53 protein-coding genes (2 of these 53 cut by a window edge) are annotated in these 54,911 nt (G+C 66.2%); 25 read left to right on the forward strand and 28 right to left on the reverse strand.

Translation table 11 applies throughout. The features are described from left to right. Positions 1 to 2,281, forward strand: partial view of a fimbria/pilus outer membrane usher protein gene (locus ACNFBT_RS14220; protein ID WP_416750271.1) — the 3' portion only. 419 nt of this gene lie to the left of the window's left edge; 2,281 of the gene's 2,700 nt are visible here — the last part of the coding sequence; the start codon falls outside the window, past its left edge; it ends in the stop codon at positions 2,279 to 2,281. 357 nt (positions 2,282 to 2,638) lie between these two features. On the opposite strand, the gene ACNFBT_RS14225 is transcribed toward ACNFBT_RS14220, so the two are convergent. After that, on the reverse strand, positions 2,639 to 3,904 hold the full coding sequence (locus ACNFBT_RS14225; RefSeq protein ID WP_416750273.1) for a lytic murein transglycosylase: 1,266 nt from the start codon (positions 3,902 to 3,904) through the stop codon (positions 2,639 to 2,641). 523 nt (positions 3,905 to 4,427) lie between these two features. After that, positions 4,428 to 4,580, reverse strand: a complete 153-nt coding sequence (arfA, locus tag ACNFBT_RS14230) for an alternative ribosome rescue factor ArfA (protein WP_416750275.1) — start codon at positions 4,578 to 4,580, stop codon at positions 4,428 to 4,430. A 174-nt stretch (positions 4,581 to 4,754) separates the two neighbouring features. On the opposite strand from arfA, the gene ACNFBT_RS14235 reads away from it, so the two are divergent. Then, positions 4,755 to 5,105 carry a YciI family protein gene (locus ACNFBT_RS14235; RefSeq protein WP_416750277.1) on the forward strand — a complete coding sequence of 117 codons (351 nt, stop codon included), beginning with the start codon at positions 4,755 to 4,757 and terminating at the stop codon, positions 5,103 to 5,105. Here the strand turns inward: ACNFBT_RS14235 and holA are convergent, their stop codons facing one another. From holA to leuS, 3 genes are all read right to left on the reverse strand, one after another. Further along, positions 5,106 to 6,143, reverse strand: coding sequence for a DNA polymerase III subunit delta (gene holA / locus ACNFBT_RS14240; RefSeq protein WP_416750279.1), 1,038 nt, complete (start codon positions 6,141 to 6,143; stop codon positions 5,106 to 5,108). 35 nt (positions 6,144 to 6,178) lie between these two features. Further along, entirely contained in the window at positions 6,179 to 6,793 is a 615-nt protein-coding gene (gene lptE, locus ACNFBT_RS14245; protein ID WP_416750282.1) for an LPS assembly lipoprotein LptE, read from the reverse strand. Positions 6,794 to 6,872: 79 nt separating this feature from the next. Next, entirely contained in the window at positions 6,873 to 9,494 is a 2,622-nt protein-coding gene (gene leuS / locus ACNFBT_RS14250) for a leucine--tRNA ligase (RefSeq protein ID WP_416750284.1), read from the reverse strand. A gap of 236 nt (positions 9,495 to 9,730) precedes the next feature. Between leuS and ACNFBT_RS14255 the strand changes: the two genes are divergently transcribed. Continuing rightward, the gene (locus ACNFBT_RS14255) at positions 9,731 to 10,171 is read left to right on the forward strand and encodes a hypothetical protein (RefSeq protein ID WP_416750286.1); all 441 of its coding nucleotides are present in this window, start codon (positions 9,731 to 9,733) and stop codon (positions 10,169 to 10,171) included. A gap of 45 nt (positions 10,172 to 10,216) precedes the next feature. Next, positions 10,217 to 10,978 (forward strand): YdcF family protein, encoded by a 762-nt coding sequence (locus ACNFBT_RS14260; RefSeq protein ID WP_416750288.1) that lies wholly within the window; start codon positions 10,217 to 10,219, stop codon positions 10,976 to 10,978. A gap of 185 nt (positions 10,979 to 11,163) precedes the next feature. On the opposite strand, the gene lnt is transcribed toward ACNFBT_RS14260, so the two are convergent. The 5 genes from lnt to miaB form a co-directional block, all read right to left on the reverse strand. Then, positions 11,164 to 12,696 (reverse strand): apolipoprotein N-acyltransferase, encoded by a 1,533-nt coding sequence (lnt, locus tag ACNFBT_RS14265; protein ID WP_416750290.1) that lies wholly within the window; start codon positions 12,694 to 12,696, stop codon positions 11,164 to 11,166. 155 nt (positions 12,697 to 12,851) lie between these two features. Next, complete coding sequence (locus ACNFBT_RS14270; protein ID WP_416750291.1) at positions 12,852 to 13,691, reverse strand: HlyC/CorC family transporter; 840 nt, start codon at positions 13,689 to 13,691, stop codon at positions 12,852 to 12,854. A gap of 20 nt (positions 13,692 to 13,711) precedes the next feature. After that, complete coding sequence (ybeY, locus tag ACNFBT_RS14275) at positions 13,712 to 14,173, reverse strand: rRNA maturation RNase YbeY (protein WP_416750293.1); 462 nt, start codon at positions 14,171 to 14,173, stop codon at positions 13,712 to 13,714. Beyond that, on the reverse strand, positions 14,166 to 15,167 hold the full coding sequence (locus tag ACNFBT_RS14280; RefSeq protein ID WP_416750295.1) for a PhoH family protein: 1,002 nt from the start codon (positions 15,165 to 15,167) through the stop codon (positions 14,166 to 14,168). The genes ybeY and ACNFBT_RS14280 overlap by 8 nt, the downstream gene beginning before the upstream one ends. Before the next feature lie 105 nt (positions 15,168 to 15,272). Then, positions 15,273 to 16,610, reverse strand: coding sequence for a tRNA (N6-isopentenyl adenosine(37)-C2)-methylthiotransferase MiaB (gene miaB / locus ACNFBT_RS14285; RefSeq protein ID WP_416750297.1), 1,338 nt, complete (start codon positions 16,608 to 16,610; stop codon positions 15,273 to 15,275). A gap of 137 nt (positions 16,611 to 16,747) precedes the next feature. Between miaB and ACNFBT_RS14290 the strand changes: the two genes are divergently transcribed. Beyond that, positions 16,748 to 17,080, forward strand: a complete 333-nt coding sequence (locus tag ACNFBT_RS14290) for a DUF1820 family protein (protein WP_416750299.1) — start codon at positions 16,748 to 16,750, stop codon at positions 17,078 to 17,080. A gap of 123 nt (positions 17,081 to 17,203) precedes the next feature. On the opposite strand, the gene ACNFBT_RS14295 is transcribed toward ACNFBT_RS14290, so the two are convergent. The 4 genes from ACNFBT_RS14295 to ACNFBT_RS14310 all read right to left on the reverse strand — a co-directional run bounded on the left by ACNFBT_RS14295 (position 17,204) and on the right by ACNFBT_RS14310 (position 20,738). Next, the gene (locus tag ACNFBT_RS14295; protein WP_207884645.1) at positions 17,204 to 17,749 is read right to left on the reverse strand and encodes a tetratricopeptide repeat protein; all 546 of its coding nucleotides are present in this window, start codon (positions 17,747 to 17,749) and stop codon (positions 17,204 to 17,206) included. Positions 17,750 to 17,953: 204 nt separating this feature from the next. After that, the gene (hemL, locus tag ACNFBT_RS14300) at positions 17,954 to 19,240 is read right to left on the reverse strand and encodes a glutamate-1-semialdehyde 2,1-aminomutase (RefSeq protein ID WP_416750301.1); all 1,287 of its coding nucleotides are present in this window, start codon (positions 19,238 to 19,240) and stop codon (positions 17,954 to 17,956) included. 42 nt (positions 19,241 to 19,282) lie between these two features. Next, positions 19,283 to 19,912, reverse strand: a complete 630-nt coding sequence (gene thiE / locus ACNFBT_RS14305) for a thiamine phosphate synthase (RefSeq protein WP_416750303.1) — start codon at positions 19,910 to 19,912, stop codon at positions 19,283 to 19,285. A gap of 28 nt (positions 19,913 to 19,940) precedes the next feature. Next, the gene (locus tag ACNFBT_RS14310; RefSeq protein ID WP_416750305.1) at positions 19,941 to 20,738 is read right to left on the reverse strand and encodes a hydroxymethylpyrimidine/phosphomethylpyrimidine kinase; all 798 of its coding nucleotides are present in this window, start codon (positions 20,736 to 20,738) and stop codon (positions 19,941 to 19,943) included. Positions 20,739 to 20,945: 207 nt separating this feature from the next. On the opposite strand from ACNFBT_RS14310, the gene ACNFBT_RS14315 reads away from it, so the two are divergent. Then, positions 20,946 to 23,336 carry a 7TM diverse intracellular signaling domain-containing protein gene (locus ACNFBT_RS14315; protein ID WP_416750307.1) on the forward strand — a complete coding sequence of 797 codons (2,391 nt, stop codon included), beginning with the start codon at positions 20,946 to 20,948 and terminating at the stop codon, positions 23,334 to 23,336. A 66-nt stretch (positions 23,337 to 23,402) separates the two neighbouring features. Here ACNFBT_RS14315 and ACNFBT_RS14320 read toward each other — a convergent pair whose 3' ends face one another. Continuing rightward, on the reverse strand, positions 23,403 to 24,422 hold the full coding sequence (locus tag ACNFBT_RS14320; RefSeq protein ID WP_416750309.1) for a branched-chain amino acid aminotransferase: 1,020 nt from the start codon (positions 24,420 to 24,422) through the stop codon (positions 23,403 to 23,405). 382 nt (positions 24,423 to 24,804) lie between these two features. Between ACNFBT_RS14320 and ACNFBT_RS14325 the strand changes: the two genes are divergently transcribed. After that, positions 24,805 to 25,473 carry a TetR/AcrR family transcriptional regulator gene (locus tag ACNFBT_RS14325; RefSeq protein WP_416750311.1) on the forward strand — a complete coding sequence of 223 codons (669 nt, stop codon included), beginning with the start codon at positions 24,805 to 24,807 and terminating at the stop codon, positions 25,471 to 25,473. After that, positions 25,470 to 27,119, forward strand: coding sequence for an acyl-CoA dehydrogenase family protein (locus ACNFBT_RS14330; protein WP_416750313.1), 1,650 nt, complete (start codon positions 25,470 to 25,472; stop codon positions 27,117 to 27,119). The genes ACNFBT_RS14325 and ACNFBT_RS14330 overlap by 4 nt, the downstream gene beginning before the upstream one ends. A gap of 40 nt (positions 27,120 to 27,159) precedes the next feature. Here ACNFBT_RS14330 and ACNFBT_RS14335 read toward each other — a convergent pair whose 3' ends face one another. The 3 genes from ACNFBT_RS14335 to ACNFBT_RS14345 form a co-directional block, all read right to left on the reverse strand. Next, positions 27,160 to 27,567, reverse strand: a complete 408-nt coding sequence (locus ACNFBT_RS14335; RefSeq protein WP_416750315.1) for a type II toxin-antitoxin system HicB family antitoxin — start codon at positions 27,565 to 27,567, stop codon at positions 27,160 to 27,162. Positions 27,568 to 27,596: 29 nt separating this feature from the next. After that, a complete protein-coding gene (locus ACNFBT_RS14340; RefSeq protein ID WP_416750316.1) occupies positions 27,597 to 27,779 on the reverse strand; it encodes a type II toxin-antitoxin system HicA family toxin in 183 nt (60 codons plus the stop codon). A 91-nt stretch (positions 27,780 to 27,870) separates the two neighbouring features. Continuing rightward, positions 27,871 to 28,377, reverse strand: coding sequence for a Bro-N domain-containing protein (locus ACNFBT_RS14345; RefSeq protein ID WP_416750318.1), 507 nt, complete (start codon positions 28,375 to 28,377; stop codon positions 27,871 to 27,873). A gap of 513 nt (positions 28,378 to 28,890) precedes the next feature. Here ACNFBT_RS14345 and amn point away from each other — a divergent pair. From amn to ACNFBT_RS14360, 3 genes are all read left to right on the forward strand, one after another. Further along, entirely contained in the window at positions 28,891 to 30,375 is a 1,485-nt protein-coding gene (gene amn, locus ACNFBT_RS14350; RefSeq protein ID WP_416750320.1) for an AMP nucleosidase, read from the forward strand. A 58-nt stretch (positions 30,376 to 30,433) separates the two neighbouring features. After that, a complete protein-coding gene (gene deoC, locus ACNFBT_RS14355; RefSeq protein WP_416750322.1) occupies positions 30,434 to 31,210 on the forward strand; it encodes a deoxyribose-phosphate aldolase in 777 nt (258 codons plus the stop codon). Positions 31,211 to 31,326: 116 nt separating this feature from the next. Further along, positions 31,327 to 31,890, forward strand: coding sequence for a hypothetical protein (locus tag ACNFBT_RS14360; RefSeq protein ID WP_416750324.1), 564 nt, complete (start codon positions 31,327 to 31,329; stop codon positions 31,888 to 31,890). A gap of 178 nt (positions 31,891 to 32,068) precedes the next feature. Here ACNFBT_RS14360 and ACNFBT_RS14365 read toward each other — a convergent pair whose 3' ends face one another. After that, complete coding sequence (locus ACNFBT_RS14365) at positions 32,069 to 33,115, reverse strand: MBL fold metallo-hydrolase (protein ID WP_416750326.1); 1,047 nt, start codon at positions 33,113 to 33,115, stop codon at positions 32,069 to 32,071. A gap of 147 nt (positions 33,116 to 33,262) precedes the next feature. On the opposite strand from ACNFBT_RS14365, the gene ACNFBT_RS14370 reads away from it, so the two are divergent. Further along, complete coding sequence (locus tag ACNFBT_RS14370; protein ID WP_416750328.1) at positions 33,263 to 33,829, forward strand: pseudouridine synthase; 567 nt, start codon at positions 33,263 to 33,265, stop codon at positions 33,827 to 33,829. Positions 33,830 to 33,856: 27 nt separating this feature from the next. On the opposite strand, the gene ACNFBT_RS14375 is transcribed toward ACNFBT_RS14370, so the two are convergent. Beyond that, positions 33,857 to 34,060 (reverse strand): DUF2788 domain-containing protein, encoded by a 204-nt coding sequence (locus ACNFBT_RS14375; protein WP_416750330.1) that lies wholly within the window; start codon positions 34,058 to 34,060, stop codon positions 33,857 to 33,859. Positions 34,061 to 34,888: 828 nt separating this feature from the next. Next, the gene (locus tag ACNFBT_RS14380; RefSeq protein WP_416750332.1) at positions 34,889 to 35,368 is read right to left on the reverse strand and encodes an Lrp/AsnC family transcriptional regulator; all 480 of its coding nucleotides are present in this window, start codon (positions 35,366 to 35,368) and stop codon (positions 34,889 to 34,891) included. 439 nt (positions 35,369 to 35,807) lie between these two features. Between ACNFBT_RS14380 and ACNFBT_RS14385 the strand changes: the two genes are divergently transcribed. Continuing rightward, a complete protein-coding gene (locus ACNFBT_RS14385; RefSeq protein WP_416750334.1) occupies positions 35,808 to 36,971 on the forward strand; it encodes a DUF6515 family protein in 1,164 nt (387 codons plus the stop codon). On the opposite strand, the gene ACNFBT_RS14390 is transcribed toward ACNFBT_RS14385, so the two are convergent. From ACNFBT_RS14390 to ACNFBT_RS14400, 3 genes are read right to left on the reverse strand one after another with little or no spacing between them, the layout of a single operon-like run. Continuing rightward, positions 36,964 to 37,860 carry a cation diffusion facilitator family transporter gene (locus ACNFBT_RS14390; protein WP_416750335.1) on the reverse strand — a complete coding sequence of 299 codons (897 nt, stop codon included), beginning with the start codon at positions 37,858 to 37,860 and terminating at the stop codon, positions 36,964 to 36,966. The genes ACNFBT_RS14385 and ACNFBT_RS14390 overlap by 8 nt on opposite strands. Further along, a complete protein-coding gene (locus ACNFBT_RS14395; RefSeq protein WP_416750337.1) occupies positions 37,860 to 38,372 on the reverse strand; it encodes a DinB family protein in 513 nt (170 codons plus the stop codon). Before ACNFBT_RS14395 ends, ACNFBT_RS14390 begins: the two co-directional genes overlap by 1 nt. 1 nt (position 38,373) lies before the next feature. Further along, positions 38,374 to 38,790: a polyribonucleotide nucleotidyltransferase gene (locus ACNFBT_RS14400; RefSeq protein WP_416750339.1), complete on the reverse strand. Its 417-nt coding sequence runs from the start codon at positions 38,788 to 38,790 to the stop codon at positions 38,374 to 38,376. 191 nt (positions 38,791 to 38,981) lie between these two features. Between ACNFBT_RS14400 and hrpB the strand changes: the two genes are divergently transcribed. Further along, on the forward strand, positions 38,982 to 41,513 hold the full coding sequence (gene hrpB, locus ACNFBT_RS14405; protein ID WP_416750341.1) for an ATP-dependent helicase HrpB: 2,532 nt from the start codon (positions 38,982 to 38,984) through the stop codon (positions 41,511 to 41,513). Between the two features lie 319 nt (positions 41,514 to 41,832). On the opposite strand, the gene ACNFBT_RS14410 is transcribed toward hrpB, so the two are convergent. Next, positions 41,833 to 42,597, reverse strand: coding sequence for a substrate-binding periplasmic protein (locus ACNFBT_RS14410; RefSeq protein WP_416750343.1), 765 nt, complete (start codon positions 42,595 to 42,597; stop codon positions 41,833 to 41,835). A gap of 104 nt (positions 42,598 to 42,701) precedes the next feature. Beyond that, the gene (locus tag ACNFBT_RS14415) at positions 42,702 to 43,784 is read right to left on the reverse strand and encodes an endonuclease/exonuclease/phosphatase family protein (protein WP_416750345.1); all 1,083 of its coding nucleotides are present in this window, start codon (positions 43,782 to 43,784) and stop codon (positions 42,702 to 42,704) included. A 124-nt stretch (positions 43,785 to 43,908) separates the two neighbouring features. On the opposite strand from ACNFBT_RS14415, the gene ACNFBT_RS14420 reads away from it, so the two are divergent. Continuing rightward, entirely contained in the window at positions 43,909 to 44,148 is a 240-nt protein-coding gene (locus tag ACNFBT_RS14420) for a CDGSH iron-sulfur domain-containing protein (protein WP_416750347.1), read from the forward strand. A 10-nt stretch (positions 44,149 to 44,158) separates the two neighbouring features. Further along, a complete protein-coding gene (locus ACNFBT_RS14425) occupies positions 44,159 to 44,995 on the forward strand; it encodes an SDR family oxidoreductase (RefSeq protein ID WP_416750349.1) in 837 nt (278 codons plus the stop codon). Between the two features lie 86 nt (positions 44,996 to 45,081). On the opposite strand, the gene ACNFBT_RS14430 is transcribed toward ACNFBT_RS14425, so the two are convergent. Next, the gene (locus ACNFBT_RS14430; RefSeq protein ID WP_416750351.1) at positions 45,082 to 45,519 is read right to left on the reverse strand and encodes a VOC family protein; all 438 of its coding nucleotides are present in this window, start codon (positions 45,517 to 45,519) and stop codon (positions 45,082 to 45,084) included. Positions 45,520 to 45,807: 288 nt separating this feature from the next. Then, positions 45,808 to 46,476, reverse strand: coding sequence for a YciC family protein (locus tag ACNFBT_RS14435; RefSeq protein WP_416750662.1), 669 nt, complete (start codon positions 46,474 to 46,476; stop codon positions 45,808 to 45,810). Between the two features lie 143 nt (positions 46,477 to 46,619). On the opposite strand from ACNFBT_RS14435, the gene ACNFBT_RS14440 reads away from it, so the two are divergent. The 9 genes from ACNFBT_RS14440 to ACNFBT_RS14480 all read left to right on the forward strand — a co-directional run. Further along, positions 46,620 to 47,315, forward strand: coding sequence for a DUF2076 domain-containing protein (locus ACNFBT_RS14440; RefSeq protein ID WP_416750353.1), 696 nt, complete (start codon positions 46,620 to 46,622; stop codon positions 47,313 to 47,315). 77 nt (positions 47,316 to 47,392) lie between these two features. After that, positions 47,393 to 47,869, forward strand: a complete 477-nt coding sequence (locus ACNFBT_RS14445; RefSeq protein ID WP_416750355.1) for an NYN domain-containing protein — start codon at positions 47,393 to 47,395, stop codon at positions 47,867 to 47,869. Positions 47,870 to 47,919: 50 nt separating this feature from the next. Beyond that, positions 47,920 to 49,305, forward strand: a complete 1,386-nt coding sequence (locus tag ACNFBT_RS14450) for a DEAD/DEAH box helicase (RefSeq protein ID WP_416750357.1) — start codon at positions 47,920 to 47,922, stop codon at positions 49,303 to 49,305. 169 nt (positions 49,306 to 49,474) lie between these two features. Beyond that, a complete protein-coding gene (locus ACNFBT_RS14455; RefSeq protein WP_416750359.1) occupies positions 49,475 to 50,293 on the forward strand; it encodes a LuxR C-terminal-related transcriptional regulator in 819 nt (272 codons plus the stop codon). 383 nt (positions 50,294 to 50,676) lie between these two features. Further along, positions 50,677 to 51,792 carry an ABC transporter ATP-binding protein gene (locus tag ACNFBT_RS14460; RefSeq protein ID WP_416750361.1) on the forward strand — a complete coding sequence of 372 codons (1,116 nt, stop codon included), beginning with the start codon at positions 50,677 to 50,679 and terminating at the stop codon, positions 51,790 to 51,792. A 46-nt stretch (positions 51,793 to 51,838) separates the two neighbouring features. Further along, the gene (locus tag ACNFBT_RS14465; protein ID WP_416750364.1) at positions 51,839 to 52,981 is read left to right on the forward strand and encodes an ABC transporter substrate-binding protein; all 1,143 of its coding nucleotides are present in this window, start codon (positions 51,839 to 51,841) and stop codon (positions 52,979 to 52,981) included. A gap of 132 nt (positions 52,982 to 53,113) precedes the next feature. Continuing rightward, entirely contained in the window at positions 53,114 to 54,025 is a 912-nt protein-coding gene (locus ACNFBT_RS14470) for an ABC transporter permease (protein WP_416750366.1), read from the forward strand. A 1-nt stretch (position 54,026) separates the two neighbouring features. Beyond that, positions 54,027 to 54,845, forward strand: coding sequence for an ABC transporter permease (locus tag ACNFBT_RS14475; protein ID WP_371233077.1), 819 nt, complete (start codon positions 54,027 to 54,029; stop codon positions 54,843 to 54,845). Positions 54,846 to 54,870: 25 nt separating this feature from the next. Next, positions 54,871 to 54,911: the 5' portion of an aldehyde dehydrogenase family protein gene (locus tag ACNFBT_RS14480; protein WP_416750368.1), read on the forward strand. 1,432 nt of this gene lie beyond the right edge of the window; only the first 41 of its 1,473 coding nucleotides appear in the window; it begins with the start codon at positions 54,871 to 54,873; its stop codon lies beyond the right edge, outside the window.

A 54,911-nucleotide genomic window follows, 5' to 3' on the forward strand; every position in this document is an offset into this window, starting at 1 on the left:
TGTCGATGTCACCAAGCTCCCGCCGGAAAAACAGAAGCAGATCACCGGTGATTGTGTCGACATCGCCAGCGTAGTGCCGGATGGCAAGATCGACGTCGACCTCTCCGAACTGACTGCCCGTGTTTCCATTCCCCAGTTGTATGTCGGCCGCCAGGTACGTGGCTACGTGGACCCGTCACAATGGGATGGTGGCGTGACCGCCGGCTTCCTGAACTATGACACCAACCTGTACCGCACCGACAGCCATGGCACCAACTCCACCCAGAAATACGCCGGCATTAACGCCGGCATGAACCTGGCCGAGTGGCGCTTGCGTTACAACGGCACCTATAACCACAGCAGGACCGACGGCAGCCCAGCGCAGAGTGGCTACCAGTCCCTCAGCACCTACGCCCAGCACGATGTCACCGCCCTGAAGTCGCAGTTCACCGCGGGCCAGTACTACACCCCCAGCGACCTGTTCGACTCCGTGCCCTTCACCGGTGTCCAATTGGCCAGCGACGACCGCATGCTGCCCGACTCCCAGCGCGGCTTCGCGCCGGATATCCGTGGCGTCGCCGAAACCAACGCACGGGTACGGGTGAAGCAGGGCGAGAACGTCATCTATGAAACCACCGTGGCGCCGGGCCCGTTCGAAATCAACGACCTGTTCAACACTGGTTACGCTGGCGACCTGACGGTGGAAATCACCGAAGCCGATGGCCGCGTGAAGTCCTTCCTGGTGCCTTACGCGTCCATCAGCCAACTGGCGCGTCCGGGTGTCTCCCGCTACAGCGCAACGGCGGGCAAATATCACGACAAGACCCTCGATCGCGAGCCCAATTTCGGCCAGGGTACCTACCAGTACGGCCTCAACAACCTCATGACGGTCTACACCGGCGGCATCGTCGCCAACTCCTACCAGGCCGCTCAGGGGGGGCTCGCCTTCAGCACCCCGCTGGGTGCGCTGGCGGCGGATGTGACCCAGTCCCATGCCACCGACCTGCCGACCGAGCGCTACGGCGTCAAGCCCGACATGAATGGCCAGAGTTACCGGTTGACCTACAGCAAGCTACTGGAGGCCACCTCCACCAACATGACGATTGCTGCCTACCGCTTCAATAGCGAGAACTACCTGAGCTTGCAGGACTATGCCCAGGTCTGGGGGCGCCTGAGCGATAAGTACGACTTTGATCGCCAACGCAACCGTTACCAACTCACTCTCAACCAGCCGGTGGGGGACCGCAGCTCGCTTTACTTCAGCGGCTCCAAGCAGAACTACTGGAACCGCAGCGGCACCGACACCAGCTTCCAGGCCGGTTACAGCACCGGCTTCAACTGGGGCACAGTCAATCTGAGCGCTGCGCGGACCAGTAACGGCTACAGCGACGGTAATGGCAACAGTAACAGTGGCGACTACCAGAACACCTACATGGTCAGCGTCAACGTGCCGATCGGCATGGACAGTGGCAATCCCTTGTCACTGACCACCAACGTCAACGTTACTGACGACAAGAACAACGCCCTTCAGAGCACCCTCAGCGGCACCACGGGTGAGCAGCGTCAGGTCAGCTATTCCGTTTTCGGCTCGCGCAATAAGAATGACGGCGACAAGACCTACAACAGCGGCGCCAACCTGACCTACAACTCGCCCCATGCCATCTACAACGCGAACATCAGTGGCGGGGACGGCTACAAGCAGGCGGGCTTCGGCGCTCGCGGCTCCATCGTGGCGCATCCGGGCGGCATCAACTTCAGCCAGAACCGGGGCGAAACCCTTGCCATCCTCGAAGCAAAGGGCGCCGAAGGCGCGTCGATCAGCTCCAACGTTGGCGCCAAGGTGGCTGGCAATGGCTATGCGGTGGTGGGTGGACTGACCCCGTATCGCCAGAACGATATCGAGATCGACCCCAAGGGTACGTCCAAGGATGTCGAGTTGCAGGTCACATCCCAGAGTGTGGCGCCGCGCTACGGCTCCATCGTCATGCTCAAGTACCCGACCGTCAGCGGCGCGCCAGTGCTCATGACCGTGAAGCGGGATGACGGTGACGTCATTCCGCTGGGGGCTGAGGTCCTGGACGCGAAGGGAAATAGCCTGTCCATGGTCGGCCAGGGCGGTCGTATCTTCCTGCGCGGTCTCGAATCCAAGGGTGAGCTGATGGTCAAGTGGGGCGATGGTTCCGGCCAGCGCTGCCAGATCGATTACCAGTTGCCGGCAAGCATCAGCAAGGAGGCGCCGTTCTTGAAAGCGGAGGCGATTTGCCGCGCAGTATTGGATAGACCTGCTGTGGCACAGAGGTAAGTCTGAGGTGGACGAAAAACTGCTCTTTGTCATCAGCGCGGGTGTGGTGTTGCGCAGAGTGATGGGGCAGAAGTTGTCATCTACTTTTGGATTGAAATATTGCGCGTTGCATTGAGGCGTTTTAGAGGATGTAACGATGAGTGATAAATGCAAATGAATACTTACAAGGCATTCGGTGAATAAATGTGACCACGGGTTCCGCCGATCTGGTGTATTACGCCCAGTACTACGCCAAGACGGTTCCGGTGACACCGGGCAAGGTCAGCACCTACGGCTACCTCAGCCTTTACTACTGATGCCGAAGAGGGCAATCCTTGGAAAATAAAGCGGGCGCATCGGCGCCCGTTTCATTTGATATCAGGCTCCGCGCAGGCGGGTCAGCAACTCCAGCGTCGGATATCCATCTGCCGGCAACCCGATGGACTTCTGATACGCCCGAACGGCCTGACGCGTATTGGCTCCGATGATGCCGTCCGCTGTTCCGGGCTGATAGCCGTGGGTGGTGAGCAGTTGCTGCAACTCGATTCGCTCTGCGCGGGCGAGCGGCGTGTCCTCCACTGGCCAGTGGCCGACCAGTTGGCCGCCACCCTTGAGGCTGTCGGCCAGTAGGCCCACGGCCAGCGCATAGGAGGTGGAGTTGTTGTACTTGAGAATGGCGCGGAAGTTGTCCGTCACCAGGAACGCCGGGCCGCGGTAGCCCGCCGGCAACAGCAGCGAAGCGCTGGCCTGCGGGTCGCCCGGCGGGTTGCTGTTCGCGGGTTGCACGCCGAGGCGTTGCCATTCGCCCACGGGTTTGCGGATGTCCATGTCCGCCTGGGCATAGTCGAAGCCCTGTGGCAGAAGAACTTCGAAGCCCCAACTCTGTCCGCGCCGCCAGCCGGAGGTACCCAGGTAATTCGCCGTGGAGGCCAGGGCGTCGGTGGGCGAGCCCCAGATATCGCGCCGACCGTCACCGTCGAAGTCCACCGCGTAGCGGTTGTAGGTAGTGGGGATGAACTGGGTCTGGCCCATGGCGCCGGCCCAGGAGCCGATCATGTTGCTCGCTGGTACGTCGCCATGCTGGAGGATCTGCAGGGCGGCGATCAGTTGGTCGCGGCCGAAATCCGGGCGGCGGCCTTCGTAGGCCAGGGTGGCGAGCGAACGGATGACGTTCTTGCTGCCCATCTGCTGGCCGAAATTGCTCTCCATGCCCCAGATGGCCACCACGGCTTCGCGATCGACGCCGTAGGTGCTGTCGATGCGTTGCAGTGCATCGGCGTTCTGTAGCAGCCGGTCCTGGCCATTACGCACCCGTGCCGGCGAGACGGCGCTTTCCAGGTACTGCCAGACGGGGCGGGTGAATTCGGGCTGGCTGCGGTCGGCGGCGATTACCGCATCATCCGGCTCGATGCCGGCGAAGGCTGTATCGAACGTCTGCGCGCTGACGCCGGCGGCCAGGGCCTGGGCGCGGAAAGCGTCGCGCCACTGGGCGAAGCTTTGCGTCTGCTGCGTGGCGGATGGGGTGCCGGGCGCGTCTTGGCGGGGCGTCTCGGCACAGGACGACAGCAGGCCGAAGGTGGCCAGGGACAGTGCGGCGACGAGCAGGCAGCGTTGGCCGACAACGGATGAAACGGGCTTGCGCATTGCTCTCCTCGAGTACTGGCAGGGGAGCGGCCACCTTAGCATGGCCACTGTGACGCGTCTGCGGCGGGCAGAAGCGAGGTATGTAGGCTTCGATGGCCGCGCGCAGCGAAAATTCCCGTGCCAGGGTGGCACTGGTCGGTTCGAGGTGACGCACTTGGCGATGGGGCCTGCCGGTCTGGCGGCCGGATCGCGGACAAGGTCCGCTTGTGCGAGATCAAGAGTCCCTCACCCTAGCCCTCTCCCGGAGGGAGAGCGGACCGTTCGGTGCAGGATGAAACTTCAGCGTCAGCCGGCACGGATGGCTCCGTCTCCTGGGGGGGAAAGCGCGGATTGAAGTGGCCTGATGATTCTGGGCACCCCAATAGGGTGTTGAGCTTCGCCCACAGCAGTGGAAAGAATACGACTCGGGAGTGCGGCAGAGCGGGTGTTATTGCTGTATCGGGGATCGACCCCGGGGCGGAGCGGAAGGCGCGGGAGTTAAGGCAGAGAAGCGGGGCGGGGTGGTTCGGCCTTTTCGAGGTTTTCAGGCCGCCAGAAGCGAAGAAGCCTCCCAGTTGTGGGAGGCTTCGCGGCGGTAGCTGCCTTTGCCTTTGAGGGGCTTTTCCTGGCGGCTGCGGAACAGCGGTTGTGCAACCAGGGATTTGGCCTTGTTCGGCCGTTTGGAAGGCTTTGCCATCATGATCTCCTCATCGGGACCGGCCCCGTGCCGGCGCGCGAATGTTCTGCCTATTTGGCACGCTTGTCCAATGCCTTTGGTCAGTCCGCGGTTGGGCCAAGGTCGGCAGGTGGTTTTCGGGGCTACGCTAGCGGCGGCGTACCTTTCTGACGGACAAGAATGAGGGCAAGGGCGATGAAGTTTCTCTGCATGATCTACTTCGACGAGCGCAAGGCGGCTGAACTGCCGGAGGCCGAACTGCGCGGCATCGTCGACGAGTGCATGACCTACAGCGAGCAACTGCGGCGCAGTGGCAACTACATCGCCGCCAATGCGCTGCTGCCCACGCCTACCGGGCGCACCCTGCGCGGTCAGGGCGAGAGGATGGCGATCACCGATGGACCGTTCGCCGAGACCAAGGAGCAGCTCGGTGGCTTCTACCTGATCGAGGCCGCCGACATGGAAGAAGCCCAGCGCATCGCCGCGAAGATTCCACCGGGACGTCTGGGCTGCGTGGAGGTGCGGCAGGTCCGCGAGTGGGAGTGATCAGGCCGACGGCAGGCCGATCCGTTGCCCGGCGACCAGCAGGGCGAGGCGGGCGAGCCCGCTCCAGGGATCGCCCGGCGCCTGCCCTTTGATCTGCGCATCGATCAGCTGGGCATCCTGCAGCATCTGGTTCCAGCGGTTGCCGGGGTGGCGCTGCAGGGCGCGGGTCATCAGCGGGCGGCGCTTGTCCCAGATAGGCGGGCGGGCCTGGCTGAAGGCCTTGTCCAGCGGCACTCCCTGGCTGAATTGCTGGGCCAGGGCCGCCAGCACACGGATTTCCCGGGCCAGGGCCCAGAGAATCACCGGGGGCTCCACGCCCTCGCCGCGCAGGCCTTCGAGCATGCGCAGGCAGTGGGCCGCTTCACCGCCGAGGGCGGCGTCGATCAGGCCGAATACGTCGAAGCGCGCGCTATCGGCCACCGCCGCCTGGACGGTGGCGGCGTCGATCTGCTGACCTTCGGCGAGCAGCTTGAGCTTTTCGATTTCCTGGGCGGCGGCCAGGAGGTTGCCTTCCACCCGGGCGGCGATCAGGTCCACCGCTTCCTGGCTGGCGGCAAGGCCCGCCTGGGACAGGCGCTGGCGAATCCACTGCGGCAGTTGGTGTACGTCGATCGGCCAGATCTGGATGAACTGGGCGACCTCGCCATCGATCAGTGCCTTGGCCCACTTGGTCTTCTGCGTGCTGCCATCGAGCTTGGGCAGGCTGACCAGCAGGACGGTGTCTTCCGGCGGGCGTTGCAGGTACTCCAGCAGGATCGCCGCGCCCTTGTCGCCGGGCTTGCCGGACGGCAGGCGCAGCTCGATCAGGCGCTTTTCGGCGAACAGCGAAAGGCTGGCGCCGGCTTCGAGCAGCTGGCCCCAGTCGAAGTTGGCTTCCGCGTTGAATACCTGGCGCTCGCCGAAATCACGCTGGCGGCAGGCCGCGCGAATGGCGTCGCAGGCTTCCTGGCAGAGCAGCGGCTCGTCGCCGCTGACCACGTAGACGGGGGCCAGGTTGCCTTGCAGGTGCTTGGCGAGTTGTCCGGGATTGAGCTTCATGATGAAAAAGGGGCCGGTTGTCCGGCCCCTGTCTGTCACTCGGCTTTCGGGAATTCGATCGGCGACTGCTGCGGCTGGGCCTTGGCGGCATCCTCCGCGGCTTTCTGGGCCTCCGCTTCGGCCTTGGCCTTGGCGTCAGCCTTGAGTTGCAGCGCATCCAGCTGGGCCGGGGTGATCATCTGCAGGCGCATGGCCATCTGCTGGACCAGGTCGCGGCGCATTTCTTCGCGGATCTGCGCGGCTTCCTGGTCGGAGCCGACCAGGTTGTTCTCGTCCTGTACGTAGACCTTGCGCACCTGGACCTGGCCATTCATCAGCAGCAGGTTGTTGGTGCCGCGGATCTCGTAGTCCAGGGTGTTGGTCAGCTGGTTTTCCGCGCTACGCGCCGAGCTGGTGTAGCTGACGGTGCGGCTGGTCACGTCCTCACGAGCGAGGATGACGTGGTAAGGCGCGCGGGAGACGACTTTCACGCCGCTGCCTTCGAGAACCTGCTGGAGTTGCGTGACCGTTTCGCCGTAGGCGTTGCGGGCGGTCAGGTCGACTTCCTTGAGCGCAAAGTTCGTATCGCCCATGCCACGCAGGTGGAAGCCGCAGGCGGTCAGCACGCTGGCCAGGCCGATCAGCGCAAGGCTGGTCAGGATACGTTTCATCAAGCTTCCCTCACTCCTGTTGATCCGGGGTGCCCGTGGCCAAGGTGCCACGGGCGAATAGGTCTTTTCCAGCGTCGGTTCAGTTGGCCACGATGTTGACCAGCTTGCCCGGAACCACGATCACCTTGCGGATGGTCAGGCCGTCGGTGAAGCGCAGCACGTTCTCGTTGGCGCGCGCCGAGGCTTCCACCTCTTCGCGGCTGGCGCTGGCCGGCACTTCGATGTGGCCGCGCAGCTTGCCGTTGACCTGTACCACCAGTTGCAGGCTGTCCTGCACCAGGGCGGCTTCGTCGACCTGCGGCCAGCTGGCGTCGATCACCGCGCCGTCCTTGCCCAGCTCCTGCCAGATCACGTGGCAGATGTGCGGGGTGATCGGGGCGAGCAGCAGGGTGACGCTTTCCAGGCCTTCCTGCAGCAGGGCGCGGTCGGTGGCGGTTTCGCTCGGGGCCTTCTCCAGCACGTTCATCAGGGTCATCACGGCGGCGATGGCGGTGTTGAACTTGTGGTTCTGGCCTACGTCCTGGCTGGCCTGGCGGATGGCCAGGTGGATGGAGCGGTGGATCGCCTTCTGCGCATCGTCCAGGGCCGACTTGTCCACGGCGCCGGCGGGGCCCGCGTTGACGTGGGCCTGGGCCAGGCGCCAGACGCGGCGCAGGAAGCGGCTCGCGCCTTCGACGCCGGAGTCGGACCACTCCAGGCTCATGTCCGGCGGCGAGGCGAACATCATGAACAGGCGGCAGGTGTCAGCGCCGTAGGCGTCGATCATGGCCTGCGGGTCCACGCCGTTGTTCTTGGACTTGGACATCTTCTCGGTGCCGCCGATTTCCACCGGCTGACCGTCGGTCTTCAGGCGCGCGCCGATGACCTTGGCCTTGGCGTCACGCTCGACTTCCACGTCGGCCGGGTTGAACCAGTCCTTGCTGCCGTTCGGATTGGTGCGGTAGTAGGTCTCGGCGACCACCATGCCCTGGGTCAGCAGGTTCTTGAATGGCTCGTCGGAGTCGATCAGGCCTTCGTCGCGCATCAGCTTGTGGAAGAAGCGCGCGTAGAGCAGGTGGAGGATGGCGTGCTCGATGCCACCGATGTACTGGTCGACCGGCAGCCAGTAGTTGGCGGCCTTCTTGTCCAGCATGCCGTCTTCGAACTGCGGGCAGGCGTAGCGGGCGAAGTACCAGGACGACTCGACGAAGGTGTCCATGGTGTCGGTTTCGCGCTTGGCCGGCTGGCCGCATTTCGGGCAGCTGCAGCTGTAGAACTCGGGCATCTTGGCCAGGGGCGAGCCGGCGCCGTCCGGCACCACGTCCTCGGGCAGGACCACCGGCAGCTGGTCGGCCGGGACCGGTACGTCGCCGCAGGCGTCGCAGTGGATGATCGGGATCGGGCAGCCCCAGTAGCGCTGGCGGCTGATGCCCCAGTCGCGCAGACGGAACTGGGTACGCGCCTGGCCCAGGCCCTTGGCGGCGAGGTCGGCGCCGATGGCGTCGAATGCGGCCTGGTAGCCGAGGCTGTCGTACTTGCCGGAGTTGACGGTGAGGACGGTCTCGTCCTTCAGGCCGTACCACTCTTTCCAGACGGTCGGCTCGAAATCGTTGTCGGCGCCGACCAGGGCGATTACCTGCTTGATCGGCAGGGCGTACTTGTTGGCGAACTCGAAGTCACGCTCGTCGTGGCCCGGAACGGCCATCACGGCGCCCTCGCCGTAGGTCATCAGGACGTAGTTGGCGATCCACACCGGCAGTTTCTCGCCGGTCAGCGGGTGTTCGACGAACAGGGAAGTGGCGACGCCTTTCTTCTCCTGGGTGGCGATGTCGGCTTCGGCGACGCCGCCGCGCTTGCACTCGTCGATGAACGCCTGCAGCGACGGATCGCGCTGGGCGGCGAGGGTGGCCAGGTGGTGCTCCGCGGCCACGGCGACGTAGGTGGCGCCCATCAGGGTATCCGGACGGGTGGTGAAGACCTTCATCTGGCCGGCTTCGCCGATGGAAGCCTGGTCATAGGGGAAGGCGATCTCCATGCCGCGGGATTTGCCGATCCAGTTGCGCTGCATGGTCTTGACCTGCTCGGGCCAGCCCGGCAGATCGTCGAGGCTGGACAGCAGCTCTTCGGCGTAGGCGGTGATCTTGAAGTAGTACATCGGGATTTCGCGCTTCTCGATCAGCGCGCCCGAGCGCCACCCACGGCCGTCGATGACCTGCTCGTTGGCCAGTACGGTCTGGTCCACCGGGTCCCAGTTCACGGTGCCGTTCTTGCGGTAGATCACGCCCTTTTCGAACAGGCGGGTGAACAGCCACTGTTCCCAGCGGTAGTAGTCCGGCTTGCAGGTGGTGACTTCGCGGGACCAGTCGATCGCCAGGCCCAGGCTGTTGAGCTGGGACTTCATGTAGGCGATGTTGTCGTAGGTCCAGGCCGCGGGGGCGACGTTGTTCTTCATCGCGGCGTTTTCCGCCGGCATGCCGAATGCGTCCCAGCCCATCGGCTGCAGGACGTTCTTGCCCTGCATGCGGTGGTAGCGGCTGATCACGTCACCGATGGTGTAGTTGCGCACATGCCCCATGTGTAGCTTGCCGCTCGGATACGGGAACATCGACAGGCAGTAGAACTTCTCCTTGCCGGCGACTTCGTCGACGCGGAAGGAGTTGTGTTCGTTCCAGAATTTCTGGGCCTGGGATTCGATCTCGAGAGGCTGATATTGCTCGTGCATGGCGCGATTTGAACCTGTACGGAAAAGAAGTGTGCGGCCGGGGGAGGTCGAGTGGCCCTCCGCTCAACCGACCCCTGAGAAGACACGGGCCGGGCGGCTACAGAAAGCCTCGTAGCATACATGACCCCTCCCCGAGCCGGTAGCCCGCGCCGTTTGTCGCACGCTCGGTGTGGCGCGGGGTGGGCCGCTAAGCTTTGCCTGAAGGCGGGAGGTTTCCGCCTGTCTTGAGGTGACTGATGGCTGAGTTGCATCGCGCAAGTGCTTCGGGTTCCGGTCTGTATGAACGGTTGTTGCAACGACTGGCGCTGGCTCTGGATGAGGCCGATACCGCCGAGCGGTTACGGGACGAGTGCCCTGTCGAGCTGGAGCTGCGCGGTCTGAGCAGTGCGGAAATGGAGCTGATCCGGGCCTATCTCGATCAGGATGTGAACTGGCTGCGCGGCTGGCATGCCGCAGCAGAGGAGTTGGCGCTACTGGAGCAGGGCCCGGCACGAGCGTCCCGCCCGCCGCGCCACGTCATGCCGCCCAGCAGCCGCCCACGGCTGATAGGGCGCACGCATCTGCAGCCGCTGCAATGCGCGTTGTGCGGCACGCCGGTGGCCTGGAGCCGCAGCCAGGGTGTGCTGCCCTGCACGTCCTGCGGTTCCCAGTTGTTCCGCAACGCGAAGGCGCGCTGATAGCGTGGTGATCCGTTAGGCTTGGCGCTCGACAAGGAGTCGCCGATGCCGCTTCGCTACATCCTCAAACAGATTCTGATGCCGCCAGGGCTGCTGCTTCTGCTGCTGCTCCTGGCGTTCGTCCTGCGCCGACGTTTTCCCCGCTTCTCGATACTGTGTTTCTTCACCGGCTTTCTCGGCCTGTTGGCGATGAGCCTGCCGGTGACGGTGGAGTGGGGCGCGCGCCATCTGGAGCAGCAGGCGCCGCTGAAGCAGGCGGACTGGGAGGGGTTGGCGCAGCGCGCGGATGCCATCGTGGTGCTGGGGGCCGGCCGGGTGCGCGGTGATCGCGCCTGGGACGAGGACCAGCCCGGCCTGATGGCCCGCGAACGGTTGCGCTACGCCGCCCGCCTGGCCAAGGCCAGCGGCCTGCCGGTGCTTACCTCCGGCGGCTTGCACTACGGTACGCCGCCCTCGGAGGCCTACATCATGGCCCGCAGCCTGAGCGACGACTACGGCGTCGAGGTGCGCTGGCAGGAAGGGGCGAGCCGCACGACCTGGGAGAACGCCCAGCTCAGCGCGCCGATCCTGCGCGAGGCCGGTATCCGACGCGTGGTCCTGGTAACCCAGGCGGTGCACATGCCGCGCGCGTTGTGGAGCTTCCAGCAGGCGGGCTTCGAGGTGGTGCCGGCGCCGGTCGGCTATATCGGCGTGGATAACGCCCGGCCGCTGGGCGGCTGGCTGCCGGAAGGGCGCGCCATCTGGCAGAGCGAGCAGTTGCTCAACGAGGCGATCGGGTTGGTGGGTTACCGGGTGTTCTATCGGTAGGGCGTATAGCGCTCCGCGTTATACGCCGATTGGCCTTGGTTTCAGATCGCTCCGGGCTCGACCGCGGTACCGGTCGATGAGCGCGGTGTATCGGCGTACAACCGTGAACGGTTGTACGCCCTACGGTCGGGTTAGCCCCTGACTTCACTACTGAAAAGGGCCTCTCACGAGGCCCTTTTGCACGATCAGCGGAACAGGCGGCGCTCTTCCGGATGCGTCCGCCGACGCACCAGCGCCCATACCAGCAGCACCGTCGCCAAAATCGCCAGCGGCCAGATGCGCCACTTGAGATAGGGTGTCAGGCCCTGCATCGGCACGACGTCGCCATGCAGCACGCCTTGCTGGAACTGCGGGATCTGCGCCGTCAGTCTGCCAAACGGATCGATCAGCGCGGTCACGCCGTTGTTGGTGCCGCGCACCATCCAGCGACCGGCTTCCAGGGCGCGCATCTGCGCCATCTGCAGGTGCTGCAGCGGGCCAATGGAGGTGCCGAACCAGGCGTCGTTGCTGATGGTCAGCAGCAGTTGGCTCTGCGCCGCCAGCTCAGCCGCGAATTCCGGGTAGACCACTTCGTAGCAGATGTACGGCGCGATGCTGTAACCCTTGGCCTTGAGCAGCGGCTGGTCGGACGGGCCACGGGCGAAGTCGGACATCGGCAGGTCGAAGAAGGCGATCAGGCCGCGCAACAGGTCCTGCAGGGGTACGTATTCGCCGAAGGGCACCAGCTTCTGCTTGAGGTAGTCGCCGCTGCCGTCGCCGACGACAGTGATGCCGTTGTAGTAGCGCACGCCCTCGGCTGTTCTCTGGCGCACGGGCACGCCGGTGATGAGCGCGGCCTTCTTGGCGGTGGCGACCTCATTGATCATTGCCAGGTAACCGGTGGCCTGGTCCTTGAGCACGGGCACGGCGGTCTCCGGCCAGACGATCAGGTCGAAGCCGTTCTGCTCGGCGGTCAGGTCGCGGTACAGCTCCAGCTGATGGGTGACGGCCTTCGGGTCCCACTTCATTTCCTGGGCGATGTTGCCCTGCAGGGCGGCAACCTTCAGCGGGGCGCCGGCCGGGCTGGTCCAGGCGTGGCCCTTGTAGGCGATGCCGACGGCCCAGGGGGCGATCAGCAGGATCAGGCCGGCGACCAGGCGCGCGGGGCGCTGGGTGAGCGCTGGGATGTTGATGATCAGCGCGCCGGTGAGCGCGATGCTGAACGACACCAGCCACACGCCGCCAATGGGCGCGAGCCCTGCCAGCGGGCCTTGCAGCTGGCTGTAGCCGGCATAGAGCCAGGGGAAGCCGGTGAGGAACCAGCTGCGGAACAGCTCCAGCACCACCCACATCGCGGCGAAGGCCAGCGCGTCGCTGACCGGGGCGTTGTTGCGGCGGAACAGGCGCGCCCAGGCCCAGGCGGGCAGGGCGAAGAAGAAGGCGACGCCGGCGCTGAAGCCGATGACCAGGAAGGCGGCCAGCGGCCCGGAGGCACCGCCGAAGTCGTGGATGCTGAAGTAGATCCAGCTGGTGCCGGCGATGAATGCGCCAAAGCCATACCACCAGCCGCGCCAAAGCGCGGAACCTGCGGTGGTGCCGCGCAGGCCGAGGTAGAAGAGGGCGAGGGACAGCACCGCCAGCGGCCAGTAGCCGAACGGCGCCAGGGCCAGCGGGGTGAGCGCGCCCGCGGCCAGGGCGAGCAAATGGCCTGGCAGGCCGGGGCGGGTGATCCAGCGCATCGGAAATCCTTGTTGCGGTTAAGCGATGCGCAAGAGTAATGGAGAGACGAACGGTAGGCTATGGGGGTGCAAGCCAAAAGCCATGAGCCGGCAGCAGTGTGACGTTGCAGGTAGAGAGGGGCGTGCCTTCTTGGAGGGGCGGCCCCTGGCGGACGTCAATCCTGCAGCGGGGTCAGGCGCAGCAGGTGCAGCCGGCGGCTGTCCGCGTTGAGCACGCGGAAGCGGAAACCGCCCAGTTCGGTGGTCTCGTTGCGCTTGGGCAGGTGCCCGAAGGCGCTCATCACCACGCCGCCGACAGTGTCGAATTCGTCGTCGGAGAACTCCGCGCCGAAGAAGTCGTTGAAGGCTTCCACCGGGGTCAGTGCCTTGACGATGAAATCGCCGCTGGGCAACGGCTTGATGTAGCTGTCCTCCTCGACGTCGTGCTCGTCCTCGATGTCGCCGACAATCTGCTCCAGCACGTCCTCGATGGTCACCAGCCCCGCCACGCCGCCGTATTCGTCGATGACGATGGCCATGTGGTTGCGGTTGGCGCGGAACTCACGCAGTAGCACATTCAGGCGTTTGGACTCGGGCACGAAGGTGGCCGGGCGCAGCAGGTCCTTGATGTTGAAGGCGTGGTTCTGGTCGTGAAGGATCAGCGGCAGCAGGTCCTTGGCCAGCAGGACGCCCATGATGTCGTCCAGGCTCTCGCCGATCACCGGGTAGCGTGAGTGCGCGGCTTCGATGATGGCGGGGAGGAAGTCGGCGGGCTTGTGCGTCGATTTGATGGAGATCATCTGCGAGCGCGGGATCATGATGTCGCGGACCTGGAGGTCCGCCACCTGGATCGCGCCTTCGACGATGGACAGCGCTTCACTGTCCAGCAGCTTGTTGTCGTGGGCTTCGCGCAGGAGCTCAAGCAGCTCCTGGCGGTTTCTCGGCTCATGGGCAAAAGCCTGGGTGATCTTGTCCAACCACGACTTGTGCCCATTGCTCGATCGGTCTTCGCTCATCTTTCCTTGCTCAGTGGCGTTTATTCTTCGTCGGCCGCGTACGGGTCCGGATGACCCAGTTCGGCCAGCAACTCCCGTTCCAGGCCTTCCATTTCCTCGGCCTCGGCATCTTCGATGTGATCGTAGCCGAGCAGGTGCAGGCAACCATGGATGACGAGATGGGCCCAGTGGGCCTCGAGGGACTTGCCCTGTTCGGCGGCTTCGCGCTGCACCACCGGGGCGCAGATCACCAGGTCGCCGAGCAGCGGGATGTCCAGCAGCTCGTCGGGAACGTCGGCGGGGAAGGACAGTACGTTGGTGGCGTAGTCCTTGTGTCGCCAGGTTTTGTTCAGTTCGCGGCCTTCGCTTTCATCCACCAGGCGGATGGTCAGCTCCGAGTCGTTCTGGCGCTGGCGCAGGGCCAGTTCGCACCAGCGGCGGAAGTCGGCTTCGCTGGGCAGGCCGGGCGCTTCGGAGGCTATCTGCAGGTCCAGTTCAAGCATGCTTGCCGCCCTGGCTTTCGACGCCGGTCAGGCGGTTCTCGTAGGCATCGTAGGCATCGACGATGCGCTGCACCAGCGGGTGGCGCACCACGTCCTTGGACTTGAAGTGGGTGAAGCTGATGCCGGGCACGTCGCGCAGCACCTCCATCACATGCTTGAGGCCCGAACGGGTGCCGCGCGGCAGGTCGACCTGGGTGACGTCGCCGGTGATCACCGCGGTGGAGCCGAAGCCGATGCGGGTGAGGAACATCTTCATCTGTTCCATCGTGGTGTTCTGGCTTTCGTCGAGGATGATGAAGCTGTTGTTCAGCGTGCGGCCGCGCATGTAGGCCAGCGGCGCGACTTCGATCACCTGGCGCTCGATCAGCTTGGCTACGGTCTCGAAACCGAGCATCTCGTAGAGCGCGTCGTAGAGCGGGCGCAGGTACGGGTCGATCTTCTGCGACAGGTCGCCGGGCAGGAAGCCGAGCTTCTCGCCGGCCTCGACCGCCGGACGTACCAGCAGGATGCGGCGGATCTGCTCGCGCTCCAGGGCGTCCACGGCGCAGGCCACCGCGAGGTAGGTCTTGCCGGTGCCGGCCGGGCCGATGCCGAAGTTGATGTCGTGATCGAGGATGGCCTTCACATAGCGCTGCTGGTTGGTGCCGCGCGGGCGGATGTGCGCCTTGCGGGTCTTGAGCGTCACCAGGGGCGCCTCGGGGGCGTTGACCAGGTCTTCCAGGCCGGACTCCTGCAGGAACAGGTGGACCATGTCGGGCGTCAGCTCGGTGCCGTTCTGGACCTCGCGGTAGAGACGCTGCAGAAGGTGCTCGGCGGCTTGGGTGCGCTCCGGTTCACCGACCAGCTCGAACTGGTTGCCACGGTTGCGGATCTCGATGTCGAGGCGCTTCTCGATCTGATGCAGATGCTCGTCGAACTGCCCGCACAGGTTGGCAAAGCTGCGGGCCTCGAAGGGTTCGAGCATGAAACGATGAATATCCAGAGGGGCGTTCAAGGTGTTGTCTAAGTCGCCGTGTTGCGAATGGGGATGGTCGAAGAATAACTCCAGGCGACCGAGTACGAAAGTTCGGACGCCATCGGGGTATTCAACGGCCGATGATCAGTGACCTGTTTCCACGAGGGTGGCGCGCAGGGAGTTGGGCAGCGCCTCGTAGATTTCCACGTCGACGAACTGGCCGATCAGGCGCGGGTTGTCGCAGCGGAAATTGACCACGCGGTTGTTCTCGGTGCGGCCCTGGAGCTGGCCGGGGTCGCGCTTTGCGTAGTCGGTGACGAGGATGCGCTGGACGGTACCGACCATCCGTCGACTGATCTCGAAACCCTGCTGGTTGAGGCGGCTGTTGAGGATCAGCAGGCGCTGCTTCTTCACCTCTTCCGGGGTGTCGTCCACCAGGTCGGCGGCCGGGGTGCCCGGGCGCGAGCTGTAGATGAAGGAGAAGGAGAAGTCGAAACCGACGTCTTCCACCAGCTTCATGGTCTGCTCGAAGTCCTGCTCGGTCTCGCCGGGGAAACCGATGATGAAGTCCGAGCTGATGCAGATGTCCGGCACCGCCGCCTTCAGCTTGCGGATGCGCGACTTGTATTCCAGCGCGGTGTGGTTGCGTTTCATGGCGGCGAGGATGCGGTCGGAACCGGCCTGCACCGGCAGGTGGACGAACTTCACCAGCTGCGGCACTTCGGCGTGGGCGGCGATCAGTGCGTCGGAGAACTCCAGCGGGTGCGAGGTGGTGTAGCGGATGCGCTCGATGCCATCGACCTCGGCGACCACGCGGATCAGCTCGGCGAAGTCGGCGATGCGGCCGTCATGGGTCTGGCCACGGTAGCCGTTGACGTTCTGCCCCAGCAGCGTGACTTCCTTCACGCCGTTCTCGGCCAGGTGGATCACCTCGGCGAGCACGTCGTCGAACGGCCGGCTGACTTCCTCGCCGCGGGTGTAGGGCACCACGCAGAAGGTGCAGTACTTGCTGCAGCCTTCCATCACCGAAACGAAGGCGGTGGGGCCGTCGACGCGGGGTTCGGGCAAGCGGTCGAACTTTTCGATTTCCGGGAAGGACACATCCACCTGCGGTTTGCGGGTGGCGCGGGCGGCGTCGATCATCTCCGGCAGGCGGTGCAGGGTCTGCGGGCCGAATACCACGTCGACGTACGGAGCGCGTTCGCGAATCGCTGCGCCTTCCTGGCTGGCCACGCAGCCACCGACGCCGATCACCAGGTTCGGGTTCTGCTGCTTGAGCACCCGCCAGGCGCCCAGCTCGGAGAACACCTTCTCCTGGGCCTTCTCGCGGATCGAGCAGGTATTGAGCAGGATCACGTCGGCTTCTTCAGCCTTCTCGGTGATCTCCAGGGCCTGGTGTTCACCCAGCAGATCGGCCATTCGCGAGCTGTCGTACTCGTTCATCTGGCAACCGTGGGTTTGAATGAAAAGCTTCTTGGCCATGGAGTCGTTCTGGGCTGGTTAAAAAATGACCGCGCATTATATGCCTCGGCGCGGGCGTCTGCCACCGCTGGCTGAGTGGGATGGGCGCGGCTGTGCTATGCTGCGTGCCCATTTTGCAAAGCTGTCATCCTTCGTTCATGAGCAAGCGCGAGAACCCGATCTACAAGGTGGTCTTCCTCAACCAGGGCCAGGTGTACGAGATGTACGCCAAACAGATCTACCAGAGCGATCTGTGGGGCTTTCTGGAGATCGAGGAGTTCGTCTTCGGCGAGCGCACCCAGGTGGTGGTGGACCCCAGCGAGGAAAAGCTGAAGGCGCAGTTCGACGGCGTCATCCGCAGCTTCGTGCCGCTGCACTCGATCATCCGCATCGACGAGGTGGAGCGCCTGGGCACCGCGAAGATCAGCGAGGCCAAGGTGAGTGGCAATGTCATGCCGTTCCCCATGCCAATGCCGGGCAAGGACAGCTGAGGCTCAGCTCTTCTGTAGGAGCGAGGGGGACGCCTGGTTCTTGCTCGCCAACCGCCCAGTACCGAAATCAGCCGTATGGCCCTGTTCGCGAGCAAGCTCGCTCCTACAAAGAGCTGGCGTGAATCAGGGTAGCGGCGAGAACGGCGAGTTGCCGGCGGTCTGCAGTTCGATCAGGTAGTTGCGGAAGATCTGCCCGAGCACCTTGGTGGCGATGTCCAGCTCGTCCTTGTTCATCTGCTCGGCGACCAGGTCGGCGCTGTCCATGGCGTCTTCGGCACCGTTCACCGCAGCCATCTTCAGCACGATGTAGGCCTGCACGTTGTTGGCCTTCACCCCTTCGCCACGGAAGAACATGGTGCCCAGGCGCAACTGGGCATTGGCGTGGCCTTGCAGCGATGCCTTCTCGAACCAGTGCAGCGCGGCCTGGAAGTCGCGCGGGGCAAGGTCGCCGGTGTAGTAGAACTCACCCAGCTCGTACTGTGCTTGCGCATCACCGCCATTGGCTGCCTGCTGGCAGCTGGCCAGTGCCTGTTGCAGCTGTTCGGGCACGGTGTTGAGGACGCAGCGGCCGGTCGCCGGAATCAGCAGCGAGTTACCGCCCGCCTGGGTCAACAGGGGGAAGGCGAGCAACAGGCAACCCAGTAGCAGGGTACGACCGGTGCGGTACATGGGGAACAGCGGCCTCCAGAATCGGGGCGGGCAAAGCCCGGCCAGCGAAACGCGCCGGCTTTCACATTATGAAATAAGCGGGCGCTTCCTTACAAAGTCTTTACCTTCTTTTCTGTTTTTTCTGCAGCGGCGGTAAGAACAGTGAGGAGGAGTGTAACGCGGGGATAAAGCGGAAGGCGCCCGTTCGGGCGCCTTCACTGGGGCTTACTTGAGCGCGGCGAAGGCGCGCTCGGCGGCGTCCAGGGTCAGCTTCAGCTCGGCTTCGCCGTGGGCGATGGAGGTGAAGCCGGCCTCGAAGGCGCTCGGAGCCAGGTACACGCCGGCGTCCAGCATCAGGTGGAAGAAGCGCTTGAAGCGTTCCACGTCGCTGCCCATCACGTCCTCGAAGGTGACGATGTCGTCGGCGCCGGTGAAGTACAGGCCGAACATGGCGGCGCCCGCCTGGGTGGTCACGAAGGGCACGCCGGCGGCGTCGGCGCGCTCCTGCAGGCCTTGCAGCATGCGGGTGGTGTAGGTGGTCAGCTCGTCGTGGAAGCCCGGGCGGCTGATCAGGCGCAGGGTGGTCAGGCCGGCGGCCATGGCCAGCGGGTTGCCCGACAGGGTGCCGGCCTGGTAGACCGGGCCGAGCGGGGAAATCTGCTCCATGATCTCGCGCTTGCCGCCGAAGGCGCCCACCGGCATGCCGCCGCCGATGATCTTGCCAAAGGTCGACAGGTCCGGGGTGATGCCGTAGTGGGCCTGGGCGCCGCCCAGGGCAACACGGAAGCCGGTCATCACTTCGTCGAAGATCAGCACCACGCCGTGCTTGTCGCACAGGCTGCGAAGGCCTTCGAGGAAGCCCGGGGCCGGCGGCACGCAGTTCATGTTGCCGGCGACCGGTTCGACGATGATGCACGCCACTTCCTTGCCGACTTCGCCCAGGGTCTTCTCCACCGCGGCGATGTCGTTGAACGGCAGGGTCAGGGTGTGCTTGGCGAAGGCCGCCGGCACGCCGGGGGAGTTCGGCACGCCGAAGGTCAGGGCGCCGGAGCCGGCTTTCACCAGCAGGCTGTCGGAGTGGCCGTGGTAGCAGCCTTCGAACTTGATGATGCTGTCGCGGCCGGTATAGCCACGGGCCAGGCGGATGGCGCTCATGGTGGCTTCGGTGCCGGAGCTGACCATGCGCACCATGTCCATGGACGGAACCAGGGAGCAGACCAGGTCGGCCATTTCCACTTCCAGCGCGGTCGGCGCGCCGTAGGACAGGCCGTGGTCGAGCTGCTTGCGCACCGCGTCGAGCACGTCCGGGTGGCTGTGGCCGAGGATCATCGGGCCCCAGGAGCCGACGTAGTCGACGTAGCGCTTGTCATCCTCGTCCACCACGTAGGCGCCTTCCGCGTGCTTGAAGAACAGCGGGGTGCCGCCGACGCTCTTGAACGCGCGCACCGGCGAGTTCACGCCACCGGGGATGTGTTTCTGGGCATTGGCGAAAAGCGTTTCGGAACGGGACATGGTGTACCTCGCGAAGCTGTGAAGTGCCGGGCGCGTGGGCGCTCAGCGGGTTTCGAAGAGTTGGCTGAAGGCGCGGGCGCGTTGTTCGACTTCGGCCGGGGAGTCGGCGGCGAACAGCGCGTGGATCACGGCGATCATGTCGGCGCCGCGGGCGATCAGCTCGGGCGCGTTGTCCAGGGTCACGCCGCCGATGGCCACCAGCGGCACGTTGAAGCGGGCCTTGGCCTGTTCCAGCAGTTCGACGCTGGCGGCCGGAGCGCCTGGCTTGGTCTGGGAGTTGAAGAAGCGACCGAAGGCGACGTAGCTGGCGCCTTCGGTGATGGCCTGCTCGGCCAGTTCGAGGCTGGCGTGGCAGGTGCCGCCGATCACGGCATTGCGGCCGAGCAAGGCGCGGGCGGCGGCCAGCGAGCCGTCGGTCTGGCCCAGGTGCACGCTGACGCCCAGGCGCGCCGCCAGTTCGGCGTCGTCGTTGATCAGCAGCGTGGCGCCGTAGCGCGCGCAGAGTTCGCGCAGGGCCTCGGCTTCACGCAGGCGGCGCGAGGCGTCGTCGGACTTGTCGCGGTACTGCAGCAGTTTCGCGCCGCCTTTCAGGGCCGCTTCGACGTAGGGCAGCAGGCGGCCGCCGTCGAGCAGCTGGCTGTCGGTGATGGCGTAGAGTCCGCGCAGTTTCATCAAGGCCTCGATCATTGGAACGGTTGAATCAGTTGCAATAGTCCAGCGGCAGGCGGCGCGGCACGTACTGGCCGTGGCCGGGCGCTTCCGCGTCGCGCAGGGTGCGCCAGGTGTAGTCCAGGGCGCTGCGCACCGCGCTCACCAGTTCCTCGCCCAGGGCCAGGCGGCCGGCGAGGGTGCTCGCCAGGGTGCAGCCGGAGCCGTGGTAGCTGCCCGGCAGGCGTTGGCAGGTGAAGGTGTGGCGCTGGCCGTCGCGGGTGTACAGACGGTTGTGCACTTCGGACTCGTCGCCGTGGCCGCCGGTGATCAGCAGGTGCTGGATATGAGGCAGCAGCTTTTCCGCGCACTCGTCCGCCGTGCCTTCGGGCAGCTCGGCGAGGATGCGCGCTTCGGGCAGGTTCGGCGTGGCGATGGCGGCGATCGGCAGCAGCCGCTCGCGCATGGCGTAGCCAACATCATCCTTGCCCAGCGAACCACCGCCGCCGGCGCGCAGTACCGGATCGCAGACCAGCGGCACACCCGGCAGGGACTGCATGATCTCGACGACCGTGTCGACCATCTGCACCGAGCCGAGCATGCCCAGCTTGACCGCCGCCACCGGCACGTCGGCAATCACGGCGTTGGCCTGGGCCAGCACCCACTCGCGGTCGAGCACGCGGAAGTCGGAAACGTTGACGGTATCCTGAACGGTCAGCGCGGTGACGGTGGGTGCCGCGTGGCAGCCTTGGGCGATCAGGGCTTCGATATCGGCTTGCAGGCCGGCGCCGCCACTGGGGTCGTGGCCGGACAGGCAGAGCACTACGGGACGGGAGGTTGGCGTTTTCATGGCGCGGGAGCTTATCACCAAAACGTGGCCTTGAGCTGACCGAACGGTCCGATCCGCATCGCCCGGCCAAACCCTGGCCGGAGGGTCGAATGCCACGTGGCACAAGGCCTGTGCTAGAGTTCGCCGATTCCAACACAACGCCTCTACGGCGCGCCGAAGCGGGAGATGGGGCTCCCGGCGCGACTGTCGGCGGCACTGCGGGGCACCATGCGGCATTGGCTGATCTTCCTGATCCTTCTCATCCTCTCGCCAGTGGCGAGCGCCATCAGCTTCGACGAGCATGTCGGGCAATTGCCCCTGGGCCGGGCAATGGATGTCTTCGAAGATGTGCGCGGCACGGCCGATATCTCGGAGATCAGTTCTCCGGCGCTGGCCGCCAGCTTCCGTCGGCACGAGCGCGACGTGCTCAACGCCGGCTACTCGCGTTCGGTGTTCTGGCTGCGCCTGGACCTCGACTACCAGCCCCGGGCTTCCCGTGACCCCGCCAACTGGCTGCTGGAACTGGCCTACCCGCCGCTGGACAAGCTCGACCTCTACCTGCCCGATGGCAAGGGCGGCTTCCAGCTGGCACAACGCACCGGCGACACCCTGCCATTCGCCAGCCGGCCGATCCGCCAGAACAACTACCTGTTCGACCTCAAGCTGGAACCCGGCAAACCGCTGCGGGTGTACCTGCGCCTGGAAAGCCAGGGTTCGATCCAGGCGCCGCTGACGCTCTGGTCGCCCAAGGCCTATCTGGAGGAGCAGCCGGGGCGCATCTACGTGCTGGGCATCATCTACGGCGTATTGCTGGTGATGCTGATCTACAACCTGTTCATCTACCTGAGCGTCCGCGACACCAGCTACCTCTATTACATCCTCTATATAGCCTCGTTCGGCTTCTACCAGATCTCGGTCAACGGCGCCGGCATCGAATACTTCTGGCCCAACAGCCCCTGGTGGGCCAACGCCGCCACGCCCTTCCTGATCGGTTCGGCCGGCCTGTTCGGCTGCCAGTTCGCCCGCAGCTTCCTGCATACCCGCGAGCACAGCCTGTGGATCGACCGCCTGCTGCTGGTGCTGATGGCGGTGGGGGCGCTGGTGATGACCCTGGCGCTGACCGTCAGCTACGCCGTCGCCCTTCGCCTGGCCACCTACCTGGCGCTGGCCTTCACCGTGGTGATCTTCACCGCCGGCATCCTCGCCTGGCTGCGCGGCATGCGCGTGGCGCGCTACTTCATCTTCGCCTGGAGCGCCTTCCTGCTCGGCGGCGTGGTCAACACGCTGATGGTGCTGGGGCTCCTGCCCAACGTCTTCCTCACCATGTACGCCAGCCAGATCGGTTCGGCGCTGGAGGTGGGCCTGCTGTCGCTGGCGCTGGCTGACCGCATCAATGCCATGAAGGAGGAGCGCACCCGCATCCTCCAGGAGACCAGCCGCAAGCTGGAGCAACTGAACCTGGAACTGGCCAGCAGCAACCGCCTGAAGGACGAGTTCCTCGCCACCGTCACCCACGAACTGCGCACGCCGATGAGCGGGGTGATCGGCTCGCTGGAACTGATGCAGACGGTGCCGATGGACATCGAGCTGGCCCAGTACCACAAGACCGCCAATGGCTCGGCGCGGGACATGATGCGCATGGTCAACGACATCCTCGCGCTGATCGAACTGCAGGCCGGCAAGCTCTACCCGCGCCGCGAGCCGTTCAGCCTGCGCGGCCTGTGCGACGGCCTGCGCGCCCAGTACGCGCCGCGTGCCGAGGAGCGCGGCCTGCGCTTCGTGCTGCAACTGGACGAGAGCCTGCCCGATACCCTCGAAGGCGACGCCGGCAAGCTGGCCCAGGCGCTGGGCTACCTGATCGACAACGCCATCAAGTTCACCCACCACGGCGGCGTCAGCCTGCGCGTCAGCGGTGTGCCCAACGCGGAAGGGCTCGCGTTGCGCCTGGAGGTCCAGGACAGCGGGATCGGCTTCACCACGCCGTCGGACGGTTCGCTCTACCAGCGTTTCTATCAGCTCGACGGTTCGCTGACCCGCGAGTACGGCGGCCTCGGCATCGGCCTGGCACTGTGCCGCAAACTGGTTGCACTGCTGGGCGGCGAGCTGTCCCACGAATCCACGCCCGGAAAGGGCAGCTGCTTCAGCCTGATCCTGCAGGTCGGCCAGCCGGTGCAGAGCATCGCCCCGCCGCCGCGCCGCGCGGGCGGGCAGGCGCTGCGCGGTCCGGACCAGTGCACCGTGCTGGTGGTGGAAGACAATGCCATCAACCAACTGGTGATCCGCGGCATGCTGCTCAAGCTCGGCTACCGCGTGCGCACCGCCGACAACGGTGCCGAAGCCATCGAGTTGCTGCGCCGCGAGGCCGTCGACGCGGTGCTGCTCGACTGTCAGATGCCGGTGATGGACGGCTTCGCCACCTGCCGTGCCCTACGGACACTGCCGCGCTGCGCCGACCTGCCGGTGCTGGCCATCACCGCCCACAGCCACAGCGGCGACCGCGAGCGCTGCCTGGCCGCCGGGATGAGCGACTACCTGGCCAAGCCGGTGAAGTTCGAGGAGTTGCAGACGCTGCTGCACGACTGGTTGCTGTGCCAGCCGGCGCTGCCCAGCCCTGCATAAATTACCGCGCCTTAAATGAAAACGCCCGGCATCTGCCGGGCGTTTCGTGAGGGCTTGGAGTCAGGCTCAGACCTTGACCACCCAGCCTTCCGGGCCTTCCACGTCGCCGGTCTGGATGCCGGTCAGCTCTTCATAGAGACGACGGGTCACCGGGCCGACATCTTCGCGGCTGTAGAACACGTGCAGCTTGTCGTTGTACTGGATGCCGCCGATCGGGGTGATCACCGCAGCGGTACCGCAGGCGCCGGCTTCCTTGAAGCGCGCCAGATCGTTGATCTCCACGTCGCCCTCGATCACCTTCAGGCCCAGGCGCTGGGCGGCCAGCTCCATCAGCGACAGACGGGTGATGCCCGGCAGCACCGAGCTGGAGCGCGGGGTGACGAACTCGTTGTCATGGGTGATGGCGAAGAAGTTGGCCGAACCCACTTCCTCGATGCGGCTGTGGGTGGCCGGGTCGAGGTAGATGCAGTCGGCGAAACCGGCCTTCTTGGCCTGGGAGCCCGGCAGCAGGCTGGCGGCGTAGTTGCCACCGACCTTGGCGGCGCCGGTGCCCTGAGGCGCGGCGCGGTCGTAGGTGGAGATCATGAAGTCATGGGGCTTCATGCCGCCCTTGAAGTAGGCGCCGACCGGGATGCAGAACACCGAGAAGATGAACTCCGGAGCCGGACGCACGCCGATGTTGTCGCCCACGCCGATCACGAACGGACGCAGGTACAGGGCGCCGCCGGAGCCGTACGGGGGTATGAAGCGCTCGTTGGCGCGGACGACCTGCTTGCAGGCGTCGATGAACTGCTCTTCGGACACCTGCGGCATCAGCACGCGGGCGCAGCTGCGCGCCATGCGCGCGGCGTTCTGGTCAGGGCGGAACAGGTTGATCGAGCCGTCCTTGCAACGGTAGGCCTTCAGACCCTCGAAGCACTGCTGGCCGTAGTGCAGCGCCGTGGAACCCTCGCTGATGTGCAGGGTGTTGTCCTCGGTCAGCTTGCCGTCGTCCCACAGACCATCGCGCCAGTGGGAGATGTAGCGGAAGTCGGTCTTGATGTAATCGAATCCGAGCGAGCCCCAATCGATGTCTTTTTGTTCCATGGTTGCCTCATTCAATGGGATTACCTGCGGCGTGTCGCATACCTGGCGTGGCAGGCGAGCATCCGGGCAGATGGGTTCGGGACCCTGGCGATGGGCGCGGCCTGAATCGGGCGACTCGGCTGCGCGGCGGGAACGGCGTCCTCCGCTTGATGGTCACCGCCAGGACTCCACCAAGACTTGCCATGATACCGGCGATATTCGCGGCTGTGGGCACTCGCAGGTGAATATCCCTGCCATCAGTCGCATCGGGAACCGAGCGACACCCCCGACTGGACGTTGCGCGGCGTTGTCCTGATAGGCCCTACCGCTGGCGCTTTTGCCCCTTTGGCCAAGTCCTGAAGCGTGATTCACTGCTTGAAAGAGGTGAATCCGGATTCAGACTATGGTCTACCGTCAAACCCAGGCGCGTCTGCAAAAGGATGGTGAGGTTCGAGAGCGCATCCTCGAACTGGCGTTGATGCGGGTCGCCGACCGCGGATTCGCGGCATTGACCATGCAGACCCTGGCTGAAGACGCCGGCATCGCCACCGGCAGCCTGTATCGGCACTTCCGCGGCAAGGGCGAGCTGGCCGCCGAAGTCTTCTCCAGTGCCAGCCAGCGTGAAGTCGATGCCCTCGCCGAGGTACTGGCCGCTCCCGGTCGTGCCGCCGAACGCCTGCAGTGCGGCTTGCGCCAATTCGCCGCGCGCGCCTGGGGCAGCCGCCAGCTGGCCTTCGCGCTGATCGCCGAGCCGGTCGATCCCGAAGTCGACGAGCAGCGCCTGATCTACCGCGAAGCCTACGCGGCGCTGTTCGTGCAACTGCTGGAGCAGGGCATCGCCCAGGGCGAATTCCCGGCCCAGCCGGTTCACCTGGTCGCCGCCTGCCTGGTTGGCGCCATCGCCGAAGCCCTGGTTGGGCCGCTGTCGCCGCCGGCACGCGCCGCGCGGGACGCCGGCCAGCCCGGCGCGTCGCTGGCGGACGTCAGCGATGCCCTCGTCCATTTCTGCCTGCGCGCCGTCGGTGCGTCCCTTTCCGCTATGCAAACGCCTGCCAAGGAGGATCAGCCATGAGCCTGCACCAGTACGCCGAAACCCACGAAGTGACCAACCAGGTACCGCCGCTGGACGGCGCCAACCTCTATCGCGTCGATGTGCCGTTGCAGGAATGGGTACGCCGCTTCGACGGCGGCTGGGCCGAGCAGAAACTCGACGCCTACGGCGCGCTGGCCGGCGGACCGCTGATGGCGGCGGGCTTCCTGGCCAACGAGAACAAGCCGGTATTCAAATCCCACGACCGCTACGGCCACCGCATCGACCTGGTGGAATTCCATCCGGCCTACCACGAGCTGATGCGCGCCTCGATCGAAGCCGGCATCCCGTCGATGCCCTGGACCGACCCGCGCGCCGGCGCCCAGGTCGCCCGCGCCGGCCTCAGCTACTTGCACAGCCAGGCCGAAGCCGGCACTGGCTGCCCGCTGACCATGACCTTCGCCAGCGTGCCCGCCCTGCGCCTGCAGCCGGACATCGCCGAGAAGTGGCTGCCGAAAATCCTCTCCACCCAGTACGACCCGCGCAACCTGCCCATCGAACAGAAGGCCGGCGCCACCATCGGCATGGCCATGACCGAGAAGCAGGGCGGCACTGACGTGCGCGCCAACACCACCCGCGCCTATCCGGTGGGCATGCCCGGACCGGGCCAGGCGTACGAGCTGGTCGGCCACAAGTGGTTCTGCTCGGCGCCCATGTGCGATGCCTTCCTCACCCTGGCCTACACCGACAAGGGCCTGACCTGCTTCCTGCTGCCGCGCCACCGCCCGGACGGCAGCCGCAACGAGTTCTACATCCAGCGCCTGAAGAACAAGCTGGGCAACTGGTCCAACGCCTCCAGCGAAGTCGAATACCGTGGCGCGCTGGCCTGGATGATCGGCGAGGAAGGCCGCGGCGTTCCGACCATCATCGAAATGGTCGCCATGACCCGTTTCGACTGCATGATCGGCTCCAGCTCCCTGATGCGCCAGGCGCTGACCCAGGCCGCGCATCACTGCGCCTACCGCCAGGTCGGCGGCCGCGTGCTGGCCGAGCAGCCGCTGATGCAGAACGTGCTGGCCGACCTCGCCCTGGAGAGCGAAGCCGCGCTGGCGCTGACGATGCGCATGGGCCGCGCCCTGGATCGCCTGCACGACGAGCAGGAAGACAAGTTCGCCCGCCTGGTCACCGCCGTGGGCAAATACTGGATCTGCAAACGCGCCCCCGCGATGATCAACGAAGCCGCCGAATGCCTGGGCGGCGCCGGCTACGTCGAAGACACCATCCTCCCGCGCCTGTACCGCGAGGCGCCGGTCAACTCCACCTGGGAAGGCTCGGGCAACGTGCAGTGCCTGGACGTGCTGCGCGCGCTGTCCAAGGAACCGGGTGTGCTCGACGCACTGTTCGCCGAACTGGGCGACGGCCACGGCGATGCGCGGCTTGCTTCCTTTATTGGCAACCTCAAGGCGTCCTTCGCCGACACCCACGACATCCAGTACCGCGCCCGCCAGCTCACCGAGAACGTGGCGGTCGCCCTGCAAGCCAAGCTGCTGCTGGAGGCGGGCAACTCGACGGTCTCCGACGCCTTCATCGCCAGCCGCCTGAGCGACGGTGGCCGCGTCTACGGCACCCTGCCGCGCGGGGTGGATGTGGCGGCGCTGGTGGCGCGCTCGACGCCGCATATGGCGTGAGGTGGAGATGGCGGGGCGATTGTGCCCCGCCCGATAGCTGTCATACGCCGCGAGTGAGTTTTTCCAGTGCGGCGGAGGCCAGGAAGGACGAGCGGCTTTTCACGCCGTGCAGGCGCACATGGTTGTCGATGCGCTGAATGATGTAGCCGGGCAGCGTCACGTTGACCTTCTCGGTCTTGCCCAGGTACGGGGTGATGTCGATCTCCAGCAGTCCCCAGCCCATACCCGCGAAGTCGGGATGGCTGCGGTGAGCCGCGACGCTGGTCGGCAAGGGGACTTCCTGGCCGGCTCCGGCAATCTCTTCGAGCATCAGATGCGCGACTTCGACGGCAGCCGCATAGGCGTCCTCATAGGTGTCGCCAGCCGTGACCGCTCCGGGAATGTCCGGGATGTGGATGCCGATGGCCGTCTCGTTGTCGCCCCATTCGATGGCGATTGGGTATTGCATGGTCTTTCTCCCGTGGAGCATTCGCCGATTCAGATCAGCCCTGCACGTTTTCTGATGCTCCGTACCGTTCCGATGGGGAGGTCCTTCTTCGGATGAGGAACGGGCACGGAGTGAGGGCGGGCGGGGTGGGTGAATACGTGATGGCTGCCGGTAATTCGCTGAAGCGTCCATCCTGCTGCCTCCAGTTCCTTGATCAGCTCCCTGCTCTGCACTGACTCCTCCCGCTATTAACTGTCATTTAAATGCCTCCAGGGTTATCTTTCAATCGTTGAAAGTAACTCTGGAGGGATGTTTTGATGAAGGTCAGACTCCCACGCGCCATCTCAGCGAATGCCACCACTTCGTGCGAGGCGGTGTTGCGGGCTTGAGTTGCAGGAGCTGCGGCACATCCGTGTAGCGCACCCAGAACTGGTCATTCCATTCCAGCAGGGCGATGTCGCGGCTTTCCCAGCGCAGCAGGGAGCGGCGTGGGTGTTGCGCGGGGAGAGTAGGGCCGCGAAGCGCGGGGATGACTTCGGTGGTGATCCACTGGCGCAGGCTACGGTTTTCCGGGTGGCGGTAGCGGGTGAGGAGGGCAAAGAAACCGGCTTCGCTGACCAGCCAGGTGTCTTCCTCGCCGCTGTGGGTTTGCAGCCGCACCTGTCGCCGAAGGTCGGCGTCGAGACGGTGTTGGATGAAGTGTTCCGCCGGGCAGCCCATCAGGCCGCCTAGGTCGCGCGCGGCGAACCAGGGCTGGTCTTCCAGCATCAGGGCGCGGAGGGAACGTTGGTGACGCGTGAAAACAGTGGGTTTATGAACTTCATTGTCCATCAGCAGTACTCCAAAAATGATTGGGAGCAGCTGCACCCCATCGCCGTCAATCGAAGGGAGGCAAACCGCGCGGGGTTGACGGACCGGCCCACTGATACCGGCAGACCTCTATGTTCAGAAGGTCTCCCTGCGCGATTTGCCATTGAGCGTCGCGATCATTTATCGCGGGCACAAGCAACCTGCAAAAGCGTTCGTCACTTTCGCATGCGTCCAAAAACGCAATCGCGCCAAATGGGTTCGGGCCGTCAAACCCGGCTGCGGGATTGACCGCAGCGCCGGCCAATCTACCGAGGGCGCCTGGGCAAACAAGGCACCGCCGGCAGCTTGGGACGACCCGTCACGCGATTTACGAAAACGGAACAGGTACCGGTTCATTGGCGCTGTCATCCGCACTCGCGGGCGCGGATTCTGTCATAAGGCTTATTCCACCTTTCCGCTCATCCTGCCGGTATGGAATCTGTCATCCCTTTCTGTGACGGAAGCAGGCAAGATGGAGCTGATCGTTCAGACAGGATGCCCACCATGAGTCTTTCGACTGGCGACGAATGCTTCGTTGCCCAGACCGCCGAAGAGGCCGTCGATCAACTGGCCGTGCTGCACGAGCGGGCCACCGGCGCCCTGAACCAGGCGCTCAAGCGCTACCTGAAGGAGCGCGCGGTGCCCGACGCCGAGCAGCGCAGCCTGTTCCGCTACCCCGAGTTGCGGGTGATCTACCTGTGCCAGGGCGAAGTGCCTTCCACCACCCGCGCCTACGCCAAGGTCCAGGTGCCGGGCACCTACGCGGTGACCATCACCCAGCCCAAGGCCTTCCGCAAATACCTGCTGGAGCAGCTGCGCCCGCTGATGGCGGACTTCACCGTGCGGGTGGAAGTCGGCGTCAGCGACCAGAACATTCCCTACCCCTACGTGGTGGAGCAGGGCGATGAGCTGGGCGGCTCCGGGGTGACCGCCGCCGAGCTGGCGCGGGTGTTCCCCAGCACGGACCTGTCCGCTACTTCCGACGGCATCGCCGACGGCCTCTACGAGTGGGAGGGCGCCGACCCGATGCCGCTGGCGCTGTTCCACGCCGCGCGCACCGACTTCTCCCTGCGCCGCCTGGTGCACTACACCGGCAGCGACTGGCGCCATGTGCAGCCGTGGATCCTGCTGACCAACTACCACCGCTACGTCGACCAGTTCATCCACCTGGGCCTGCAGCGCCTGCGCGACGATCCGCGCTTCGTGCGTATGGTGTTGCCGGGCAACGTGATCGTCGAGCGCGGCATGGACGAGGGCGAGGCCAATGCCATAGTCGCCGGCGTCGAGTGGCACCGCTTCCAGATGCCGGCCTACCACCTGATCGCCGAGGACGGCGACGGCGTGACCCTGGTGAACATCGGCGTCGGCCCGTCCAACGCGAAGAACATCACCGACCACCTGGCGGTGCTGCGTCCGCATTGCTGGCTGATGGTCGGTCACTGCGGCGGCCTGCGGCAGTCGCAGACCATCGGCGACTACGTGCTGGCCCATGCCTACATGCGCCGCGACGGCATCCTCGACCGCGTGCTGCCGCCGCACATCCCGATCCCGGCGCTGGCCGAGGTGCAGCTGGCGCTGCAGGAGGCCGCCGCCCTGGTGACCGGCGAGCGCGGCGACCAGCTCAAGCGCCGCCTGCGCACCGGCACCGTGCTCACCTACGACGACCGCAACTGGGAGCTGCACTGGGCCCAGGAGCGTCCGCTGATCAACCTGGCGCGGGCCATCGCCGTGGACATGGAGAGCGGCACCATCGCCGCCCAGGGCTACCGCCTGCGGGTGCCCTACGGCACGCTGCTGTGCGTCTCGGACAAGCCGCTGCACAGCGAGATCAAGCTGCCCGGCGCGGCCACGGCGTTTTACCAGCGCGCGGTGAGCCAGCACCTGTCCATCGGCATCGCTGCTGTCGACCTGCTGCGCACCCAGCTCAACTCGCTGCACTCGCGCAAGCTGCGCAGCTTCGACGAGCCGCCGTTCCGCTGATCCGCAATCGCGGCGGGGCACCGCTTGCCCCGCCGCCAGCCGCAGGAGGTGGCTGCCGATGACCGATCCTCGCAGGACGCCGGCGGGCCGGGTGCTCGCCCTGCTGGACCTGACCTCGCTGAACGCTGGCGATGATCTGCAAAGCACTGTCGATCTCTGCCGTCGGGCGCTGACGCCCTACGGCGAGGTGGCGGCGGTGTGCGTCTGGCCGAAGCTGGCGCACGTCGCCCGGCGCACGCTCAATACCCTGGGCGGACGCGGCGTGAAAGTCGCCAGTGTGTGCAACTTCCCCGCCGGCAATGCACCGCAGGCCGATGTGCTGGACGAGGTGCGCAAGACGCTGGCCGAAGGCGCCGACGAGATCGATCTGGTCTACCCGTGGCGCCGGCTCAAGGCGGGTGGTCCTTCCGGTGCGGTGGAGCTGATCCGCGCCTGCAAGACGTTGTGCGGCCCCTATCACCGGCTCAAGGTCATCCTCGAAACCGGCGAGCTGGCCGATCCGGAGCTGATCCGCACGGCCTGCCGCGAGGCCATCGCCGGCGGCGCCGATTTCCTCAAGACCAGCACCGGCAAGGTGGCGGTGAACGCCACGCCGGAAGCGGTGCGGGTGATGCTCGAATGCATCGAGGAGGCGGGTGGGAAGGTGGGCCTGAAGGTTTCCGGCGGCCTGCGTACCCTGGCCGATGCGCAGCGTTACCGGGCGTTGGTGGAGGAACGCTTCGGTGCTGCTTGGATCACGCCGGAGCACCTGCGCTTTGGCGCCTCGTCGCTGCTGGATGATCTGCTGCGCGAGCTGGGGGTGGATGCGCAGCCCGTGTCCACCCGCGACTATTGATCGGCGAGCGTTGACGGGGCGAGGGGCGGGCCTAGAATGCTCGCCTCGCGTGCCATGGGGAACCGTGGCGCGTCCCTTCGGTCGGACCTTCGCCGACCTTTTCCGCTGGTGATCCCATGTCGTTCCGCGCCCCTTCGCACCTCACCAATCCCTTGCGCCGTTTCGCCCGCCGACTGGTGGAAGGCGGCACCCCGGAAGTCGCCGCGCCATTGTCGCTACCGGAAAGCCTGGCCGGCGAGCCCTGGTTCTCGGTGGGCAAGGCGGTGGAGGGACTCGGCGGCGAGCGCGTCGACGGCTGGTGCCTGGAGGAGTGGCCGGGCCTGGCCCTGCGCGCCCGCTTCAGTGCCTGCTGGCGCGATGCCCAGGGACGGCTGTGGAATGTGCTGCCCGGTGGCGGGGCGATCGCCTTCCTGCCCGATCCGAAGCGCCGCTACGAAGGTGTGCCGCTGGCCGAGCAGTTCCACGCCCTGGAGCGTGACGAGCTGCTGGAGGATTACCTGTGGCTCTGCCGCGAACTGGCGCGCAACCAGCTCGACGACGAGCACCGGGAGGTCCGCGAGGGCATGCGCCAGCGCCTGGAAAGCTGGCTGGAGTTGGGCGGCCGGGGTGACAAACCGTGTCCGTGCAACAGCGGCAAGCGTTATCGCAATTGCTGCAGCAAGCGGGTGCGAGCAGCGTAGGGCGTATAACGCTCCGCGTTATACGCCGTTTGACCTTGGTTTCCGGCCGCACGGACTTCAACCTGGGCGCATGTAACCCAGCGCTTCGAACTCGGCCAACGTGGCAACTGATGATCACGGTGAATCGGCGTACAACCGCGAACGGTTGTACGCCCTACGGGCGTGAAAGCAGTTGTTCCTACAGGGTCACCCACGGCAGCGGCGCTACGTGCCACTGGTCCCCCGGCTTGGGCGCCCGGAAGCGCTCGACCGCAACGCCACGCTGCTCCAGCGCCCGTGCCAGATCGCTGACCGGGGTGAACTGCCCTTCGTCGCTCAGGCGGAAGGTGCCGAAGTGGATGGCCATGCTGCACTGCGAGTCGAGCTGCTGGTGCGCCTGCACGGCATCATCCGGGTTCATGTGGTGATGGCGCATGAACCAGCGCGGCTCGTAGGCGCCGATGGGCAGGGCGGCGAAGCGCATCGGGCCGAAGCGCTCGTGCATCAGCTTGAACTCCTCGCCCAGGCCGGTATCGCCGGGGAACAACACCGGGCCGTCCGGTGATTGCAGCACGAAGCCCAGCCACAGGGTGCGGTTGGTGTCGCGCCGCGAACGGGCCGACCAGTGCTGAGCCGGCACACCGCTGAGCAGCATGCCCTCGGGCAGCGGCAGGCTTTGCCACCAGTCCAGCTCAATCACGTCATTGAAGCCGCAGGCGCGGATCAGTTCGCCGTTGCCCAGACCGGTCACCACCTTTGCCTCCGGGAAGCGCCGCGCCAGTTCGCGCAGGCTGCCGATGTCCAGATGGTCGTAGTGGTTGTGGCTGACCAGGATCAGGTTGATCGGCGGCAGTTCGTCCAGCGCCAGTCCCGGCGGGTGATGGCGGCGCGGGCCGATGAAGCTGAACGGGCTGGTGCGTTCGCCCCACAACGGGTCGGTGAGGATGTTCAGCCCGCGGTGCTGGATCAGCAGGGTGGCGTGGTTGATGTAGGTGACGCGCAGCTCCTCTCCGCTGACCTGGGCCTGCACGTCCGGCCGCGTGGCCGGGCCCGGCTGGTCGACCCAGGGCGTCTGCCGGCCGCGCTCGCGCTGCCATTTGAGGAAGGCGCGCAGGCCGTGGTGCGGCTGACTGTCGAGGTTGCGGAAGCGTTGGCCGTCGAAGTTCGCGGCCTGCGGGCCACGGTAGCGGGCGCCCAGGCGGCCGCTGAGGTTGCGCAGGGTGATCAGCCAGGTGGGGTGGCTCATGGGTGTGCTCTTGCAGTAGGGGCTCGGCACAACCTAGCATGCCGGGCATTCGCTTCACCCCCATCTCCGGTTACCAGTCTTTTCGCCATGTCCCGTCCGCCTCGCCCAGCTTCCCGTCGTCCCGCTCCCCGTCCTGCGCCTCGCCGCGTGGCCAAGGCGCCGCCGGCACAGCCGCGGCTGATCTTGCTGAACAAGCCGTTCGATGTACTGACTCAATTCAACGATAGCGAGGGCCGGGCGACCCTGAAGGATTTCGTCGAGGTGTCGGGCGTCTATCCCGCCGGACGGCTGGATCGCGACAGCGAAGGCCTGTTGCTGCTGACCAACGATGGCCGCCTGCAGGCGCGCATCGCCGACCCCAAGCACAAGCTGCCGAAGACCTATTGGGTGCAGGTGGAAGGGGAGCCGAGCGACGAGCAGCTCGAACAGTTGCGCAAGGGCGTGCAGCTCAACGACGGCCCGACCTTGCCGGCCGAGGCGCGGCGGTTGGCCGAGCCGCAGCTGTGGGAGCGCAATCCGCCGGTGCGGTTCCGCAAGTCGGTGCCCACGGCCTGGCTGGAGCTGGTGATCCGCGAGGGGCGCAACCGCCAGGTGCGGCGGATGACGGCGGCCGTCGGCCTGCCGACCCTGCGCCTGGTGCGCGTGCGGATCGGGCCATGGAGCCTGGAGGGTTTGCAGCCGGGGCAGTGGCGGGACGTCAGCCCCGAACTCTGATGGCCGGGGCGGGCGCGGGAGAGGGCGTCAGAAGCCGCCTTCGAGCCCCGCGACGACGACGGACTTGATCAGGAAGCCCAGTACGCCCAGGCCCAGGGCGAAGAACAGCACCATGGTGCCCATGCGGCCGGCTTTGGACTTCTTCGCCAGATCCCAGACGATGAAGGCCATGAACAGGATCAGGGCGGTGACCAGCCCGTACATCATCCAGTCTTCGAAACTTTCGTTCATTGCTGCTCCTGCCCGGTGCGGAGGTTGTCCGAGGGACGCCGGGGCTGAGGGTGGTGGTGGAGAAGGCGCGCATTATACGCATCTGGTTGTTTGATGATCAGGGGTGTTCAGAAATTGATCAGTTCTTGCTGTGGGAGGGGCGGAGTGCCCTCGAATATCCCGCCCGTGGCCGGCTGGCGGGGAAATTTCCGGTCATGGATTGGTCTGGCGAGAGGCGGGGTGCGGTGCTGTGTCGCAGGGGGTGTAGGAGCGCGCTTGCTCGCGAACGGGCTGGCGTTGGATTTGTGCCTGGATCGCGGACGGAGTCCGCTCCTACGGGGTGAAGTCCGCGCGGCTTTCGTAGGAGCGGAGCTTCTCCGCGATGTTCTTCTTGTTTGGGTGTTTCTGCGCCGCTTCGGCGTGTGCTGATAGCTTTTGTTTCGCCCCCTCGGGCGACCTCCTTTGGCAAACGCCCCAAAGGAGGCAAAGGTCTTGCCCCGGACATCCGGTTTTTCGCTTGGGGCGAAAAATACCCTCGTTGAAGCGAAGTTTCAGGGGCACGAACTAGGCGTCCCCCCACGAAGGGCCATCCCTGGCCCATCGCGGCTCTCGCGACATCCATGTCGCTCAACCCCTGAAACTTCGCTTCAACGAGGCCTCCTGAACGGGGCCGTTCGGAGTGTGCGAGTGTTTCTCTGGAAGACTTCAAAGCCAAAGCCAAAACGTAGGGGCTTTCGTAGGAGCGGACCTTGTCCGCGAAATCCGTCGCGGATGACGCCAATTTCATCGGTAAATGCCGGCGCATGGCGCCCGGCGTAGGAGCGGACTCCGTCCGCGATCCGCCAGCGATCAAGCCCGCAGGTGATCCAGCGGCAACTCGGTACTGGCCAGCACATTGCGCAGCACGAAGCTCGACCGCACGCTGGTCACCCCCTCGATGCGGGTCAATGTACCGAGCAGGAAGTGCTGGTAGCGTTCCATGTCCGGCACCATCACCTTGAGCTGGTAGTCCGCGTCCATCCCGGTCACCAGGCTGCATTCCAGCACCTCCGGGCATTTGCCGATGATCTGCTGGAAGTGCTCGAAGCGTTCGGGCGTGTGGCGGTCCATGCCGATCAGGACGAAGGCGGTGAGGCTCAGGCCGAGCTTCTTGCTGTCGAGCAGGGCGACCTGGCGGACGATGTAGCCGTCGTCTTCCAGCTGTTTGACCCGTCGCGAGCAGGGGGAGGGCGACAGGCCGATGCGTTCGGCCAGCTCCTGGTTGGAGATGCGCGCGTCGCGTTGCAGTTCGGCGAGAATGCGCAGGTCGTAGCGGTCCAGCTTGTCCATGGATGCCTCGTGAATCTATTGAATTGCGCTTATGGCGCAATTTTTAGGTATTTGTTGCTCAGGTAGTGCCTATATGAGCAATCTTAGCAATCATTTCTCTGCTCTGTCGCCGTAGTATTTCTTCCAGATTCACAGCCCGGACATCACGTCCCCTGCGATCCGCCCAATCAGGCGCTTCGCGGCCCGCCGACCCAACAGGATCGCGCCGGCCACCGGGCTACGCACTGCCCAGAAGGCGGAGCGAGGTGAGCCGGCGCCAACAGCGACGAGCAGGACGAGATTCCCGAAGGGAGGCTGACGAGCCTCCCTTTTTTCTTGCCCGCGATTTCTCTGCCATCTTTACCCTGACTTTACTCAGCGCCTTGCAATACGCGGCCTGCGCCGTGGTCTATGGCATTGTCGCATCACTGTTTTCGGCCGAGGCCGAAGTGAGGGTTCCATGAAGTCGGGCATCTGGCCGTTCGCCGGGGTTGCCGTGCTCTCCCTGGCCGTTGCTGCCCAGGCGTTGGCAGCCGATCCGCCGGACCTGTCTGGTCCATCCCAGGGTCGACCCGCCGCCGGCCAGGGCAACAACGCCGGGGGCGGGCACACGCCCATGTCCCACGAGGGGCCGGGCCGGCCCATGGGCAACTGGCAGCAGCGGCCGCCGGAGAACGCCGGCGGGCAATGGCAGGGGCATCCTCAAGGGAACAACGGTAATGGCCAGTGGCAGGGGCGCCCCCAATGGAATGGTAATGACCAATGGCAAGGCCGCCCGCAGTGGAATGGCAACGGCCAATGGCAGGGCCACCCCCAATGGAATGGCAACGGCGGGCAATGGCAGGGCAATTCCAGGGGCGATCACGACTGGCATGGCAACCCACCGGGCAACAACGGTGGGTATTGGTCTGGCCGTCCACCCGTCAATAACGCCAATCCGGGGGTTCCCCCGCCGGGCGGCAACGACCAGTGGAAAGGCCGTCCCATCGGCGGTGGCACCACCCAGTGGCAGGGCGAGCATTCCGACCGGCCGGGCTGGCAAGGCGGTTCGCGTCCGCCGCCCGGTGGCTGGCAGGGGCGTCCGCCGCCGTCCCATGGCAACTGGGGACCGCACCCGTCGTACTGGCGTCCGGGTTATGTGGTGAACAGCGTGCCGCCGGGACACTACCGGGTGCCTTATCGCGGGGGCGATTACTACTTCAATGACGGCTACTGGTATCGCCCCTATGGCGCGCGCTACGTGGTGGTGACGCCGCCCTACGGGGTGCGGGTGCGCTACCTGCCGTCCTACGCCGAGCAGGTGTGGATCGGCAGCATCGGCTACTTCCTGGTGGCGGGGACCTACTACCTGTGGCAGGCCGAATCGCAGGATTACGAGGTGGTGGCGCCGCCGATGGAGCAACCCCTGGCGGCGCAGTCGGCCTACGACGTGATCGCGTATCCGCTGTACGGCCAGGGGCCGGAGCAGCAGAACCGCGACCGCTACGAATGCCACCAATGGGCTGCCAGCCAGAGCGGATTCGACCCGGCCTCGGCGACTTACGCGCCGCCGGCCTATGTCGCCGACAACTATCGCCGCGCCCTGGGCGCCTGCCTGAGCGGACGCGGCTACAGCATCAACTGATGGTCTCTTTGCCCACCACTTCCTGCGGGTCGGCGTGCACCAGCACCTCAGCCCGCGGGAATTCCTTGTGGATCGCCAGCACCGCCTCGTCGCACAACTGATGCGCCTTGGACAGGGTCAGCTCGCCGGGCAGTTCCAGGTGCAACTGGACGAACCAGTGGGTGCCGGAAATCCGCGTACGCAGGTCGTGGGCACCGAGCACGCCGGGCACTTCGCGCACCAGTTCGAGCATGCGCGTGCTGACGTCCGGCGGCAGCTCCTCGTCCATCAGCACGGCGACGGATTCGCGGGCGATCTGGAAGGAACTCCAGAGGATGTACAGGGCGATGCCCAGGCCGAAGATCGCATCCATCTGCTGCCAGCCGAACTGCGCCAGCAGCAGGGCGACCAGGATGCTGCTGTTGAGCAGCAGGTCCGAGCGATAGTGCAGCGAGTCGGCGCGGATGGCATTGGAGCCGGTGATCTTCACCACGTACCCCTGCACCATCAGCAGGGCGGCGGTGAGTGCCAGGGACAGCAGCATCACCGCGATGCCCCAGCCGGCGGCTTCCACCGGTTGCGGGTGCTGCAGGCGGTCGATGGCCTGGGTGCCGACCAGCACCGCGCTCACCGCGATGAACAGCGCCTGGGCCAGTCCCGAGAGGGATTCGGCCTTGCCGTGCCCGTAGCGGTGGTCGTCATCCGCCGGGCGGATGGCGTAGTGCACCGCCAGCAGGTTGAGGAAGGAGGCGGCCCCGTCGAGCAGCGAATCGGTCAGGCCGGCGAGCAGGCTGACCGAGCCGCTGAGCCACCAGGCGATGGCCTTGGCGACGACCAGGGTGATGGCCACGCCGAGCGACGCAAAGGTCGCCAGCCGCATGAGGTGGAAGTGGCTGGCGTGTTTGAGCATCAGGTGTCCATGCGATTGGGCAGGAAGTAGATGTAATCCAGCAGCGGGGCCTTCTGGCCCATGGCGGTCAGCGCCGCGCTCATCTGGCCACGGTGGTGGGTGCCGTGGTTGACCAGGTGCTGGACGATATTGGCCAGGCTCTGGCGGTGCGCCTGGCCGGCCATGTTGCGGTAGTCCAGCGAACTGCCGAGGGTGGCGTCGGACTGCTTGCCCAGCCACAGCCGCCAGGCGTCGACGCCCTCCTTGAGGAACGCGGCGAGGCTGGCGCGATCAGGCGCCGCCTCGGCATCCAGCCGCTCGAACTGCCAGGGCTCTCGCTGCACACGGGCGAACCAGATGCGATCGACCACCGCCAGGTGGTTGAGGGTGCCGTGCAGGCTGTCGAAGAACAGCCCGCGCGGCGCGCGATAGGCCGCCTCATCCAGGGGCGCCACCGCCTCCAGGATGCGGTCGTAGGCCCACTGGTGGTACGCCAGGAGTTGCTGAAGGTGTGAAGCGAGAGCGCCGTGCATATCAAGCCTCCGGGTGCAGACCCAGGCTAGCGAGTTGTTGGAGGCTGCCGCTGCGCTGGATCAGACGCGGGTCGTCCAGGGGCAGGCTGCGGCCGGTTTCACGCTCGAGGATCGCCTTGAGTTTAGCCTTGTCGACGGTGCCGTCTTCACTCACTGCATCCTTGAGCTTTTCCGGCGCGACCGAGTACTTGGCATCGGGCAGGTAGATGGCGCCGGTGGCGAAGTCTACGCCGAAGGCGATCAGGCCCGGGATGATGTAGAACAACAGACCGATGGCGTCGAAGACCGCGATGGCCGGGTCGATGCGGCCGTCGATCTGGCCGCGGCGGTCGGGGTAGAAGAGGGTGCCGCAGGCCGTCAGCTGACTGAACAGGGTGGCGCAAAGAACCGCGCAGGACACACGGGTGGCGAGACGCATGGAGAACCTCCGGGAGGATGATGCCGATAACTATATCAACGAGCCCGCTGCCATTGCTGGCGGATTCGCATTATGCGGCGGGCTCGCTGCTTCTAAGACTGCCGAGTCGGCCTTGCGGTTCGACCGGTATAATCGCCGCCCCGTGCGACCGCCGGGTTACCGCACCGTGAAAGCTTGAATCAGGAGCCGGCATGAACGCCCTTCCCATCGACAGCGTCCTCCCCGAGCTGCGCCAGGCCCTGGCCGCGCGCCACGAGGTGGTGCTGGAAGCGCCGCCCGGCGCGGGCAAGACCACCCGCGTGCCGCTGGCGCTGCTCGATGAGCCGTGGCTGTCCGGGCAGTCGATCCTCATGCTGGAGCCGCGCCGGCTGGCCGCCCGCGCGGCCGCCGAGCGCCTGGCCGCCGAGCTGGGCGAGAAGGTTGGCGAGACCGTCGGCTACCGCATCCGCCTGGACAGCAAGGTCGGCCCGAAGACGCGCATCGAAGTGGTCACCGAGGGCATCCTCGCCCGCCGCCTGCAGGACGACCCGGCGCTGGATGGCGTCGGCCTGGTGATCTTCGACGAATTCCACGAGCGCAGCCTGGATGCGGATCTTGCCCTGGCGCTGACCCTCAACGGCCGTGCGCTGCTGCGCGACGAGCCGCCGCTGAAGGTGCTGGTGATGTCCGCGACGCTCGAAGGCGAGCGGTTGTCCGCGTTGCTGGGCGACGCGCCGGTGGTGCGCAGCGAGGGCCGCATGTTCCCGGTGGATATCCGCTGGGGCCGCCCCTGGCAGGCCGGTGAGTTCATCGAACCGCGCGTGGTGCAGACGGTGCAGCAGGCGCTGGCCGACGAGAGCGGCAGCCTGCTGGTGTTCCTGCCCGGCCAGGCGGAGATTCGCCGGGTGACCGAGCAACTGGGCGAGGCGCTGGCCGGTCGCCCGGAAATCCTGATCTGTCCCCTGCACGGCGAACTCGATCTCGACGCCCAACGCGCCGCCATCGAGCCCGCGCCAGCGGGCAAGCGCAAGGTGGTGCTGGCCACCAACATCGCCGAAACCAGCCTGACCATCGACGGTGTGCGCGTCGTGGTGGATGCCGGGCTGGCGCGGGTGCCGCGCTTCGATCCGGGCAGCGGCATGACCCGCCTGGACACCCAGCGCATCTCCCGCGCCTCCGCCACCCAGCGTGCCGGCCGGGCCGGACGCCTGGAGCCGGGCGCCTGCTACCGGCTGTGGTCCGAAGCCCAGCACGATCAACTGCCGGCCTATGGCACGGCGGAAATCCTCCAGGCGGACCTTGCCGGGCTGGCCTTGCAACTGGCGCGCTGGGGCGTCGCCCCGCAGGAGTTGGCCTGGCTCGACCTGCCGCCCGCCGCCGCGTATGCCCAGGCGCTGGACCTGCTGGAGCGCCTGGGCGCGCTGGCTTCCCGCACCGGTGGCGGCAGCCTGACGCCACACGGCCAGGCCATGGCCGAGGTGCCGGCGCATCCGCGCATCGCGCATCTGCTGCTGCGCGGCCATGCGCTGGGGCTGGGCGCGCTGGCCTGCGATCTTGCTGCGCTGCTCGGCGAGCGCGACATCCTGCGCGGCAATGACGCCGACCTGCACCACCGCATCGCCCTGCTGGCCGGCGAGCAGAATGCACCGCGTGCCAGTCGCGGCGCCGTGCAACGGGTTCGGCAGCTGTCGCGGCAATTCAAGGGTTACCTGCGTGGGCCGGCCCGCGAGCCGGTGAGCGATCCCGTTCACCCCCGTTGGCTCGGCGGCCTGCTGGCCTTCGCCTATCCGGATCGCATCGCCCGCCAGCGTCGCGCCGGTGGCGGCGAGTACCGCCTGGCCAACGGCCGCGCAGCGCAATTCGGCGAGCCGGACGCGCTGATGAAGGAGCCCTGGCTGGTGATTGCCGACCTCGGCAGCCGCCAGGGCCAGCGCGAGGAGCGCATCTATCTGGCGGCGGCGCTGGAGCCTTCGCTGTTCGAGTCGATCCTTGCCGAGCAGGTCAGCGTCCACGATGAACTGGACTGGGACGAGCGCGAAGGCGTGCTGCGCGCCGAGCGCCAGCGCAAGGTCGGCGAGCTGGTGCTGGCCACCGAAGCCCTGCCGTCGCTCGACGAAGCGGCGCGCAGCCGTGCGCTGCTCGGGCTGGTGCGGCGCAAGGGGCTGGAACTGTTGCCGTGGACGCCGGAGCTGCGTCAGTGGCAGGCGCGGGTCGCTCTGCTGCGTCGACTGGACGTGGAGAGCAAGGGCGAGAGCGAGTGGCCGGACGTCGGTGACGCCGCGTTGCTGGATTCGCTGGAAGACTGGTTGCTGCCTTACCTGGGCAAGGTCTCGCGGCTGGCGCATTTCGCCAATCTGGAGCTGGCCGGGATTCTTCATGCCGTGCTGCCCTGGCCGCTGCCGCAACGGCTGGACGAGCTGGCGCCGCGTACCTTGCAGGTGCCATCCGGTTCAAACATTCGTCTGGACTACACCGAGTTTCCGCCGGTGCTCGCGGTGCGATTGCAGGAACTGTTCGGCCTCGCCGACACCCCTCGCATCGCTGGCGGGCGGCTGGCGGTGAAGCTGCACCTGCTGTCGCCGGCGCAGCGGCCGGTGCAGGTGACCCAGGACCTGGCCAACTTCTGGCGCAGTACCTATGCCGAGGTGAAGAAGGACTTGAAGGGGCGCTATCCCAAGCACTATTGGCCGGATGATCCGCTGATCGCCGAGCCGACGGCGCGGGCCAAACCGCGCAAGGGATGAGATCGGCGCACGGGTTTGCCCTCACCCCAGCCCTCTCCCAATGGGAGAGGGAGCTGTCCGTGCCGGCTGACACCATGATTTCACCCTGCTCCGGACGGTCCCCTCTCCCGCTTGCGGGAGAGAGTTAGGGTGAGGGGCTCTTGCGCGGAGTCAGGTCTGATCGCGGACGGAGTCCGCTCCTAAGGGACCATGAGGCGCGAACGTATAGCGTTCGACGTTATGCGCCGTTTGGCCTTGATCTCAGGTCACTCCGAATTCAGCCAAGGCGCGGCCGATCGGCTGAGGCGTATCGGCGTACAACCGCGAACGGTTGTACGCCCTACGGCAACTCCATCTCATACCCCGCCGCCTGCAACTCGTCATAGGCGTGGTCCAGCTGTGCGCGCAGCTGCTCGGCGTCGGGTGCGCGGCGGGAGACGATCAGCTTGGTCGGCACGCTGTACAGGCGGTCGAAGGCCAGTGGAGGCATCTGCAGTTCGCGGCGGGCCTGCTCCACCGGGGCCTGGTAGTCGATCAGGTAGTCGCCGCGCTGGCGCTCGAGCATCTGCAGCGCCGCCACGTGGGTACTGGTGCGGTGCAGTTCCAGTTTGAGCTGCGGGTTGTCCAGCAGGTCGGTGATCGGCTTCCAGTAGCTGTAGCCGCTGATCAGGATGATCCGGCTGCCGGTCAGGCCCTGCGGCAGCTGCGGCGCGGGGTGTGACGGCAGGCGGTAGAGGTTGAGGTCGACGTGGCCGAGGGTGCGCTCGCATTCCAGCGTGCTGCCGACCAGCTCGGGCTTGCCGGGTGCGCCGGCCCACAGCTGCACACTGCCGTCCTGCAGGCCGAGGTACAGGCGCGCGCTGGGCAGCGAACGGAAGTGGGCGCGGTAGCCGGCCTGGAGCAGGATGCGCCGGACCATCTCGGCGCCGCTGCCGAGGACGTTGCCGTCGGGGGCGGTGTAGGTGTAGGGCGGGAACTCGTAGTAGCCGACCTCCAGCACCGGCAGCGGGCGCGGCAGGCGGTCGGCCAAGGTCGGTAGGCCACTGGCGTTGGCGTGTAGGCAGAACAGCATGGCGATCAGCCAGGCGATACGGCGAAAAAGCATGGCTACCTGCGGTGAGTCTTGTCGTTATTGTGCGCGGCTGGCGCAGCATGCTTCGGCGCCGGCGCGGTTGTCCAGCGCCGGCCGGCGAGGGCGTGCGGCGGCGCTCAGTGCGGCAGCAGGAAGCGCCCGTTGAGCGGCAGGTGGTTGGAGATGCGCAGGGTGTCGTTGCGCCGCACGCTGGCGTCGAGGCGGCTCAGGCGGGGGCTGTAGAACAGGTAGTCGAGGGTGCGGTCGGGGTTGTGCACGCGCGGGTCGTTGGGGAAGTGGGTGTACCACTGCGCCTGCTCGGTGCCGCTGGATTCCTGCACCGCCGGGATCACCGGGTAGCGCGCCGCCAGCAGGTTCAGCTCGCTGTTGGCGCGGTAGGGCGCGCGCAGCACTTCGGGCAGGTAAGGGTACTGGCCCAGCGGCAGCAGGCCGAGATCGCCGCCCAGCAGCCATGGGCGGCCCGTGGTCTGCAGGGCGTCGAGGTGGGCCTGCAGGGCTTCGATCTGGCGCTGCGGGGTGTCGTCGCCATTGGGGCGCTCCAGGCGGGTATTGATCACCGTGAGCTGGCCGCCGCCACGGATCGGCAGTTCGCTTTGCAGCATGGCCGGCTGCGGGGCGAACAGGCGCAGCAGCGGAATCGACGAGCGCTGCGGCAGGGCGATGCGCTCGCCGCTGGCGATCTGGAAGCGGCTGAAGGTCACTAGCTTGCGCCCGGCGCTGCCGAACACGTGGGGGTTGGGATCGAAGCGCGCCTTCCAGTCGAAGGCGGCGGTGGAGCAGGGGTAGAGGTCGGTCAGGCGGTCGCCGATCAGCGCCTGCTGGTCCTGCTTGCCGGTGGCCGCCGCGCCGTCGTCGACCTCCTGCAGCAGCACGATGTCCGGCGCTTCCTCGCGGATCACCCGCACCACTTCGTCAAGGCTGTAGGCGATGTCTTCGGCGCTGGGCTTGTCGTCCGGGCCGACGGTGTCGGGCAGGTCGTCCCAGAAGATGTAGCGCTTGCCGGCCAGGTACTGGACGTTCCAGGTCATCACCTTCAGCGCCTGGCCCGGCTGCAGCTGCGGCGCCGGTGTACGGCACTGGGCAGCCACGGCTTCACGCTCGGCGGGACGCCAGGCCAGCAACCAGGCGCCGGTGGTCGCGGCGAACAGCAGGACGATGAGCAGCAGGAACAGGACGCGGCGTGGCAACGAGAGGTTCATTCGGCTTAGGGACTATCCTTGATGTGCGAGAGGATAGTGTCTGTGACCGCGCATTTCACCTGCGCGTTTCCTTCGCGAAGCATCCTGCAACCTTGAGGCGCTGCTGCGCCGGGAGGTTCGTTCCATGACTGAGGCGCTGATCGCCCAGCGCGGGCCCTATGCGGTGGAGGTCCACGCCGGCGAGGATTATTTCTGGTGCCGCTGCGGCCGTAGCGCCAGCCAGCCGTTCTGCGACGGCTCGCACAAGGGCACCGGCCTGTTTCCGCTGAAGTACCACGCCCCGCGGGACGAGCTGCTGTTCTTCTGCGGCTGCAAGCACACCCATACGCCGCCCTGCTGCGACGGGACCCACGCATCCCTCTGAGGAGGCCGGTATGCCGCGCAAACTTTTCACCCACCAGGCCTATCGGCACAAGGTGGTGCTGGTCACCGGCGGCTGTTCGGGGATCGGCCGTGCCTTGGCGTTGCGCTTCGCCCAGGCCGGCTCGCACCTGGTGATCCTCGACCTCGACCAGGCGGCGCTGGACAGCCTGGTCCAGCACCTGCGCGAGCATCACAACGTCGAGGCCCTCGGCCTGCGTTGCGACATCGCCGATGCCGAAGCGGTGCGCCGCGCCGTGGCGCTGGCCATCGAGCGCTTCGGCGGCATCGACGTGCTGGTGAACAACGCCGGCATCACCCACCGAAGCCAATTCGCCGACACGGACCTGGCGGTGTTCCAGCGGGTCATGGCGGTGAATTTCTACGGCGCGCTGCACTGCACCCAGGCGGCGTTGCCCAGCCTGCTGGCGCGACGCGGGCAGATCGTCGTGCTCAGCTCGCTGACCGGCTTTGCGCCCCTGCTCTACCGCAGCGCCTACAACGCCAGCAAGCATGCGCTGCACGGGCTGTTCGACACGCTGCGCATGGAGCTCGACGGCACGGGCGTGGCGATCACCCTGGCCTGCCCCGGCTTCACCGCCACCGACCTGCGCAAGAACGCGCTGGTGGGCGATGGCTCGGTGATCCGCCAGCCGGCGGTGGTGCTGGGCGCCGATGTGGCGTCGCCGCGCGACGTGGCCGAGGCGATCTACCAGAGCGCGCTGCGGCGCAAGCGGCTGCTGGTGCTGTCCAACGTCAATTGGCGGGCGCGCATCCTGGCGCGCTTCTTCCCGCGGCTGTTCGAGAAGCTGCTGGTGCCGAAAATGTCGGGGCTCAAACCGGGGCATTAGCTTTTCGTAGGAGCGAGCTTGCTCGCGAACCGCTTGGAACATGGGCGCCTGGCCGGGTTCGCGAGCAAGCTCGCTCCTACAGGGGATCAGTGTGAGTGCGAGTCGAATCCGCCTCCTGCCGCCATGTCCCAGAACGAGGCTTCGATCTTGTGCCCGTCCAGGTCGCGGATGAAGCAGCCGTAATAGGGGTCGCCATAGAGCGGACGCGGGCCGGGGGCGCCTTCGTCGGTGGCGCCGGCGGCTATCGCGGCGCGGTAGAAGGCGTCCACTTCCTCACGGGAGTTGGCCATGAAGCCAACGTGCGTGCCGTTGCCGACGCTGGCGGGTCGCCCGTCGATGGGCGTCTGCACCCAGAACTCCGGGAATTCGCGGCCATAGGCCACGGCGCCGGGGTGCTCCATGATCTGCTGGCAACCCAGGCTGGGCAGCACCGCGTCATAGAACGCCTTGGCGCGGGCGTAGTCGTTGGTGCCGATGGAAATGTGTGAAATGCAGCTGGGCGGATAGGTCGGCTGGTCGCTCACGGGAGTCTCCGGTCAAAGGCAGAAGACTCCAGCGTAGAAGGCGGGCGGGCGGCTCGCCGGGCGATGTGTTGTCGATTGCTGCGCGGCCTCAGAATCTGTTTACGATCTGCTGCGCGTCGGCATAACTGCGTTAAAAACAGGCTCGGACTGCTCATTTACAGCGCGTAAACTCCGCGTCCTCGTCTGTTTGACTCGCTGGCGCTCGCCCTTCGGGCCAGCCTGCGGCTGTTACTCCCGTTGGTCGTTGCGCCTTGTTCTGCTCTAGCTCGCGAGATCGTAAACAGGTTCTCAAGCCTCGCGCTCTTCGTTTTCCTCGCGGCCGGGGCCGAGGATGAAGATGCGGTAGGCCGCCATCGTCACCAGCAGCTGGAAGAAGCCGCTGAGCGAATGCAGAAGCACACCCAGGCCGGGCGAGTCCTGGGCGACCTGGGTGATCCAGCCCTCCGCCATCCACACCGGTGCGAGGATCGCCAGGGTGGTGGTGAGCAGCAGGAAGAAATGCCCGGTGGTCAGGCGGAAGCTCTCGCGCATCGCGTCGATGGGCGAGTTGCCGCGCTGCACCAGGAGGAATTCGGAGAAGGTCATCTTGACCATGAAGAACAGGCCCGGCAGCACATAGAGCGCCAGGCCGACCAGTATCAGCAGCGAGCTCAACGCCGAGAGCAGGGCGAACGACGGCCACAGCCGCAGCGCCGCGTTCCACAGTTCGCGGACGCCGCGCTCGCGCCCTTCTCCTGCGTCGATCATGAAGAGGATCAGGCTGGCGGTGTACATCGGATAGAACACCAGCCCCGCGGCCATGCCCCAGGGCGCGAAGTTCTGCGTGTCGACCGCGACGTCGATCTGCTGCTGGACCAGCGTTTCCACGATGATCCACGGCAGGCACAGCGGTAGCAGCTTGCCGATGTGACGGGAGAAGAAGAACCAGGTGTCGCGCAGGACTGAGATGGGATTCATCGGCATGGGAGACGGATCGAAGGGCCTCGACTCTAACTTAAGCAAACCTTCAGTTGAAGGTAGGACATTTCGGTCCCCGGAACTTGTTTTTTGCCGTACCGATCCAATCTTCCGTTCAACACCCCGCCCACTCGAGGCCCACCATGAATTCCGAAGAGCAATCCCTGATCGATGGTCTGTTCGTCCGCCTGCGCGACGCCGAGGCGCAGACCGCGCCGCGCGACGCCCAGGCCGAGGCGCAGATCAACCGGTACCTGGTGCAGCAGCCGGCGGCGCCCTATTACATGGCCCAGGCGATGCTGATCCAGGAAGCGGCGATCAAGCGCCTGGACCAGCGCGTCAAGGAGCTGGAAGCCCAGGCCCAGCAGAATCGTCCGAGCAGCGGCGGCTTCCTCGCCGGCCTGTTCGGCGGTGGCCAGAGCCAGGAACCGCGCCCGGCGCAAGCGCAGGAGCGCCCGGATGGCTGGGGCCAGACGCGCTTCTCCCAGCCCGGTAGCGGCGCTTATGCCAGTAACCCCAATGATTTCCGTCCTGCATCTGCGCCCGCCCAGGCCGCGCCCCAGGGCGGCGGCTTCATGCGCGGCGCGCTGCAGACCGCGGCCGGCGTGGCCGGCGGCGTGATGGTGGCGGACCTGCTGACCAGCATGTTCCACCACAGCCAGCCGCAGGAAATCGTCGAGGTGATCCAGGAGCAGGTGCCGGTGCAGCCGGAGCCGTCGAGCTTCGGTGATTCGCTGGGCGGAGGCGATCGCTACGCCGACAGCGGCTTCAGCGACGCCAACTACGACGATGGCGGCGATTCCAGCTTCTTCGACGACGACGGCGACATGTTCAGCTGATCCCGCCCGCCGGGACTGGCGGGGGCCGCGCGCTGTGCCGATAATGCGCCCCCGCTGTTCGAGTCCCGGAGTCACCGTTGAAGACCATCGCCCTGTTCGCCGACGTGCAGAACCTCTACTACACCGTGCGTCAGGCCTACGGCCGCCACTTCAACTACGCCGCGCTGTGGGCCGAGCTGAGCGCCCAGGGCAACATCGTCCAGGCCTACGCCTACGCCATCGACCGGGGGGACGCCAAGCAGCAGCAATTCCAGCAGATCCTGCGCAAGCTCGGCTTCACTGTGAAGCTCAAGCCCTACATCCAGCGCGCCGACGGTTCGGCCAAGGGTGACTGGGACGTGGGCATCACCATCGACATCCTCGACGCCGCGCCGAAGGTGGACGAGATCGTCCTGGCCTCCGGCGACGGCGATTTCGACCTGCTGCTCGACCGTGTCCGTGCCGGCGGCACCGAGGCCACCGCGTACGGCGTGCCGGGCCTCACCGCCCAGGCGCTGATCCGCGCGGCCAGCCGCTACGTACCCATCGAAGGCTCGCTGCTGCTGCGTTCCTGACCCTTGCGGCTACAATGCCGCCCATTCCGATTCGTTTCTGCGAGCGCTCCATGACCTTCGCCACCCTCGGCCTGATCGATCCCCTCCTGCGTGCCCTCGACGGGCTCGGCTACCAGAACCCGACGGCGGTGCAGGCCCAGGCCATCCCCGCGGTGCTCAAGGGCCGCGACCTGCTCGCCGCCGCCCAGACCGGCACCGGCAAGACCGCCGGCTTCGCCCTGCCGCTGCTGCAGAAGCTGCTGCAGGAAGGCCCGCAGGTCGCCGCCAACTCGATCCGCGCACTGGTGCTGGTGCCGACCCGCGAGCTGGCCGAGCAGGTGCACGAGAGCTTCCGCGCCTATGGCCAGCACGTGCCGCTGCGCACCGCCGTGGCCTACGGCGGGGTGAGCATCAACCCGCAGATGATGAAGCTGCGCAAGGGCGTCGACGTGCTGGTGGCCACCCCCGGCCGCCTGCTCGACCTGTACCGGCAGAACGCCCTGAAATTCACCCAGCTGCAGGCCCTGGTGCTGGACGAAGCCGACCGCATGCTCGACCTGGGCTTCGCCCGCGAACTGGATGAGGTCTTCGCCGCGCTGCCCAGGCGCCGGCAGACCCTGCTGTTCTCCGCGACCTTCTCCGACGCCATCCGCCAGATGGCCCGCACCCTGCTGCGCGACCCGCTGACCATCGACGTGGCGCCGCGCAACACGGCGGCGAAGACGGTGAAGCAGCATCTGCTCACCGTGGACAAGAAGCGCAAGGCCGAGCTGTTCCTGCACCTGCTGCGCGAGCAGGGCTGGCGCCAGGCGCTGGTGTTCGCCAAGACCCGCAAGGGCGTGGATGAGCTGGTCGGACTGCTGCAGCAGGAGGGCATCCGTGCTGACTCGATCCACGGCGACAAGCCGCAGCCGGCGCGCCTGCGTGCCCTGGCGCGGTTCAAGGCCGGGGAGGTGGACTTCCTCATCGCCACCGACGTCGCCGCCCGTGGCCTGGATATCGAGGAGATGCCGCTGGTGGTCAACTTCGACCTGCCCATCGTCCCCGAGGACTACGTGCACCGCATCGGCCGGACCGGCCGCGCCGGCGCCAGCGGGCAGGCGATCTCGCTGGTCTGCGCCGACGAAGTACAGCAACTGGCGGCCATCGAGACGCTGATCGGCCAGACCCTGAAGCGCCACGAGGAAGACGGCTTCGAGCCGGACCACCGGGTGCCCGTCACCGCGCCGGGCGGACAGGTGCTGAAGAAGCCGAAGAAGCCCAAGCAACCCAAGGTGCCGGACGGCAAGCCGGGCAAGGTACACCTGGGGTCGCTGCTGGAGGACAAGCCGCAGGTCAAGGCGGTGCGCAAGGCGCCGGGCTTTGGCCTCGGTGGGAAACCGGCAGGCGGCAGGCCGGCCGGTGGCAAGTCTACTTCTGGAAAGTCGGGTGGCGGCAAGGGCGGTCGTCGTCCCTGAGCCGATAAGGCGCGCGCCTGCTTCATTGCGGTGCGCAGCCGGGAGCTGAATCGGGGGCTATCCCAGGCGTAGCGGGGCATTGCGGGGCGTGGCGCAAAAGCTGCATTTCCGTGTGGAATCCCGAACGCCTATAGTGTGCCCATCGCGCACACAACAAGAACGACAGCCCATGCGCTACAAGGAACTCAAAGCCTGGACCGGCGGAGTCGCCCACCTGCTCCCGCTGGCCGCCGGTCGCCCGCGCCTGCTCGGCCTCAGCCAGTGGCTGCAGCAGGTCTGCACGGTGGATAACTTCGTGCTCTTCGTCTACGAAGGCAATCACCGGCCACTGGACCTGTTCGACACCTTCCCGGCGGACATCCGGCATGTCTACGTCGAGGATTACCAGGTCGGCCCCTACCTGCTCGATCCCTTCTACCTCGCCTGCACCCGCCACCAGGCGCCGGGGCTGTGGCGGCTGCGGCAGTTCGCGCCGGACCACTTCTACCTGGGCGAGTACTACCAGACCTACTACCAGCAGACCGGCCTGACCGAGGAGATTGCCTTCTTCGTCGATCTTGCCGATGGCGCCACGGCCGTGCTGTCGCTGATGCGCAAGACCTCCAGCCCCGCCTACAGCCGCGACGAGATGCAGTTGCTGGAATGCGCGCGGCCGGTGGTCGAGCAGGTGGTGCGCGAGGCCTGGGAACTGCGCCGTGCGCAGCCGCGTCCGGCGCAGGACCTGGACTACCAGATCCGCGAGGCCTTCGACCAGTTCGGCGCGCAGGTGCTCACCGCCCGCGAGCAGGAGATCGTCCAGCTGCTGCTGCGCGGCCACTCCAGCGCCTCGGTGGCGGAGCAGTTGGATATCAGCCCCGGCACGGTGAAGATCCACCGCAAGAACATCTACGCCAAGCTCGGCATCGGCAGTCAGTCGGAGCTGCTCGGGCTGTTCATCCGCGAGCTTGGCGGGCGGGATGCGGCGGGTGGGATGCTCGCGGTGGGCTAACCCGTAGGGCGTACAACCGTTTGCGGTTGTACGCCGATACACCTTGAGTCGTGACGGCTCCATGGCTGAGCCCGAAGTGCCCTGAAGCCGGTACCAGTGCCGGGACCGGAGTGCCCGGAAATCAAGGTCAAACGGCGTATAACGTCGAACGTTATACGCCCTACGCTCCGGACGACATTCGTACCGTGCCTTCCGTCCTGTTGTAGGAGCGAGCTTGCTCGCGAACCGCCCTGCGTCGGAATCATCGGGAAGTCTGTTCGCGAGCAAGCTCGCTCCTACAGAAAAAGCTCAATCCCGCCATCTATCCCCCGAGGGATATATACACCCCGAAAGCCCCATTGCTAGCGTGAGCCCCAACAAGAACACAGTTGGAGCGCGCGGTGATGGAGAGCGGTCAGGACTTCGATATCGAATTCCGTAACGTGGTCAAACGCTACGGCAGCGTGCCGGCGGTCAACGGGCTGAGCTTCCGGGTGAAGCGCGGCGCCTTCCATTCCTTCCTCGGCAGCTCCGGCTGCGGCAAGACCACCACCCTGCGGATGATCGCCGGCTTCGAGCAGCCCAGCGAAGGCGAAGTACTGCTGGCCGGCAAGGCGGTGGCCGGAGTGCCGGCGCACCAGCGCCCGGTGAACATGGTGTTCCAGCATTACGCGCTGTTCCCGCACCTTTCCGTGGCGGAGAACATCGCCTACGGCCTGCGCTACCGCACGCCGCGCCCGGACCGCACGCAGCAGCGCCGGATGGCCGACGAGGCGCTGGAGATGGTGCGCCTTTCCGGCTTCGGCACGCGCAAGCCGCACGAGCTATCCGGCGGCCAGCAGCAGCGCGTGGCGCTGGCCCGCGCGCTGGTGAACAAGCCCACCGTGCTGCTGCTCGACGAGCCGCTGGCGGCGCTCGACCGCAAGCTGCGCAAGGAGATGCAGTCGGAGCTGCTGCGCCTGCAGCGCGAGGTCGGCATCACCTTCGTGCTGGTCACCCATGACCAGGAAGAGGCGCTGTCGATGAGCGACAGCATCAGCATCATGAAGGACGGTCTGATCATCCAGACCGCCACGCCCGAAGCGCTCTACGAGACGCCGGCAAGCCGCTACGTGGCCGACTTCATCGGCGAGTCCAACCTGTTCTCCGGCACCGTGCGCCGCTTCGAGGGCGAGCGCGTGGTGTTGGGCACTCCGGCCGGCCTGGAACTGAGCAGCCCGCCGACGCCCACCGGCCCCTCGCTTTCGCCCCAGGCCGAAGGCTGCATCGCGGTGCGCCCCGAGCTGGTCGGCATCGCCGCCGCCGACTCGGACCTGGCCCGCGACGTGCGCCTGAAGGGCCGCGTCGAGGACCGCATCTACCTGGGCAACCTCACCGAATACCGGGTGCGCACCGACGCCTTCGGCATCGTCTGCGTGCGCGTGCCGCGCCAGGCCGGCGGCGTGGGCGAAGCCTTCGAGCACGGCGCGCCGGTGCAGGTCGGCTGGAACCAGGCCAGCGGCCTGGCCATGGCCCTCTGAACCCGATGATCCAACACTAACAACAGCAGACAGGCGGGGAGTGAAGATGGACAAGAAGAACTTCATCAAGACGATGCGCAGCTGGGAAAACGGCTCCATCACGCGGCGCGAGTTCCTCGGCAAGACCGGCCTCGGGCTGGCGATGGCCGTGGTCGCGGCCAACACCCCCGGCCTGCTGACCGGCAAGGCCTACGCCGGTGAGAGCACCGCCATCGGCGACCGCCTGGCCTTGGCCACCTGGCCGAACTACCACAGCCAGGAGAACTTCGACGCCTTCGCCAAGGCCACCGGCGCGCGGGTGCAGATGAACGTGTTCGGCTCCAACGAGGAGATGCTCGCCAAGTTGCAGGCCGGCGGCAGCGGCTGGGACGTCTTCGTGCCGACCAACTACACCATCAGCACCTACGTGAAGCTCGGGCTGATCGAGCCGCTGGACCTCTCGCGCATCCCCAACTTCGACCCCAAGGCCTTCCAGGAGCGCTTCATGGCCCAGGGCACGGTGGACGGCAAGGTTTACGCGGTGCCGAAGAACTGGGGCACCACCGGCATCGTCTACGACGCCAGCAAGGTCAAGGGCAGCCCGGATTCCTGGAAGCAGTTCTGGGACCTGACGCTGACCAGCGCCTCGGGCCGCACCATCGTCCACGACTACCAGCTCACCGCCATCGGCAACGCGCTCAAGTACTACGGCTACAGCTTCAACTCGCTGGACCCGAAGGAGCTGGCCGAGGCCGAGAAACTGCTGATCCAGGCCAAGCCGCACCTGTTCGCCATCAACTCCGACATCCAGCCTTCGCTGCGCAATGGCGACGCCTGGATGGCCATGGCCTGGACCGGCGACGCCTCGCAGCTGCACCGCGACAACCCGGACATGACCTTCGTGCTGGGCAAGGAAGGCGGCGAGATCTGGAGCGACTTCTTCGCCATTCCCAAGGGCGCCGAGCACAAGGACGCCGCCTATGCGTTCATCAACTACCTGCTCGACCCGCCGCACAACAAGCTGGAGGTGCTCGCCCACGGCTACCCGAGCGGGGACAAGCGGGTCGATGCGCTGCTCTCCAAGGAGATGCTCGACGACCCGATCATGTACCCGGCGGCCGAGCGTCTGTCGCCGCTGGAGTTCGGCGCCGCGGCGACCCTCACCAGCCCGGCGCGCGCCGAACTGATGGCGCGTTTCAAGGCCGCCTAACGGGGTCTTCATGTAGGAGCGAGCTTGCTCGCGAACCCGCCCAGCTCCCGAGCTGCCGGGAAACTCATTCGCGAGCAAGCTCGCTCCTACAGGAGAGGGCTCCGAGCAACTCCTATGCGTAGGGAATCGAACATGAACATCGCTGTCAGCGCCCCGTTGCCGCAGACCCGGGCGACGCCCCCGGTCTCGCGCGCGAAAAGCCTCGGCCGGCGCGTCACCTTGCTGCTGCTCCTGCCCTCCACCCTGTGGTTCCTGCTGCTGCTCATGATGCCGCTGGTGATCATCCTGGTCTTCAGCTTCGGCGAGCGCAGCGCCGTCGGTGGTTACGGCGGCGGGCTGACGCTGGAGAACTACCTGAACCTTGGCTCCCGCGCCCAGGCCTTCTGGAACACCCTGACCCTTGCGCCGCTGGGTACCCTGGCGTGCCTGCTGGCGGCCTACCCGCTGGCCTACTTCCTGGCGGTGAAGGTGCGGCGCAATAAGTCGCTGCTGCTCACGCTAGTGATCGTGCCGTTCTGGACCAGCTTCCTGATCCGCACCTACGCCTGGATCTTCATCCTCAGCGGCCGGGGCATCCCGGCGCTGCTGGAGACCTTCGGCATCGCCGACGTGCGCCTGATCAACACGCCCTACGCGGTGCTGATCGGCATCGTCTACGGCTACCTGCCGCTGATGGTGTTTCCCATCTACGTGACCCTGGAGAAGCTCGACAAGCGCCTGCTGGAAGCCTCTGGTGACCTGGGCGCCAGCGCCTTCGAGACCTTCCGCCGGATCACCCTGCCGCTGTCCGCGCCGGGGGTGATCACCGGGGTGATGCTGGTGTTCATCCTGCTCATGGGCGAGTTCCTGATCCCGGCCATCCTCGGCGGCGGCAAGGTGTTCTTCGTCGGCAACGCGCTGGTCGACCTGTTCCTGCAATCGCGCAACTGGCCGTTCGGCAGCGCGGTGGCGATGACCCTGGTGGCGATGATGCTGGTGATCATCGGCGTCTACCTGAAACTCGTGGCCCGCTTCGGCGGTTCGCGCAACGACGGGGTGCTCTGACATGTGGCTGCGCAGTTACTCCACCTCGGTCTACCTGTTCCTCTATGCGCCCATCGCGCTGATCATGCTCTTCGCCTTCAACGCCGGGCGCAGCGGGCTGAGCTTCCAGTGCTGCTCGGTGCAGTGGTTCGGCCGTGCCTTCGGCAACCCGTTCATCATGGAGGCGCTGGGCAACAGCGCGATGATCGCCACCTGCTCGGCGCTGATCGCCACGCTGTTCGGCACCCTCGCGGTGTTCGGCCTGCAGCGGGTCGGCAAGCGCGTGCGCCTGCTGTTCGACGCGCTGACCTACTGCGCGATCATCGTGCCGGGCATCGTCATCGGCATCGCTACGCTGATCGCCTTCATCACCCTGTTCGACGTGCTCAACCCGCTGTTGGCGCTGCTGGACATCGGCCTGCCGAAACTCAACATGGGCTTCGGCACCGTGGTGGCGGCGCACTCGCTGTTCACCATGGCGCTGGTGATGGTGATCGTCCGCACCCGCGTCGAGGCGATGGACAAGTCGCTGCTGGAAGCCTCCGCCGACCTCTACGCGCCGCCGCTGGATACCTTCTGGCGCGTGACCCTGCCGCAGATCGCCCCGGCGATCCTCGCCGGCTTCCTGCTGGCGTTCACCTTCAGCTTCGACGATTTCATCATCGCCTTCTTCGTCGCCGGCTCCGAGACCACGCTGCCGATCTACATCTTCTCGTCGATCCGCCGGGGCATCACGCCGGAGATCAACGCCATCTCCACGGTGATCATCTGCGCCTCGCTGGCGCTGCTGTTCACCTCCCGCTACCTGCAGAACCGCCGCACCGGCGTTCAGGCCGCCTGAGGGCCGACTTCAAGGAGACGCGAGCATGCGTGACCAGCTCTACATCAACGGGCAGTGGGTCAGGCC

This window comes from Pseudomonas sp. NY15181, from assembly GCF_048068055.1.
GTDB lineage: Bacteria > Pseudomonadota > Gammaproteobacteria > Pseudomonadales > Pseudomonadaceae > Pseudomonas.

What these genes read in the sequence shown, in the direction of transcription:
- ACNFBT_RS14385 (WP_416750334.1), top strand. Translation starts at nt 35,808, where the DNA reads ATGAAGTCGGGCATCTGGCCGTTCGCCGGGGTTGCCGTGCTCTCCCTG.
- ACNFBT_RS14420 (WP_416750347.1), top strand. Translation starts at nt 43,909, where the DNA reads ATGACTGAGGCGCTGATCGCCCAGCGCGGGCCCTATGCGGTGGAGGTC.
- leuS (WP_416750284.1), bottom strand. Translation starts at nt 9,494, where the DNA reads ATGCACGAGCAATATCAGCCTCTCGAGATCGAATCCCAGGCCCAGAAA.
- ACNFBT_RS14310 (WP_416750305.1), bottom strand. Translation starts at nt 20,738, where the DNA reads ATGAAAACGCCAACCTCCCGTCCCGTAGTGCTCTGCCTGTCCGGCCAC.
- ACNFBT_RS14325 (WP_416750311.1), top strand. Translation starts at nt 24,805, where the DNA reads ATGGTCTACCGTCAAACCCAGGCGCGTCTGCAAAAGGATGGTGAGGTT.
- ACNFBT_RS14400 (WP_416750339.1), bottom strand. Translation starts at nt 38,790, where the DNA reads ATGCGTCTCGCCACCCGTGTGTCCTGCGCGGTTCTTTGCGCCACCCTG.
- thiE (WP_416750303.1), bottom strand. Translation starts at nt 19,912, where the DNA reads ATGAAACTGCGCGGACTCTACGCCATCACCGACAGCCAGCTGCTCGAC.
- ACNFBT_RS14225 (WP_416750273.1), bottom strand. Translation starts at nt 3,904, where the DNA reads ATGCGCAAGCCCGTTTCATCCGTTGTCGGCCAACGCTGCCTGCTCGTC.
- ACNFBT_RS14255 (WP_416750286.1), top strand. Translation starts at nt 9,731, where the DNA reads ATGGCTGAGTTGCATCGCGCAAGTGCTTCGGGTTCCGGTCTGTATGAA.
- ACNFBT_RS14375 (WP_416750330.1), bottom strand. Translation starts at nt 34,060, where the DNA reads ATGAACGAAAGTTTCGAAGACTGGATGATGTACGGGCTGGTCACCGCC.
- holA (WP_416750279.1), bottom strand. Translation starts at nt 6,143, where the DNA reads ATGAAGCTCAATCCCGGACAACTCGCCAAGCACCTGCAAGGCAACCTG.
- lptE (WP_416750282.1), bottom strand. Translation starts at nt 6,793, where the DNA reads ATGAAACGTATCCTGACCAGCCTTGCGCTGATCGGCCTGGCCAGCGTG.
- ACNFBT_RS14450 (WP_416750357.1), top strand. Translation starts at nt 47,920, where the DNA reads ATGACCTTCGCCACCCTCGGCCTGATCGATCCCCTCCTGCGTGCCCTC.
- deoC (WP_416750322.1), top strand. Translation starts at nt 30,434, where the DNA reads ATGACCGATCCTCGCAGGACGCCGGCGGGCCGGGTGCTCGCCCTGCTG.
- ACNFBT_RS14415 (WP_416750345.1), bottom strand. Translation starts at nt 43,784, where the DNA reads ATGAACCTCTCGTTGCCACGCCGCGTCCTGTTCCTGCTGCTCATCGTC.
- ACNFBT_RS14360 (WP_416750324.1), top strand. Translation starts at nt 31,327, where the DNA reads ATGTCGTTCCGCGCCCCTTCGCACCTCACCAATCCCTTGCGCCGTTTC.
- ybeY (WP_416750293.1), bottom strand. Translation starts at nt 14,173, where the DNA reads ATGCTTGAACTGGACCTGCAGATAGCCTCCGAAGCGCCCGGCCTGCCC.
- hemL (WP_416750301.1), bottom strand. Translation starts at nt 19,240, where the DNA reads ATGTCCCGTTCCGAAACGCTTTTCGCCAATGCCCAGAAACACATCCCC.
- amn (WP_416750320.1), top strand. Translation starts at nt 28,891, where the DNA reads ATGCCCACCATGAGTCTTTCGACTGGCGACGAATGCTTCGTTGCCCAG.
- ACNFBT_RS14475 (WP_371233077.1), top strand. Translation starts at nt 54,027, where the DNA reads ATGTGGCTGCGCAGTTACTCCACCTCGGTCTACCTGTTCCTCTATGCG.
- ACNFBT_RS14235 (WP_416750277.1), top strand. Translation starts at nt 4,755, where the DNA reads ATGAAGTTTCTCTGCATGATCTACTTCGACGAGCGCAAGGCGGCTGAA.
- ACNFBT_RS14335 (WP_416750315.1), bottom strand. Translation starts at nt 27,567, where the DNA reads ATGCAATACCCAATCGCCATCGAATGGGGCGACAACGAGACGGCCATC.
- ACNFBT_RS14320 (WP_416750309.1), bottom strand. Translation starts at nt 24,422, where the DNA reads ATGGAACAAAAAGACATCGATTGGGGCTCGCTCGGATTCGATTACATC.
- ACNFBT_RS14390 (WP_416750335.1), bottom strand. Translation starts at nt 37,860, where the DNA reads ATGCTCAAACACGCCAGCCACTTCCACCTCATGCGGCTGGCGACCTTT.
- ACNFBT_RS14345 (WP_416750318.1), bottom strand. Translation starts at nt 28,377, where the DNA reads ATGGACAATGAAGTTCATAAACCCACTGTTTTCACGCGTCACCAACGT.
- ACNFBT_RS14410 (WP_416750343.1), bottom strand. Translation starts at nt 42,597, where the DNA reads ATGCTTTTTCGCCGTATCGCCTGGCTGATCGCCATGCTGTTCTGCCTA.
- ACNFBT_RS14330 (WP_416750313.1), top strand. Translation starts at nt 25,470, where the DNA reads ATGAGCCTGCACCAGTACGCCGAAACCCACGAAGTGACCAACCAGGTA.
- miaB (WP_416750297.1), bottom strand. Translation starts at nt 16,610, where the DNA reads ATGGCCAAGAAGCTTTTCATTCAAACCCACGGTTGCCAGATGAACGAG.
- ACNFBT_RS14440 (WP_416750353.1), top strand. Translation starts at nt 46,620, where the DNA reads ATGAATTCCGAAGAGCAATCCCTGATCGATGGTCTGTTCGTCCGCCTG.
- hrpB (WP_416750341.1), top strand. Translation starts at nt 38,982, where the DNA reads ATGAACGCCCTTCCCATCGACAGCGTCCTCCCCGAGCTGCGCCAGGCC.
- ACNFBT_RS14380 (WP_416750332.1), bottom strand. Translation starts at nt 35,368, where the DNA reads ATGGACAAGCTGGACCGCTACGACCTGCGCATTCTCGCCGAACTGCAA.
- ACNFBT_RS14365 (WP_416750326.1), bottom strand. Translation starts at nt 33,115, where the DNA reads ATGAGCCACCCCACCTGGCTGATCACCCTGCGCAACCTCAGCGGCCGC.
- arfA (WP_416750275.1), bottom strand. Translation starts at nt 4,580, where the DNA reads ATGGCAAAGCCTTCCAAACGGCCGAACAAGGCCAAATCCCTGGTTGCA.
- ACNFBT_RS14295 (WP_207884645.1), bottom strand. Translation starts at nt 17,749, where the DNA reads ATGTACCGCACCGGTCGTACCCTGCTACTGGGTTGCCTGTTGCTCGCC.
- ACNFBT_RS14455 (WP_416750359.1), top strand. Translation starts at nt 49,475, where the DNA reads ATGCGCTACAAGGAACTCAAAGCCTGGACCGGCGGAGTCGCCCACCTG.
- ACNFBT_RS14465 (WP_416750364.1), top strand. Translation starts at nt 51,839, where the DNA reads ATGGACAAGAAGAACTTCATCAAGACGATGCGCAGCTGGGAAAACGGC.
- ACNFBT_RS14470 (WP_416750366.1), top strand. Translation starts at nt 53,114, where the DNA reads ATGAACATCGCTGTCAGCGCCCCGTTGCCGCAGACCCGGGCGACGCCC.
- ACNFBT_RS14315 (WP_416750307.1), top strand. Translation starts at nt 20,946, where the DNA reads ATGCGGCATTGGCTGATCTTCCTGATCCTTCTCATCCTCTCGCCAGTG.
- ACNFBT_RS14270 (WP_416750291.1), bottom strand. Translation starts at nt 13,691, where the DNA reads ATGAGCGAAGACCGATCGAGCAATGGGCACAAGTCGTGGTTGGACAAG.
- ACNFBT_RS14260 (WP_416750288.1), top strand. Translation starts at nt 10,217, where the DNA reads ATGCCGCTTCGCTACATCCTCAAACAGATTCTGATGCCGCCAGGGCTG.
- ACNFBT_RS14460 (WP_416750361.1), top strand. Translation starts at nt 50,677, where the DNA reads ATGGAGAGCGGTCAGGACTTCGATATCGAATTCCGTAACGTGGTCAAA.
- ACNFBT_RS14395 (WP_416750337.1), bottom strand. Translation starts at nt 38,372, where the DNA reads ATGCACGGCGCTCTCGCTTCACACCTTCAGCAACTCCTGGCGTACCAC.
- lnt (WP_416750290.1), bottom strand. Translation starts at nt 12,696, where the DNA reads ATGCGCTGGATCACCCGCCCCGGCCTGCCAGGCCATTTGCTCGCCCTG.
- ACNFBT_RS14425 (WP_416750349.1), top strand. Translation starts at nt 44,159, where the DNA reads ATGCCGCGCAAACTTTTCACCCACCAGGCCTATCGGCACAAGGTGGTG.
- ACNFBT_RS14290 (WP_416750299.1), top strand. Translation starts at nt 16,748, where the DNA reads ATGAGCAAGCGCGAGAACCCGATCTACAAGGTGGTCTTCCTCAACCAG.
- ACNFBT_RS14435 (WP_416750662.1), bottom strand. Translation starts at nt 46,476, where the DNA reads ATGAATCCCATCTCAGTCCTGCGCGACACCTGGTTCTTCTTCTCCCGT.